Here is a 57188-nt window from a genome sequence, read left to right on the forward strand (position 1 = left end):
TCGCGTGCTGGCAGCCAAGCCGCTTCGGGCTGCGCCCTTCGCAGCTTGGCTGCCAGCACCATCACATCACGTCAAAGCGGACAATCTACTTGCTACAAAACCGGACAGTTCTATTTGCTGCTGACAGTGTTTCACAACAAACCCTTTGCCGCTGCCGGGTCTGACATTTTTCCAAGATTCAAGTGCCCGGCTGCGCTACAGTGCCGCCATATCAACACCTGCGGGAGCATGTCATGGGTCAAATCATCGGTACTTTGTTTGTGGGCCTCATCGTGGGCTGGATCGCGCGTTTTCTGCTGCCAGGCAAGCAGAACATCGGCCTGATCATGACCTCGCTGCTGGGTGTGGCGGGCTCCTTCGCCGCCTCCTACGCGGGTCAGTTCATGGGCTGGTACGCACCCGGCGCGGCAGCCGGCTGGATCGCTTCCATCGTCGGGGCCATCGTGTTGCTGTTCGTCTACACCCGCGTGGCGGGCAGCGGCAACTGACGCCCCACACCATGCCCAGCACCCTGCAAATGGCCGCCGGCGACCCCGCCATGCTGGCCGTGGTGAGGCAGTGCCGGCAACTGCTGCACCGGCGCGCCCTGGTGGCCGGTGTGGCCAGCGCGGTGCCCGTGCCGGGCCTGGACTGGGCGGTGGACGCCGCCCTGCTCTCGCGCCTGATCCCGGCCATCAATGGCCACTTTGGCCTCACGCCCGAACAGCTGGACCGGCTGGACCCCAGCAAACGCGAGAAGGTGCAAAAAGCCGTGGCCCAGGTGGGCACAGTGCTGGTGGGCAAGTTCATCACCCAAGACCTGGTGCTGCGCGCCGCCAAACTGGTGGGTGTGCGCCTGACGGCCAAGCAGGCTGCGCGTTTTGTGCCGCTGGCCGGGCAGGCGGTGTCGGCGCTGATTGGCTACAGCGCCATCCGCTACCTGGGCGAGCAGCACATCAAAGACTGCCTGAACGTCGTGCGGTCGGCCGGGCTGGCGCTGCCCGCGCCAGCCACTGAGCCCAAGCTCAAGCCGGCGTCGCGTCGGGCCGCTTGACGCGGAACCAGGCCGCGTACATCGCTGGCAAGGCCAGCAAGGTCAACACCGTGGCCACGATGAGGCCACCCATGATGGCCACCGCCATCGGGCCCCAGAACACGCTGCGCGACAGCGGGATCATGGCCAACACGGCGGCGGCCGCAGTCAGCACGATGGGCCGCAGGCGGCGCACAGCCGCTTCCACGATGGCGTTCCAGGTGGGCACACCGGCCGCGCGGTCCTGCTCGATCTGGTCGATCAGGATCACCGAGTTGCGCATGATCATGCCCATGAGGGCGATCACACCAAGCAGGGCCACAAACCCGAACGGACGCCCCAGCAACAGCAAAGCACCGGCCACACCCGCCAGGCCCAACGGGCCGGTCAGGAACACCAGCATGGCGCGACTGAAGCTGTGCAACTGCAACATCAACAGCGTGAAGATGATGAACAGCATCAGCGGCATGCCGGCGGCAATCGAGCTGGAGCCTTTGCTGCTCTCTGCCACCGCTCCCGCCACTTCGATGTGGTAACCCGCCGGCCACTTGGCTTCGAGCTGGCGCAGGGTGGGCAACAGGGCCTCGGTCACGGTCGCGCCCTGCACGCCCTCCACCGCGTCGCTTTGCACGGTGATGGCGTAGCTGCGGTTTTCGCGCCACATCACGCCGGGCTCCCACGCGAAGCTGGCTTTGGCAATCTGCGTCAGCGGAATGCTCTTGCCACTGGCCGTGGGCAGGTAGGCGTTGGCCAGGTCGGTGATGGCGTCGCGCTCGTCCAGCGGCTGGCGCAGCACGATGTCGATCAGCTTGTCGCCGTCGCGGTACTGGCCCACCGTGGTGCCGGTCAGGATGGTGCGCGACGCCTGCGCGATGGACTGGCTGCTCACGCCCAGGGCGCGGGCCTTGTCCTGGTCCACCTCGAGGCGCATCACCTTCACGGCTTCGTTCCAGTTGTCGTTGACGCCACGCGTGAGCGGGCTGGCCATCATGGCGGCCTTGACCTCGTCGGCCAGCCCCCGCAACACGGCAGGCTCCGCCCCCATCACACGAAACTGCACCGGATACGGCACCGGCGGCCCATTGGGCAACAGCTTGACGCGGCCCCGCACCTCGGGGAACTCCTGTGCCAACAGCGCCGGCATTTCTTTGCGCAGGCGCTCGCGGCTGGCCAGGCTGTCCGTCATCAAAATCATCTGGCTGACGTTGGTCTGCGGGAAGATCTGGTCCAGCGGCAGATAAAAGCGCGGCACGCCCGAACCCACCCAGGTGCTGACAGCGGTGACACCACTGAGCTGGGCAAACCGCGCCTCGGCCCGGCGCGCCACCTCGTCGGTGGCACGCACCGGGCTGCCTTCAGGCAACCACAGATCAACCAGGATTTCGGGCCGGCTGGAGTCGGGGAAAAACTGCTGCTGCACCTTGCCCATGCCCACAATGCCCAGGGCAAAGGTCAACACGGTGGCGCCGATGGTGATCCAACGGTGTTGCACACACCAGTCCACCGCCGCGCGAAAACGCACGTAGAACGGACCATCGAACACCTCGTCGTGCGCCACCTGGCCCACCTTGACCTTGAGCAGCACCACGCCCAGGTAAGGCACAAACACCACCGCCACGATCCACGACAACACCAACGCCACCACGGTGACGCCAAAGATGGCGAAGGTGTATTCGCCCACGCTGGACTTGGCGATGCCGATGGGCAAAAAGCCGGCCGCGGTGATGAGCGTGCCGGTCAACATAGGCATGGCCGTGGCATCCCAGGTGAAGGTCGCGGCGCGGAACATGCTGTAGCCCTCTTCGAGCTTGCGCACCATCATCTCGACGGCAATGATGGCGTCGTCCACCAGCAGGCCCAGCGCGATGATGAGTGATCCAAGCGAAATTTTGTGCAGGCCAATGCCCCAGTACTGCATGACCAGAAAGGTCATGGCCAGCACCAGCGGGATGGTGACAAACACCACCAGGCCGGGGCGCACGTCCAGGGTGAAGGCCTTGAGGCCGCGCCCGCCGGGCCGGCGGTGCAGGCCCAGACTGAGCAGGCTGACCGCCAACACGATGACCACCGCCTCGATCAGCACCTTGACGAACTCATTCACCGAAGTGGCCACCGCCTTGGGCTGGTCTTGGACTTGCACCAACTGCAAGCCCGCCGGCAGCGTCTTTTCAAAGTCGCTGGCCACCACACGCAAGGCCTTGCCCAGGGCGATGATGTCGCCACCGGCCGCCATGGAAATGCCGAGCGCGATGCTGTCCTTGCCGTTGTGCCGCACCAGCGTGGTGGGCGGATCGACCAGGCCCAGGCGCACCTCGGCGATGTCGCCCAGGCGCAGCTGCGCGCCGCTGGCCGCGCGTATGGGCATGGCACGCAGCTCGTCCACCGAATGGAAGGCACCCGCCACGCGCACCTGCACCACGTCCAGCGGGGTCTGCACCGTGCCGGCGGGGGCCACGGCGTTTTGCTGACCCAGTTGGGCCAGCACGGCGTTCATGTCCAGCCCCAGGGTGGCCAGCCGCTTGTTCGAGATTTCAACGAACAGCTTTTCGTCCTGCACGCCAAACAGCTCGACCTTGGCCACATCCTTGACATCGAGCAGCTTCTGGCGCGCCTGGTCGGCAAAACGCTTGAGCTCCACCGGGGTGAAGCCTTCGCCCTGCAAAGCGTAGATGACGCCATAGACATCGCCAAACTCGTCGTTGAAAAACGGACCGACCACGCCCTGCGGCAAGGTGCCGGCCATGTCGCCGATCTTCTTGCGCACGGTGTACCAGGTGCCTTGCACCGCTTGCGCGGGCGAGGAATCGGCGATCTGGAAAATGATCAGCGTCTCGCCCGGCTTGGAGTAGCTGCGGATGATGTCGGTGTAGGGCACCTCCTGCAGGGTTTTCTCGATCTTGTCGGTCACCTGATCGGCCACCTGCTGGGCTGTTGCGCCGGGCCAATAGGCCCGCACCACCATGGCACGGAAGGTGAAGGGCGGATCTTCGTCCTGCCCGAGCTGGAAGTAAGCGGCACAGCCCAGGAACATCAGCACCACCATGAGGTAGCGGATCAGCGGCTGGTGGTTGAGCGCCCATTCGGACAGGTTGAATCGCTGGCGCGCGCTCGTGGCGGGCACCGCCTGGTCATCGGTCTGGCTCATGCGGTCCTCACTTGGTGCTGGGCGACATCACCGGATGCGGCGAATAACGCAACACCTTCTGACCTTCGGTCAACACGTGCACGCCGGCCACCACCACCTGCTCACCACCTTTGAGGCCAGCGGCAATCACCGCCTCGTTGCCATCGGCACCCGCCACCTGCACCGCTTGCGACTTGACCGTGCCACTGGCCTCGTCCCACAACCACACCGCCGTGCCCGCGCCCGCCTGGCGCAGGGCGCTGGTGGGCAGTTTGATGGCCTGTGCCGGACGGTTGGCCGGCGTACCCGTCACCGCCGTGGCGGTGGCACCCAACGGCGCGGTCACCGTGGCGGGCAAGCCCACCTTGACCTGGAATGTGCGGGTGGCGGTGTCGGCACTGGCCGCCACCTCGCGCACTTGGCCGGCCACCGGCTGCCCGCCGGCCCACAGCCGCACCATCACCGTTTGGCCTTGTTTGAAGCCGGCCACCCGGTCCTCGGGCACGGCAAACACCATGTCGCGGGGGCCATCGTGGGCCAGGCGCAGCACCGGTGCCCCAGCGCTGAGCACCTGGCCGGGCTCGGCCTCCACCGCCACCACCACACCGGCCACTTCGGCCCGCAGCGTCGTGTAGGCCGACTGGTTGCCCTGCAAAGCCAACTGGGCTTTGGCCTGGGCCAGGCTGGCTTCAGCGGAGCGCAGGCTGGCCTCGCGCCGCTCGATCTCGGCACCACTGATGAAGCCCTGGTTTTTCAACTCCACGTACCGTTTCAGATCGGCCGCCGCCAGGTCGCGTTGGGTTTGCGCGGCCTGCTGTGCGGCGGTGGCGGCCTGCACGCCCAGCGCGTAATCCTGCGCGTCCAGACGTGCCAGCAATTGCCCTGGCTTGACGGCCTGGCCCACCTGGGCCGGGCGCTCGCTCAGCTTGCCGGCCACGCGAAAGCCCAGCCGGGTTTCGGTGCGCGCCCGCACCTCGCCGGCGTACTCGCTGCCACCGTCCAGGCTGCCCGCCTGAACGGTCATCAACTTGACCGAGCGGATGGGCTCCTCGGCGGCGGGCGGTGGGCTGCAGGCGGACAGGCCCAGCAACAACACAGGCCAGGGCAGACACCGCGCCACAGCGGTCAGAAAGTCGGACTTCATAATTAATGACTGACTGGTTAGTAATTAGCGGGAAATGTAGAACGTGTCCGAGACAATGTCAATCCGCGAAAAATGCTGGCGCAGCCAGCGTGACGGGCGCGACACAGACGACAATCTTCGGCCATGCCCCGACCGCACCACCCCACAACCACAAGTCCTGCGGTGGCTGGCCTGGGACACCAGGGCACACAGCACTACGAGAATTTTCCCGTGGCATCGTGGCTGTGCCCCAAAGCCTTGCGGCCCGCCATTCTGGCCATTTACCACTTTGCCCGTTGCGCCGACGACATGGCCGATGAAGGCGACGCCACCGCCGAACAACGCCTGCAAGCGCTGCAAGACTACCGACACGCCCTGGTCGCCTGTGCCGAAGCTCACGGGTATCACGGTGACCGCTGGCACGCGGTGTTTGCCCCACTTGCGGCCATGATCGCCCAACACCAGCTGCCGTTGCCCTTGCTGCACGACCTGATCAGCGCGTTTGAGCAGGATGTGCGCTACACGGCCGCTGGCCGCCGCTACCGCGATCAGGCCGAACTGCTGGACTACTGCCGGCTGTCCGCCAACCCGGTGGGCCGGCTGTTGCTGCACCTCTATGGCGTCACAGATTCTGTGTCATTGCAGCGCAGCGACCAGATTTGCAGCGCGCTGCAACTCATCAACTTCTGGCAAGACCTGAGCGTGGACCTGCCACGCCAGCGCCACTACCTGCCCACCGACCGGTTGCTGGCGCATGGGGTGAACGTGTCTGCGATTGGGCCAACCGTTGCCAGCGACCCGGCCGCCCAAGCCCTGATCGCCGAACTGTGCGAGCAGGCGCGCACGCTGATGATGGCCGGCGCACCCTTGGCCCTGCAACTGCCGGGCCGCATTGGCTGGGAGCTGCGTCTGGTGGTGCAAGGTGGCCTGCTCATCCTTGACCGGGCCGATGCGCTGCAACACCGCACCTGGCACACCCGCCCGCGCCTGCGCAGTTGGGACTTGCCACGCCTGCTGTGGCGCGCCGCGCGGATGAAACGCACGGAACTCTCGCCGCGCTGATGGGCTCATAACGGCGTGTGAAGCACAGTGCGGTGCACAAGCACCACACTTGCAGAAACACACCACACACCCGCAGCTTGCGGGCGTATGATGAATTCGCAGTGTTCTCCACTGTGTGCCGTGGGTCTGTTCAAAGGGAGATTCGCATGAACATCTTTGACCACTACAGCAACCGCTACGAGCGGACGCGCGAGGAAGAGTACTCCTTGCAGGAGTACCTCGAACTCTGCAAGCGCGACCGCCTGGCCTATGCCAGTGCTGCCGAACGCATGCTCGAAGCCATCGGCGAGCCCGAACTCATCGACACGCGGCACGAGCCCCGCCTCTCACGTATCTTCGCCAACAAGGTGGTGAAGATCTACCCCGCCTTCCGCGACTTCTACGGCGCCGAGGAAGCCATCGAACAGGTGGTCTCCTACTTCCGCCACGCGGCCCAGGGCTTGGAAGAGCGCAAACAAATCCTTTATTTGCTGGGCCCCGTGGGCGGCGGCAAATCGTCCATCGCTGAAAAGCTCAAGGCCTTGATGGAAAAGGTGCCCTTCTATTGTCTCAAGGGCTCGCCGGTGAACGAGTCGCCGCTGGGCCTGTTCAACGAGGCCGAAGACGGCACCATCCTTGAAGAAGACTACGGCATCGCGCGGCGTTACCTGCGTGGCATTCCCAGCCCCTGGGCCGTCAAGCGCCTGCAAGAATTCAACGGCGACATCAACCGCTTCCGTGTCGTCAAACGCTTCCCTTCGGTGCTCAAGCAGATCGCCATCGCCAAAACCGAACCGGGTGACGAGAACAACCAGGACATCTCTTCTCTTGTGGGCAAGGTCGACATCCGCAAGCTCGAAGACTTTGCGCAGGACGATACCGACGCCTACAGCTACTCGGGTGGCCTGTGTCTGGCCAACCAGGGTCTGCTGGAGTTTGTGGAGATGTTCAAGGCCCCCATCAAGGTGCTGCACCCCTTGCTGACGGCCACGCAGGAAAGCAACTACAAGGGCACGGAAGGTTTTGGCGCCATCCCTTTCGATGGCGTGGTGCTGGCGCACTCCAACGAATCGGAGTGGAAGGCCTTCCGCAACAACCGCAACAACGAAGCATTTCTTGACCGCATCTACATCGTCAAAGTGCCCTACTGTTTGCGGGTGACGGAAGAGGTGAAGATTTACGAGAAGCTGGTGCGCAACTCGTCGCTCTCGCAAGCGCCCTGCGCCCCCGGCACGCTCAAGATGATGGCGCAGTTCTCGGTGCTGTCGCGTCTGAAAGAACCCGAGAACTCCAGCATTTACAGCAAGATGCAGGTCTACGACGGCGAAAGCCTCAAGGACACCGACCCCAAAGCCAAGTCGCGCCAGGAGTACGTGGACTACGCTGGGGTGGACGAGGGCATGAACGGCCTGTCCACGCGTTTTGCGTTCAAGATCCTCTCTCGGGTGTTCAACTTCGACAACACCGAAGTGGCCGCCAACCCGGTGCACCTGCTCTATGTGCTGGAGCAGCAGATCGAGCGCGAGCAGTTTCCACCGGAGACCGAGCAAAAGTACCTCTCTTACCTCAAGGAGTACCTCGCGCAGCACTACGTCGAGTTCATCGGCAAAGAAATCCAGACCGCCTACCTGGAGAGCTACAGCGAATACGGCCAGAACATCTTCGACCGCTACGTGAGTTTTGCCGACTACTGGATCCAGGACCAGGAGTTTCGTGACCCCGACACCGGTGAAAGCTTTGACCGCAACGCGCTCAACGCCGAACTGGAGAAGATCGAAAAGCCTGCGGGCATCTCCAACCCCAAGGATTTCCGCAACGAAATCGTCAACTTCGTGCTGAGGGCCCGCGCCCAAAACGCCGGAAAGAACCCGGTGTGGACCAGCTACGAAAAGCTGCGCACCGTGATCGAAAAAAAGATGTTCAGCAACACCGAAGAGCTGTTGCCGGTCATCAGCTTCAACGCCAAAGCCAGCGCCGAAGACGCCAACAAACACCAGGAGTTTGTCTCGCGCATGGTGGACAAGGGCTACACGCCCAAACAGGTTCGATTGCTGTGCGAGTGGTATCTGCGCGTGCGCAAAGCGTCCTGAGCCCACCCACCTGACACGGGAGGCCACGTGGTCTACCTCATTGACCGCCGCATGCAGGGCAAAAACAAATCTGCGGTCAACCGCGACCGTTTCCTGCGCCGCTTCAAGGGCCAGGTCCAGCAGGCGGTGGCGCGCGCCATCAAGGAACGCTCCATCACCGACATGGAGAAAGGCGAGAAAATTTCCATCCCGGTCAAGGACGTGGGCGAGCCCAGTTTTGGCCACACCCGGGGCGGTGTGTGGGAAACGGTCAGCCCCGGCAACCGCAAATACGTCAAGGGCGACCGGGTACCCAGGCCTGCTGGTGGTGCCGGCGGGCAGGGGCAGGGCCAAGGCGGCAACAGCGACGAAACCGGCGAGGACGACTTCATCTTCGAACTCACGCGGGAGGAATTCCTCGACTGTTTTTTTGAGGACCTCGCCTTGCCAGACCTGGTGAAAACGCAGCTCGCCTCCATCAGTGAATGGCGGTCGCAGCGGGCCGGCTACACCATCTCAGGCACACCAACCAACATCCATGTGCTGCGCTCGCTGCGCGGCGCCTTGGGTCGGCGCATCGCCATCGGCGGGCGCCCGCAGCGCCGGCTGGCTGAAGCCGAACGCGAACTGATCGGCTTGCTGGGCACGCCGGTGGACGACAACGACGAACGTGTGCTGGCACTGCGTCGCGAAATCCACCACCTGCGCACGCGGCTGCTGGCCATTCCCTACCTCGATCCTTTCGACCTGCGCTACAGCAACCGCATCAAGGTGCCCAAGCCCAGCACCCAAGCGGTGATGTTCTGCCTGCTCGATGTCTCGGGCTCTATGGACCAGGCACGCAAGGACATGGCCAAGCGTTTTTTCATCCTGCTCTACCTGTTTCTGTCGCGCATGTACGAACACACGCAGGTGGTGTTCATACGCCACCACACCCAGGCCGCCGAGGTGGACGAACACGAGTTTTTCCACTCGCGCGAAACCGGCGGCACGGTGGTGTCATCTGCGCTCACGCTGCTGACCAAAATCGTGCGCGAGCGCTACGCCAGCAGCGAGTGGAATGTTTACGTGGCCCAGGCATCCGACGGCGACAACTGGGACAACGACTCCGAACAGTGCCTGAAAATGCTGCACGAGACCATCATGCCGGCTGTGCAGTACTACGCCTACGTCGAGATCACCGACGGCCCGCCCCAGAACCTGTGGCACGCCTACGAACAGGTGGCTCAGATGCACCACAACTTCGCGCAGCAGCGCATCGTGACACCGGCCGACATCTTTCCGGTGTTCCGCGAACTGTTTCGCAAACAACCGAAATGAACGCACCCACCGCGTTGCCACCACGTTTCCGACTGCCTGACCAGTCGGAGTGGACCTTCGAGCTGATCGAAAAGATCCACCTGGAGATCGCACGTGTTGCCCGAGGCTTCGGCCTCGACACCTACCCCAACCAGCTGGAAATCATCACCGCCGAACAGATGATGGACGCCTACGCCTCGGTGGGTCTGCCGGTGTCCTACCACCACTGGTCCTTTGGCAAACACTTTCTGGCCACCGAAAAAAGCTACAAGCGCGGGCAGATGGGGCTGGCCTACGAGATCGTCATCAACTCCAACCCCTGCATCGCCTACCTGATGGAGGAAAACAGCCTGACCATGCAGGCCTTGGTGATCGCGCACGCGGCCTACGGCCACAACTCGTTTTTCAAGGGCAACTACCTGTTCCGCACCTGGACCGATGCGGAAGCCATCGTGGACTACATGGTGTTCGCCCGCAAATACATCGCCGACTGCGAGGCCCGCCACGGCCTGGAGGCGGTGGAGTTGCTGCTCGACTCGTGCCATGCCCTGCAAAACCATGGCGTGGACCGCTACAAACGCCCGGCCAAGCTCTCGCTGGAGAAAGAACTGGCGCGCCAGCGCGAACGCGAGGCCTACCTGCAAAGCCAGGTCAACGACCTGTGGCGCACCGTGCCCCAGCGCGCCCACGCTGAGGCCGAGGCCACGCCAGTGCGCTTCCCTGACGAACCACAGGAAAACCTGCTGTACTTCATCGAAAAATACGCCCCGCTGCTGCAGCCCTGGCAACGCGAAATCATCCGCATCGTGCGCAAAATATCGCAGTATTTCTACCCCCAGCGCCAAACGCAGGTGATGAACGAAGGTTGGGCCACGTTCTGGCACTACACCATCCTCAACCAGTTGTTCGACGAAGGTGTGGTGGGCGCGGGCTTCATGATGGAGTTTTTGCAAAGCCACACCAATGTGGTGATGCAGCCTCCTGTGGGCCACCCCTACTACCGGGGCATCAACCCCTATGCGCTGGGTTTTGCCATGATGCGCGACATCCGCCGCATTTGTGAACAACCCGAGGGGGAGGACCGCGAGTGGTTCCCCGACATCGCGGGCAGCGACTGGCACAAAACGCTGGACTTCGCGATGCGCAACTTCAAGGACGAAAGTTTCATCGCCCAGTACCTCTCGCCCCGGCTGATACGCGACTTCCACCTGTTTGCCGTGCTCGACGACGACCAGGACAGCCAACTCACCATTTCGGCCATCCATGACGCCAATGGCTACCGCCACATCCGCCAGCGCCTGGCCGACCAGTACAACCTGGGCAACAACGAGCCCAACATCCAGGTGTGGGCGGTGGACCTGCAGGGAGACCGCGCACTGACCCTGCGCCACACACCCTACCAGCGCCGCCCGCTGAATGACCACACCGACGAGGTGCTCAAACACGTGGCACGCCTGTGGGGCTTTGACGTGCGGCTGGAAACCGTGGACGAACACGGCGCAGTGAGCAACGTGCGCGAACGCAAATGGGAGAAACGCAACCGCATCTGAGGCGTGGGTCACACCTGCGGCGCCAGCCCATCGGCCCCCAACAGCCCCGCCGCCTGTGCTAATCTGGACGGTTAAACACTTTTAAAACCTGTTGTGGACATGTTCCCACACACCTTCAAAAAAGTCGTCAAGTTGGGATTGCGGTGAACACCATCAACAAACGCAGGTCGTTTCTGGGCCTGGTGGGCGCATGGGCATGGGCCTGCCACCCGACCCTGAACGCCCAGACCTTGTGCCCCAAACCCGTGGGCCGGCCGGTGCTGGTGCTGCGCACCTCGCGCAGTGCCACCGCCCCCTGCGACCTCCAGGCGCTCGACCAGATGCCCCAAAAGACGTTGGAGACACAGCTGCCGCCCAGCCTGGGATTGCGTGGCCGCCACCGCTGGAGCGGCGTCCCCTTGAGCCACATCGCGGGCCTGCTGGGGGCCGGCCCCGATGCCGAGGTCCAGCTGATCGCGCTGAACAACTACGCGGTGTCCGTGCCCATGCGCGACCTGCGGCGCTACGACCCCGTGCTGGCGTCAAGGCGGGACGGCAAACCCTTGAGCGTGCGCGACAAGGGGCCGCTCATCCTCATCTACCCCTTTGATCAGCACCCCGAGCTCGACGCGCAGGACTACCTGAACCGATCGATCTGGCAGGTCCATGAAATCCGCGTCAACCCCTAGCGGTCAGGAACTGTTTGCCAGCCAAAAGCTGATGGGCACGCGGCACTTGCGCATGCTGCGCTGGGTGCTGGGCGTCGTGCTCCTGATGGCCGTGGTGGCGGCCTCGGCGCTGTGGCTGGCACAACACCAGGCCCGTTTGCTCTCACGGCCCAGCCAGCACAACGACCTGTGGTACATCGCCAGCGTGAACAACGAGTTGTCGCGGGTAAGCCTGCTGGCACAGGAAGCGGCCGCGGGCGACACCAGCATCGACGAGCTGGTGCTGCGCCTGGAGGTGTTGTACAGCGTGCTCGACCACTCGCCCACGGCACCCAAGGTCAATGTCCAGTTCCGGGACACCCTGCCCGAGACGGCCAACACACTCGATGAACTGGCGCGCGCCGTTGACGCCAGCGCGAAGCAGCTGGAACAGCCCAACAACGCCAACCTCCCCGCCACGCTGCGTCAGGTGGCCACCGGGTTGCAACGGTTTCGAGAGCCCATTGCCCAGGCGGTGGCCGATGTGCACCTGGCCAGCACACTGGAAGCGGACCGACAACGCCTGCGTCTGCTGCTGAGCTTCACACTGCTGAGCCTGGCCTTGATCGTGGTGCTGGTCGGCACGGGCATCATCATCTGGCGGGCGCTCAAAGACCGGGAGGTCGCGCTCCAAACCTCCCAGGCTCTCAATGAGGCCAACCAGCTCCTGGAAACCCGCGTGCGCGAGCGCACCCGACAAATCGATGAAGCGCACAACCTGCTGACCTTCATCCTGGACGCCAGCCCCAGCGACGTTGCGCTGATCGATGCGCAAGGGGGTCAGGTCCACTACATCAACCGCCGGCTGATGGAGCGTCTGGGCATGCACCAGCAGCCGCAGACCTTGCGTTTGCAAGACCTGCTGCACGATGCCGCGACCGGCCAGGCGCTGCGCCAGGCACTGGACGAGTCGGGCCAGATCGATGGTGTGGAGGCCCAAATCGCGTCCACGCCGCCCTACTGGAGCTCGCTGTCCGACCAGCTCATCGAAGTCGAAGGCCGCCTGTGCCACCTGCTCTGGGGTTTCGACATCAGCACCCACAAGCGGCTGGAGCACGAACTGCGCCTGCTGGCCACCACCGACGCGCTGACGGGCCTGAACAACCGGCGGGCTTTTCTCGACAAGGCCGAAGTGCTGCTCGAACACTGCCGCCGTTACCGCCACGCCTGCGGCGCGCTGATGATCGACATCGACCATTTCAAGACCGTCAACGACCGCCACGGCCACCAGGCCGGCGACGAGGCCTTGCGCGCCACGGCACGGGCCATCCAGTCGGTGCTGCGCGATGCGGATGTGGTGGGGCGCCTGGGTGGCGAAGAGTTCGCCGTGTTGCTGCCCAACGCCGACCTGCAGGGCACGCTGGACACCGGCGAGCGCGTCCGACAGGCGATCTCGGCCATCACCCTGCCCTTGCCGGATGGGCAAACCCTGCGCCTCACGGCTTCGCTGGGCGTTGCCAGCTTCCAGCCGCCGGCGCAAACCCTGGCGCAACTGCTGGCCCAGGCCGATCAGGCCCTCTACCGCGCCAAAGCCGAAGGCCGCAACCGCGCCGTGCGATACCTGCCGGAAATGCTGGATTTGTAACTTGGTTTAAATTAGGCTTGTTGCCCAGAGTCTGTTCTATGCCCATCCAACTTCTCATCGTCGACGACAGTCGCATGTCGCGCATGCTCCTCAAAGGTCTGGTTGACCAGCACCACCCCGACTGGAACGTGCTGCAAGCGGCCAGCGGCGACGAAGCCTTGCTCATTGCCCGCGAAACACCGCTGGACCTGGTGTCCATGGACTACAACATGCAGGGCATCAACGGCCTGGACGCCGCCATCGCGCTGCGCGCCTTGCAACCCAAGGCCCACATCGTGTTGCTCAGCGCCAACGTGCAAGCCGCCGTGCAGGAGCGCGCACGCGCCGCCGGCATCCCCTTTTTGCCCAAACCCATCACGGCCGAAACGCTCAAAGCCATCGCCGAAGGCGCAGGAGTCTGACCATGTTGAAGCTCGACGACGACCAACTGGACGCCCTGTCCGAGATCTTCAACATCGGCGTGGGCAAAGCCGCTGCGGCCATGAGTGGCCTGGTGGGTGACGAGGTGCTGTTGTCGGTGCCCCACGTCAGCCTGCTCACCGTGAGCGAAGCGGCCCAGGAACTCAATGCCGCCAACCCCCGGCTTTACGCCGTGCGCCAGCCGTTTGACGGCGTGTTCAAAGGCGACGCTCTGCTGATTTTCCCAAGCGAAAAAAGCCTGGAGATCGTGCGTGTCGTCGCCGGCCAGTCGGTGCCCGAGGAGCAACTCTCGGGACTGGAGCGCGATGCCATGACCGAGATCGGCAACGTGATGCTCAACGCCTGCATCGCCGCGCTGTCCGATCTGCTGCAAAACGAATTCGACCTCGGCACCCCCGACGTGAACATTGGCGACGGCCGCAGCATCTTGCGCACCCGCATCCAGAACCACCTGGTGGTGTTCCTGCACATCCGTTTTGAACTCAAAAGCAGCGATATCGAGGGTTTTGTGGTGTTTGTGCTCAACACCACCTCGCTCGAAACCCTGCGCCTGTGCCTGGACAAGATGCTGGGCCGCCCCACCACGGTGGCGTAGACGCACCGCAGCCGCAGGCGGGCAGCGGCACGGCGGCAACCCCTCACGTGGGCCCTGGGCACGTGCGGTGTTTAAACTCCCCCCAAACCGCCGCCGCCGATGAGTCCTGAAGAACAAACCGTCCAACAACAGGTTGCCGCCTCAGGCAGCAGCTTTTACTACGCCTTCCTGTTCCTGCCCGCGCCCCGGCGCTCGGCCATCACCGCTTTTTACGCCTTTTGCCGCCAGATCGATGACGTGGTGGACGAGACCACCGATCTGGGCGTGGCACAGACCAAGCTCGAATGGTGGCGTGCCGAGGTGGCGCGGACCTTTGCCGGTCAGGCCCAACACCCTGTCATGCGGGCGCTGGCGCCGCATCTGGGGATCTATGGCATCGAATCACGCCACCTTCTGGCGGTGATCGATGGCTGCCAGATGGACCTGGATCAAAGCCGTTACCTCGACTTCGCCAACCTCAGCACCTACTGCCACCTGGTGGCGGGCATCGTGGGTGAGGTGTCGGCACGCATCTTTGGCCAGACGCAGGAGGCAACCACCGCCTACGCCCACACCCTGGGTCGTGCGCTGCAGCTCACCAACATCGTGCGCGACGTGGGCGAAGACGCGATGCGCGGTCGCATCTACCTGCCCATCAACGAGTTGCAGCAATTCAACGTCAAGGCCCATGAGCTGATCAAGCGAGGCCAGGGGGCGGTCGAACCCGACTTTGAGGCCCGTTTTGTGGCACTGATGCGTTTCCAGATCGACCGCGCCCAGGCCACCTACGACCACGCCCTGTCTTTGTTGCCAGCCGCCGACAAACGTGCGCAGAAACCCGGCTTGATGATGGCCAGCATCTACCGCACGCTGCTCCATGAGATCGCCAACGACCCGGTGCTGGTGCTGACCCAACGGGTTTCACTCACGCCCTTGCGCAAGTTCTGGCTCGCCTGGAAAGTGCAAGCGCTGGGCCGGCTGTGACCAGAACAGCGGTGGTGGGTGCAGGTTGGGCGGGCCTGGCCGCGGCCGTGGCAGCCACCGAGGCCGGCCAACACGTCACTGTCTTTGAGGCCGCACGCACCCTCGGGGGGCGCGCGCGCACGCTCATGCTGGACACCCCCACGGGGCCGCTGGCGGTGGACAACGGCCAGCACATCCTGATCGGCGCCTACACCGCCACGCTGGGTTTGATGGCGCGTTTGGGTGCGCCACCCGAAACGGTGCTGCACGCCCTGCCGCTGGCCCTGCCCTTCGCCAACGGCACCGGCCTGCGCACGCCAACTTGGGCCGCGCGTTGGCCCGCGCCGCTCGATGCCCTGGCCGCCATCGCCACCACACCCGGCTGGGGCTGGCGCGAGAAGCTGTCGCTGACCAAGGCTTCGCTGGGCTGGCAGTTCGGCGGCTTTCACTGCGATCCGCAGCTCACGGTGGCGCAGTTGTGCGTCCGCCTGCCCACCCAGGTGTTCCAGGACCTGATTGAGCCGCTGTGTGTGTCGGCCCTCAACACCGCCGCCCACCAGGCCAGTGCGCAGGTGTTTCTGCGGGTACTGAAAGACGCCTTGTTTGGCGCCGGCCACGGCCCGTGGAACGGCGCCACCTTGCTGTTGCCACGTGTGCCCCTGGGTCAACTGCTGCCCGAACCGGCGCAACGCTGGCTGCAGGCACGCGGCGCACAGGTCCACACCGGCCGGCGCGTGGGCACGCTGCTGGCAAGTGCATCTGGCTGGCTGGTGGACGGCGAGCCGTTTGACCGCGTGCTCCTGGCCACACCGCCGGGGGCGTCGGCGCGCCTGCTCGAACCCTTGGCACAACACTTTCCCGCCGCCGCAGCCTGGACAGCGCAGGCCCAAGCGCTGCGGTTCGAGGCCATCGCCACCGTCTATGCCCTGGCGCAGCGGCCGCTGCCGCAAGGTGCGGCCATGCTGGCCCTGCGCCACGGGCCAGGCGCGCCGGCCCAGTTTGTGTTCGACAAAGCCGCGTTGGGCGGGCCCAAAGATTTGTTGGCTTTTGTGGTCAGCGCCAGCGGCAACGACCGCGAACGCCTGCAGGCAGACGTGCTCACACAAGCCCAGGCGCTGGGCCTGGGGCCGCTCAACGTGCTGCAGACCGTGGTGGAAAAACGCGCCACCTTCGCCTGCACACCCCAGCTCCAACGCCCACCCAGCCACATGGGAAACGGTCTGTGGGCCGTGGCCGATTTTGTGGCAGGCCCCTACCCGGCCACGCTGGAAGGTGCGGTGCGCTGCGGCCTGGCGGCCGGTGCCCGGAGCGACTGACGCGCTCAGTGCAGCTGCACCCAGCGCATCAGTTCCGCGCCACGGGCATCGAGCAACACCAATTGACCGGGCTCCAGGCGCCCACCCTGGGTCGCATCCAGCGCGCGCAACACGCGGCTCTCGACCACCATCAATTCGTCGGTACAGGCACGGCGGGTGCCCGCCAGCGGCCCCATTTGCAGGCCGCCGCCCAGGTGCAAGGCACCGGCAAACCGGTTGCATCCGCTGTGACCGATCACCTGCGTGGGGCTGACGAACTGCAGTTCAGGCCGCTGCCCCAGGGGCAACAAGGCCAGCGCGGGGTCGGCCGGCACCCATTGGGTGCCGGGCAAGGCCTGCAGTGAGGCCAGGGTGGGCAGGGATTGGGGCTGGTGGCCACAGCCGGCCAGCACCGCAGACAAGCCCAACACAACGCTCAGTGTTTTCATCACAGTCTCCCAATTGCCGTCCGTTCTGGTGGTTCAAGCCTTGGCACGCAGCTGCGCCAGGGCGGGCCGGCTCACACAGGCGTGCAGCCAGGCGTGGGTCAGCGGGTAGCTGGTCAGCACATGGTCGGCGGCGCGCGCCCAGTTGAGCACGCTGGCCACACACAGATCGGCCACGGTGAAACGGTCGGCCGCCAAGTGGGTTTGGCCACGCGCCTGCTGGTGTTGCAGGTGCTGCTCCAGCACCCGCAGCGGCACATGCAGGCGTTTTTCGGCCGATTCGGCCAGCTCCGGCTTGCGTTGATCGGCCGGCATGGCCACGCGGTGCATCAGCACCGTCAGCGCGTCCTTCTCCAGTTCGGTCACCGTCCAGAAGCTCCAACGCAGGGCGTCGGCGTCTTCGGCGGCGCTGGCGGGCGCGATGTCGCTGCCATCGCCCCGGCCGTGGTGGCGCGCCACGTACAGGGTGCAGGCCATGGACTCCCACACCACCACATCGCCATCGGGCCGGTGGTCTACCAGCACGGGGATGTGGCCGTTGGGGTTGAGGGCCAGAAATTCGGGCGTGCGGGTGGCGCCGTCTTTGTAGGGCGTGGGCAGGTGCTCAAAGGGCAGGCCCAATTCGGCGGCGGCCCACAGCGGGCGCACCGCGCGCGAGGCGACGATGCCGTGGATGGTGAGGCTCATGGTGTGTGTGATGTGGAAGCTCAGGTCAGACGAGGCGATCGACCAGGGTTTGCAGGTCGGCCACCGTGAGGTGGGGTTGGCAGGAAGCGTGGGCCCAGTCATGCCCCGCGCGGTTGACCCACACGAACTGCATGCCAGCGCCCAGGCCACCCACGCCGTCCAGGTGGGCATCGTCGCCCACGTGCAGTGTGTCCTCGGCCGCCGTGCCCACCAACGCAGCGGCCGCATGGAAGATGCGCGGATCGGGCTTGCCCACGCCAAAATCGCGTGCGCTCAGCGCGCCCTTGAAATAGCGGGCCAAGCCCACGCGTCCAATGTCGGCGTTGCCATTGGTCAGGGCCACCAGCGGGTAACGGGCGCTCAGGGCCTCCAACGCGGGCAAGGCGTCGGCAAACAAATCGACCTGGTGCCGGGCGTCGAAAAACACCTCAAACGCCGGCTCGGCCAGAGCCGGGTCGTCACCTGCGCGTTGCAAGGCCAGGCGGATGGCCTCGCGGCGGATGACACCCAGGTCGTGCGCCAAGTGGGCGAACTGGGCTTCGGTGTCGGCGCGTATCTGGCGTTTGACTTCGGGCTGGGCCAGCAGCCCAACAGTGGCGGGCGCCCGGTCGGCCAGCCAGTTGGTCAGCGCGGTTTCGGCGCGGGCGATGGTGGGCCAGATGGGCCACAAGGTGTCGTCCAGGTCCAGCGTGATGGCCTTGATGCGCGATGGGTTCAGCATGGTCGGGGAGAATACCGCATGCCCTTCCGCCCCGAACCCCCGTACACCCATGGCCAGCCGGCCAAAACCGCCATCCTGTTGTGCAACCTGGGCACGCCCGATGAAGCCACCGCGCCGGCCGTGCGCCGCTACCTCGCCGAGTTCCTGGGCGATGCGCGTGTGGTGGAGATCCCCAAGCCCCTCTGGTGGCTGATCCTTCACGGCGTCATCCTGCGAGTGCGGCCGGCCAAGTCGGCCGCCAAATACGCCAGCATCTGGACTGCGGAGGGCTCACCGCTGAAGGTCTGGACCGAAAAACAGACCACCCTGCTGCGCGGCTTCCTGGGCGAAAAAGGCCACAAGGTGGAGGTGCGCTATGCCATGCGCTACGGCAACCCGTCCATCGCCTCGCAGCTGGACGCGCTCAAGGCCGAAGGCGCCACCCGCATCCTCATCGTGCCCATGTACCCGCAGTACAGCGGCACCACCACCGCCAGTGTGATGGACGCCGTGTACGACTGGGGCAAACGGGTGCGTCACCTGCCCGAGCTGCGCTTCGTCAACCGCTACCACGACGACCCCGGCTACATCGCCGCGCTGGCCGCCTCGGTGCGTGCCCACTGGATGGCCCACGGCCAGCCCGAGAAGCTGGTGATGAGCTTCCACGGTGTGCCCGAACGCACCCTGCGCCTGGGCGACCCCTACCACTGCGAATGCCACAAAACCGGCCGCCTGCTGGCGGAGGCGCTCGGCCTGACCAAAGACCGCTACGTGGTCACCTTCCAGTCGCGTTTTGGCAAAGCCAAATGGTTGGAGCCCTACACCGAACCGACGCTGATCGCGCTGGGCCAGCAGGGTGTGAAACGCGTGGACGTGATGTGCCCCGGCTTCACCAGCGACTGCCTGGAAACGCTGGAAGAAATCAACATGGAAGCGCGCGAAGCCTTCCTGCACGCGGGCGGCGAGCAGTTCAACTACATCCCTTGCCTGAACGACCGCAACGAATGGATTCGCGCCCTGGCCGACCTGAGCGAACAGCATCTGGCGGGTTGGCCCACGCGGGTCACGCCCGATGAAGCCGCTGCCCGCGATTCGCTGGCGCGCGCCAAGGCCATGGGGGCGGTGCGCTGAGGCGCTTCGGGCCGCGTCGGCGGCAATGGGTCTGAACCGATCCAGCGCGGGCTGCTGCCCAAACGAACACGTGGCTGCCGCAGTCGGGCGCTACTCCGCCGCTTGCCCATGCTGGGCCAACAAGCGCTCAAAGTTGTTCTTGAGGATCACCCCTGCGTAGTAGACGTGCTCACGCATCAGGGACTCGGCCCGCGCCGCATCGCGCTCGATGATGGCGTCCACGATGCGGTGATGGTCGCCGTGCGAACGCAGGATCAACGCATGGTCCTCCCACAACACAATGCGGTCCGATGCGTAGGGAATATTGTGAGCCTGCTCGGCAAAGCGCCCCAGCCAGGGGTTTCGCGCGGCCGCTATGACCGTGTTGTGGAGGTCCACATTGACCTTCTGATAAGGGGCGTGATCGTCGGGATCAAGATGCCCCTTGCCCAGGAGGCGGTCGCCTTCGGCCAGACAGCTGCGCAGGGTGGCGATCTGTGTTTCGTCCAGTCCGTGCTGTGCGGCTGCACGACAGGCCAGACCCTCAAGTACCGAGCGCACCTCGTAGGCAGCCAGGATGTCACCTAGCGCGAACACCTTGACCAGATAGCCGCGCTTGGGCTGGTGGTCGATCAAACCTTCGCTGGCCAACGTCGCCAGAGCCGCACGGACCGGCGTTCGCGACACGCCCATGGCCAGCGAAATCGGTATTTCCTCAATCCGCTCACCGGGTTTGAAACGCCCGTGAAGAATCCAGCCGCGCAAGGTATCGGTGACGTTCTGAGACAGGGTCTGCATGTCGGCAAGCAAGGAAGTTGGACACCCCAATATAAGCCAACATGTATACACGAAGGCCAAAATTTCAGCCGAATCAGGGTAAATACCGATCGAAAATTGAGCATCATGTATACATGATTGCGACCTCTGCCACATGATGTGGCCCTTGACCTGGAAGCAGCACATGAACACAGCAGTGAACGCGGGGCGAGTAGCCCTGGTCACCGGAGGGGGACGCGGCATCGGCGCGGCCTTATGTATCCATCTGGCCCAAAACGGCTTCCGTGTGGTGGTCGCCGACATCGACAGCGAGAACGCCGCGAAAGTGGCAACCGAACTTGGCAAAGGCCATGTGGCGCGGGCCGTGGATGTGGCCAACGAAGCCGCCGTGGTGGACCTGTTCAACGATGTGGAGACCACGGTTGGTCCGGTCAGCGTGCTGGTGTGCGCCGCCGGCCTTCTGATCATGCCCGGCGGCGAACGCCCGCTGATCAAGGACATGGCGATGGACATCTGGGAGCGCAGCTATGCGGTGAACACACGCGGCGCCTTTTTATGCAGCCGCGAATTCCTGCGCCACCGCGAGGCCACGCCCGTGCCTCATGGCCGGGTGGTGTTTTTTGGTTCGGTGGCCGCGCAACTCGGGGGTTACCGCTCTAGCGCTGCCTACATCGGAGCCAAGGCGGCCGTCATGGGGTACGCCAAGGCTTTCGCACGCGAGGCCGCCCACCTGGATATCACGTCCAACGTTATCGCCCCGGGCCTGATTGACACTGAAATGCTGCGCAGCACCGTGACCAGCAGCGGTGCGCTGGCCGCAGCGGCACAGAACATTCCGCTGGGCCGCATCGGTACGGTGGACGACGTGACCGCAGCGGTGGACTACCTGGTGTCGCCCGGTGCTGCCTACATCACCGGTAACGTCATCGACGTCAACGGCGGCTACCGGATGCAATGACATGAAGCGAATTTCTGATCATTTCGCCAGCGTGCTGGCCTACGTTGCCGGCCTGTCGCTGGTGCTGATGATGGTGCATGTGACGCTGGACGTGGTGCTGAAGTACTTTTTCAAGCAACCGATTCCCGGCACCGCCGAAGTGGTGGCGGCCTACTACATGATCGGCACGGTGTTTCTGCCGCTGGCCTACATAGAGGTGCACAACCGGCCGATCGTGGTCGAGTTGCTGTACGACCGCCTGCCTCAGGGCTTGCAACGTCCACTTGACGTGCTGGCAACGATTCTTTCCATTGCCTTCTATGCCTTTCTGGCCTGGCAGAGCATCAAGATCGCACTGACCGCGCTCGAGAACCGCGAGTACATCGACGGTGTCTGGAAGGTGGTGGTCTGGCCCAGCCGCTTCCTCATTCCTTTGGGCTTGCTGGCCGCGTGTGCCGCGTTGGCCCTGCGTCTGATGACCCTGTTGACCGGTGGCAAAGCCGAACACGGTCACGCCGAAACCGTCTGAACCCGCACTTACCATGGACCGTACCCTTATTGGCCTGATCGGCGTTGGCATCGCGCTGGTCCTCATCTTTCTGCGCGTGCCCATCGGCATCGCGATGGGCCTCGTCGGCATGGCCGGCATCGCTGCCATCACGTCCTCTAATGCGGCCTTCGGGATCGCCAAGACCATCCCCTACGAACTCATTGGCGACTGGAACCTGTCCGCCGTACCCATGTTCCTGCTGATGGGCTACGTGGCCTCGGCCACCGGCCTGACCAACGGCTTATTCGCCTCGGCCCGCATCTTCCTAGGTCGGGTGCCTGGCTCGCTGGCGTCAGCCAACGTGCTGGCAAGCGCATTTTTTGCCTCGGCGTCAGGCTCCAGCGTGGCCACTGCAGCGGCGTTCTCGCGCATCTCGGTGCCCGAGATGCTCAAGGCCAAGTACGACCCGGCGCTGGCCACGGGCTGCGTGGCCTCGGCCGGCACGCTGGGATCTCTGATTCCCCCCTCCATCTTGATGATCATCTTCGGCATCATGGCCGACGTGTCCATCTCGCGCCTGTTCATGGCCGGGGTGGTGCCCGGCATCCTGTCGGCACTGATGTTCATCGGCTACATCACCCTGCGGGTGGTGATCAACCCGAAGCTGGCGCCGCGTGATCACACGGTCTACAGCCGCGAGGAAAAACTCGCTGCGCTCAAGGATGTGTGGCCACTGCCGGTGCTGATCGTAGGTGTGCTCGGTGGCATTTTTTCGGGCGCCTTTACTGCCACCGAAGCGGGTGCCATTGGCGCGGCGATCGCCTGTGTCATCGCGGCTGGGCGGCGTTCGCTCAACCGCGATACCTTCCGCCAGGCAGTGGTGGACACCGCCGAGGGCACATCGGCCATCTTCATCATCGTGGTGGGTGCAGCCATCTTCGCGCGCTTCATGTCCTACAGCCAGTTGCCGGCCAGCATGTCGCAATGGCTGATGGGTGTCACCGACAGCCAGATCGTGATGATGCTGGCCATCGCCGCCATCTACCTCTTGCTGGGCACGGTGCTGGAGAGCGTCTCCATCATGCTGCTGACCATGCCGCTGCTGCTGCCCATCCTGAATCAGATGAACGTCGATCTGGTCTGGTTCGGCATCATCGTCATCAAACTGCTGGAGATCGGGCTGTGCACACCGCCGGTGGGCATGAACGTCTATGTGATCAAGAGCTCACTAGGTGACCGCATCCAGCTCGGCACCATCTTCCGTGGTGTCGGCGGTTTCATTCTGGCCGACCTCGTCACCCTCGGCCTGCTGATCGCGTTTCCTGTTATCAGCCTGTGGCTGCCCGACCTGCTGGCCAAGTAGCACCGGCATGTCATCAACGCTTTCGTTTTCACCCCAACCCAATGGAGACACCATGAAATCTGTCAAACACGTCATTGCCTTGGCCGCGCTGTGCGCTGTCTCGGGCGCCGCGCTGGCGCAAAAGGCCCACATGGCCACCAACTGGATGGCACCGGTGCACATCCTCAACGACGTCACCTACCAGCAGTGGGCGGCCGACGTGGCCAAGGCCAGCAACGGCACACTAAAGTTCGAGGTGCACTCCAACGGTTCACTGGTGCCGGCCCGCTCCACCATGCAGGGCATCCGCGACAGCGTGGCAGTGGTCGGCATCGTCTATCCCGCCTACACGCCAGCTGAATTCCCACTGAACAACGTCGTCAATGACCTGGTTTTCGTGTCCGACGACGACATCGCAGCGGCTTTCGCTTACACCGAACTCGCCATGACACACCCCAAGCTGCAAGCAGAGTGGAAGAAGAATGGCGGCGTGTTCGGTGGTGGTTATTCGACCCCGGTGTACAACTTCATCTGTGGCAAAGCGATCCGCAAACTCGACGACACCAAGGGACTGAAGATCCGCACCGCCGGTGGCGCACAGTCAGAATGGGTCAAAGCCATCGGCGCGGTGCCGGTGTCGGTCCCTTCGCCCGACATCTATTCGGGCATCGAACGCGGCTCCATTGACTGCTCGATGAGCGACCCGTCCATGCTGGACAAAGGCGCCAAGCTCTGGGAAGTAGCCAAGTCCGTCACCCTGCTGCCAATGGGCGTGGTGGTGGGGGCCAACTACATCTACAACCCGGACTTCTGGAAAGGCCTCAAGCCTTCCGAACGCAAGATGTTGCTCGACACCATGGCCCGAGCCACCGCACGTGCCCAGGTGGCCTATCACAAGAGCGTGCAGGAGGCGCTGGACGGCGCACGCAAGCGCGGTCTCGAACTGGTGGAGCCGTCAGCCGATCTGAAGGCGCGCCTGGCCACCTACAACAAACAGACCATCGACAACCTGCCCAAGGCATCGATGGAATCGCGCAAGATCGCCGACCCGACCGACCTGATCAAGGCCTACCTCGAGTTGGAAACCAAGTGGAAAGGCCTGCTCAAGGGCGTGGACCGCAACAGCGACGATGCGGTCTACAAGGTGCTCCACGACAACCTTTACAGCAAGCTCGATCCGGCCAAGTTCGGGCTCTGATCTTCACCTGAAACTGCCCCAAGCCGGCACGCCAATGACGTGCCGGCTTGGCTTGAAATCCCCATGGCCACACCCCCCCTCGCTTCACACGCCCTGGTCACCGGCGCTGCCGCAGGCATAGGGCTGGAAATCGCCCGCCAGCTGGCTCAAGCCGGCCATGTGGTGCACCTGCTCGACCGCAACGCGGCCGGCGTGCGCACTGCCGAACTTGCCCTGCGCGATGCTGGTTTTTCCGCCCACGGGCACACGCTGGACATCACAGATGAAGATGCGGTGGCTGCGCTGGTAGGTGGCTTACCGGCGCTGTCGGTGCTGGTGAACAACGCCGGCATCTTTGAGGTCAAGCCGTTTTTCGAAGTTGATGCGGCGGACTTCCGCCGCATGTACGAAGTCAACACGGTGGCCATGTTCACGCTCTCGCGCACCGTGGCGCGACGCATGCCGCAGGGCGGGCGCATCGTCAACCTGGCCTCGCGTGCCATGCTGGGTGCGCGTCATTACCCGCACTACGTCGCATCCAAGGCGGCAGTGGTGGGCCTGACCCGCGCCATGGCGCTGGAACTGGCGCCGCAGGGCATCACGGTCAATGCCGTGGCGCCCGGCGTGATCGAGACGGACATGCTCAAGGCGCGTTCGGACACCAACCTCGATGGGCTGCGCGCCCTACAGCCTCTGGGGCGCCTGGGCACACCGGCCGACATCGCCCGCACTGTGGTTTTCCTGGCGGCACCCGAAGCCGACTTCATCACCGGCCAAACGCTGCTGGTGGACGGTGGGCGTTCACTCGGCGGCGCCACAAGCATCTGATTTATTCATTCTCTTCTTAACACCATGAATCTGTTGCACAACAAGCTGGCCCTGATCACAGGTGCCGGCGGTGGCCTGGGCTCGGCGATTGCCGAGGGCTTTGCACGCGAAGGTGCACGTGTCATCGTGGCCGACATCTCACTGGAACGGGCCACCGAGGTAGCTGGTCGCATCGTTGCCGCCGGCGGTCAGGCATGGGCCGAGGCGGTGGATGTGACCGACCGCACAGCCACGGCGTCGTGGGCACTTGACATCGAAGCGCGCATCGGCGCGATCGACGTGCTGGTCAACAACGCCGGTATCTCCGGCCGTGGCAAGCTGGACGATCCGCAGGCACCCGAGTTGTGGGATCGCATCATGCGGGTCAACCTCGACGGGGTGTTCAACGTCACCCACGCCTTCATTCCGGCACTCAAGCGCACACGCGGCAACATCGTCAACCTGGCGTCCATCGTATCGTTCGCCAGCGGAATTTCAACGCCGGCCTATGTGGCGTCCAAAGGCGCGGTGCGCTCCTTCACCCAGGTGAGTGCACGCGAACTGGCGCCGCACGGGGTGCGCGTCAATGCGGTGGCACCTGGTCTGATGTTGACCGAGATGGTTCGCCCGCAGCTAGACACACCGGGCGGTACCGACTGGTTCATGAACCGTGCGCCGATGGCACGCGGGGGCGAGCCGGCCGAGGTCGTCGGCCCGATTCTTTTCCTGGCGTCCGCCATGGCCAGCTACGTCAATGGCGTGGTGTTGCCGGTGGACGGTGGTTTCCTTTCCGCTTGAGACAAACATGACACAACTTCCTTTGGCCCTGGTCACGGGCGGCGCCAGCGGCATGGGCCTGGCCACGGTCGAACGCCTGGCGCGCGACGGTTTCGAGGTGGCGCTCGTGGACCGCAACGCCGAGTTGACACAAAAAGAGTCCGCGCGCCTGCGTGACCAGGGACTGACCGTTTCCGCCCACGTGGTCGACCTCACCGACGAGGCCGCCGTGCGTGCCCTGGTGCGTGGACTGCGTCCGATCAGCGCGCTGGTCAACAACGCCGGCATCTTCGACGAGCGCAAGTTTTTGGACGTCAGCAACGCCGACTTCCGCCGCGCCTACGAGGTCAACCTGATCGCGGTAGCGACGCTGACGCAGGAGAGCGTGCGCACCATGCCGGACGGTGGTCGCATCGTCAACATCGCCTCGCGCGCCTACCTCGGTGCGAAGAACCACCCACACTATGTGGCGTCCAAAGCGGCGCTGGTGGGCTACACCCGCGCCAGTGCCATGGAACTGGCGCCCCGTGGCATCCTGGTCAACGCCATCGCGCCCGGCCTGATCGACACGCCCATCCTGCGCGCGCTCACGCCTGAGCGCCTCGCCGCACAGCTGGCCCTGCAGCCGACCGGGCAGGCCGGTCGGCCAGAGGACATCGCTCAGGCGGTGTCCTTTCTGGTGTCACCGCAAACCGGCTTCATCACCGGACAGGTACTTTTTGTCGATGGTGGTAAATCGCTTGGAGGCACCACCTCATGACGCCGCGAACATGGGACGCTGAATACGACGTCGTGGTGGTGGGGTCGGGTGCGGGCGGTCTTTCAGCAGCCGTCACCGCCGCCGCAGAAGGCTTGAAAGTGCTGGTCGTCGAGAAGACCGATCGCGTCGGTGGCTCCACGGCGGTCTCTGGTGGCGCGGTGTGGGCGCCGCTGAACGCCCAGACCGCGCAGGTAGGCCATCCGGACACCGCCGAGCGGGTGCGCACCTACATGCGCAACGTGGTGGGTGAGGCGGCGCCACTGGCGATGCAGAACGCGTTTCTCGACGCCGCGCCGGCGATGGTCGCGTGGTTTGAGACACACACTGAGGTCAAGCTGGCGGCCCGCACCTATTCACCCGACTACTACCCGGACCGGGAAGGCGCAGCGTTGGGCGGCCGTTCGTTAGACCCGCTGATGTTCGACGGCCGGCTACTGGACCAACACTTCCGCAACCTGCGGGACCCGCTGCCCGAGTTCATGGTGCTCGGCGGCATGATGATCACCATGACCGATGCCAAACATCTGCTGGCGGTCACGCGCTCTTTCAAATCCTGGCGCGAAGGCATGAAGCTGGTGTTGCGCTACTTTGCTGATCGGCTTCGAGGTCACCACCGCGGCACGCGGTTGGTGCTGGGCAACGCATTGGCCGCGCGCCTGTTCAAAAGCGCGCTCGACCGAGGCGTCCCCTATTGGCTCAATGCCCCGTTGCGTCAATTGCACCTGGAGGCTGGCCGTGTGGTCGGAGTGACCGTGGTCCGCGATGGCCAGCCTGTGTCGATCCATGCCCGGCGAGGCGTGGTGGTGGCCACGGGCGGTTTTCCCTGGAACGACAGCTTGCGGCAGGCCCACTACCCGAAACCCACCGGCCCGTGGTCGATGGTGCCGCAGGGCAACAGCGGAGACGGCATCCAGCTTGCTCGCGAGGTGGGCGCCACCCTGGGCAGCGGCCATGTGTCGCCAGCGTTTTGGACCCCCGTGTCGATTCTCAAACGCCCTGATGGCAGTGAACTGCGCTACCCGCACCTGGTATGGGATCGCGCCAAACCGGGGCTGATGGCGGTCAATGGTGCGGGCGAACGCTTCGTCAACGAATCGACCTCGTACCACGAGTTTGTCAACGGCATGTACCGCTCGAACAAGACCGTGCCAACCTTTCCAGCCTTCCTACTCTGCGACAGCCCTTTCATGGAACGCTGGGGCCTGGGGCTGGCGTTGCCGGGCGGGCGCCCACGGGAGCACCTGGTCCGCGCCGGCTATCTCTTCAAAGCCGACAGTCTGGCCGCACTGGCCAGTCAGTTGGGTATCGAGGCTGCGGCGCTGGCGCGATCGGCCGAGCGCTTCAACCACTGGGCCGAAACCGGTCACGACGAGGATTTTGGCAAGGGCAGCACGGCCTACAACCAGTACCTCGGTGACGCCGAACACCGACCGAACCCGTGCCTGGGGCCGCTGCACCAGGGACCGTTCTATGCGGTCAAGGTGTATGCCGGCGACATAGGCACCGCGCTGGGTATCCGCTGCAATGAAAATGCTCAAGCACTGGACACCCAAGGCCAGCCGATCACCGGGCTGTACGCCGCCGGCAACGACATGCATTCGGTGATGGGCGGGCAATACCCGGCACCCGGCATCACCCTGGGACCAGCCATGACCTTTGGCTGGATCGCCGCGCGCCACCTGGCCCGTCAACCTGCTTAAAACACAACACCATGAAGATTCTTTTTTCACCCTTTTCGCCCTACGTTCGCAAATGCCTGGTTGCTGGCATGGAACTGGGCTTGAACGATCGAATCCAGCTGCTTCCGTCGAACGCCCACCCGGTCAACCGCGACCGCGAGATCATTGCTGTCAATCCGCTCGGCAAGGTACCAACCCTCTTCACAGACAGCGGGCAGTCGTTGTACGACAGCCGCGTGATTTGCGAGTACCTCAACGACCTGGCCAAAGGCACGTTGTTTCCGAGCGGTCCGCAACGCTGGGCAACTCTCACGCTGCAATCCTTAGGGGACGGCATGCTCGACGCCGCCCTGCTGGCACGCTACGAAGACGTGGCCCGCCCCGAGCCATACCAGTGGGCCGACTGGAAGACCGCACAACTCGACAAAGTCCACACGTCGCTGGCGGCGCTCGACGTTGCCCCGCAAAATCTTGTCGACAGGGTCGACATCGGCACGATCGCGGTGGGTTGTGCGCTGTGGTACCTGGATCTGCGTTTCCCCGACATCGGCTGGCGCGACCGCTCCCCACAAGTGGCCGCCTGGTATGCGGCGTACAGCCAGCGGCCAGCAATGCGCATGACCTGGAGCCTGCAAGGCTGAAACCACGGCTGGCCGCGCAAGACAGCAAATACCGGCGCGTCCACCCACCGGCATCGGACGGCATACAACACCCGCCGCAGACCGGCCGAGAAAAACGCTCAGGCTCTCAGTGTGTGCCGGCCAAAAACCGCGTCACCAGGTCCAGCTGGTCCGGCACGTTGAGGGCCGGCGCATGCCCACAACCGGGCACGGTCACCACCAGCGCGCGCGGGCCACGTTCGCGCATGGCGTCGGCCGTGTCGGCCAGCAGCAGATCGGACGTTTCGCCGCGCAGGCACAGCACCGGCACGTCGATGCGCTCGTAGTCGTCCCACCGGTCGTAGTCGGTGGGGTGGTGCACAAACTGCTGCACCATGGCCGGGTCGTAGTGGGGGGTGACGCGGCCATCGGGCAGGCGGCGGGTGGAGGTTTCGGTGAGGCGGCGCCACTGCGCGTCGCTCAGCCAGCCATAGGGCTTGTACACGGTGCGGAAATAGGCCTCCAACTCGCCCACCGTGTCGAAGGCGGGCGGGCTGCCGGCGTAGCTGCGGATGCGCTGGATGGCGGCATCCGCCAGCTTGGGTCCGATGTCGTTGAGCACCAGGCGCGTGATGCGCTCCTTGAGCGGCCCGGCCGCGCACACCAGGCCAATGGCACCGCCCATGGACGTGCCCACCCAGTGGAAGCGCTGCAGCCCAAGCTGGTCCACCAAAGCCACCGCCAGGCGGCTGTAGAAGGCCAGGTTGTATTCCTGCTCGGGCTGCGGGCTCCACTGGCTCAGGCCACGGCCGATGGTGTCGGGGCAGATCACCCGGTAACGGGTGCTGAGGTGCTCGGCCAGCTCATCCATGTCGCGGCTGGTGCGGGCCAAGCCGTGCCAGGCGATCACGGTGTCGGTGTGCTGCGCCCCCCACTCCATGAAGTGGATTTCGCGGCCTTCGCAATTCAGGTAACGAGACTCGGGCGACATGGGGCTGCCTTGTTCAGAAGTGGGAAACGATGGAACTCAGTCGGGCACGGCCACGCTGCCACTGCCCACCACGATGCGGTCGGCCGCTGCCGGCTGCGTGGCGATGGCGGGCAGGTTGGCCGGTGTGAGCGCGGGCGCGGCACCGGGCGTGCCGCCGCGTGGCACGGTGCGCACCACCTGGCTGGGCGGTAGGGCTGCACCGGTGTCCAGGTGGGCGTACATGGCGTCCAGCGCACGGTTGAGGTAGACGTGCAACGGCACAAAGCGGCTGTCGTAACCCGGCAGAACGGTGGGCAGGCCAATGAAGCCGTCGAAGTGCTGGGCGTTGGTCACCTCCACGTAGCTGAGCTTGCTGCCGCTGCCTTCCACCTTGCGGTTGAGCGCCACATAGGGGCGCGAGGTGTGGTTGACGGGCAGCAGCGCGTCGTTGCGGCCGTGCACGATGATGGCCGGCTTGCCCCGCAGATTGCCGTTGCGGCGCGCTTCGTCCACGCCGGCTTGCAGGCGCTTGGCCCAGTCGTCGGAGCCGGTGACGAGGTTGCGCAGGCACAGCGCGCCGTCGAGGTTCCAGTCGGCCACGCCCTGGGCGTTGAAGGACAGGAAGTCGCGCGCCGGGCCGAACTTGCCGTTGTTGTTGACCAGGTTCACGCCGGTGGAAGGCGGCACACCGTTGCCCACGGCGAACATGCCAGCCAGCGCGGCCGGCGCCAGCGTGGCGACAGCGCCGTTCGCCGCCGTGGCCGCGTAGCTGAAGCCACACAGGTTGTCGCTGACGCGTGCGCGGGCGTGGGCGTTGGCAAACGTGGTGGCCACCGCGGGCGCGACTTCAAAGGCCGCGTGCGAGGGGTGCAGCTCCGAGGCATCGGCCTCCCAGCCGTAAGCCAGCAGCTTGCCCAAGGCCTCTTCGGCCTGGGCGGCGGCGGTGTCGGCACTCAGCAAGCCCTGGGCCTTGAGCGCCGCACAGCGGTTGGGCGCCACCGGGAAAGCCGCCCCCGCAAAACCGGCAGCAAACGCGCCCGCGAACGGACCACCCGCCACCGACGGCGCGAGCGATGCGCAGGCCTGGTAGAGGTTGGCGTAGGTGGTGAAGTCCACCAGCGGTTTGCCCACCACGGCCACCGTGGTGTTGCCGCGCTGCACGGTCACGCCGTGGTTGGCGGGCAGCTCCACGGCGGGCTCCGACACCGCCACGCCGTCGATCAGGCCGCGCGTGTCTTGCTCGGCCGCAGCCAACGCCGCGCCGCCGCCGTTGGACAGGCTGGACGCGATCACGAGGGTGTTGGATGGGCGGAAGGTCTGCAAGCGCTGGCCCAGCAGGTCGCGCTCACCCAGCTGTTCGTTGAGCACATAAAACGCCATCTCCACCGCCTTGAGCGTGCTCTGGCCCCAATCCTTTTCAACGTTCTGGCCGGAGTGGGCGTGCTTGAACGCGAAGCGGTTGGGCGTGGCGGTGTTGAAAGCGGCCAGCTCGGTGGCCGACAGGCCCGCGTTGAACGCGGCGTTTTTGCCCGCTGCGGTGGCGCTGCTGCGCGTGCCGTCGATCAGCGGCACGGTGTCGTTCTGCAGGTCGTGTGGCGCCGCGCCCGTGCCCTTGTCGGTGTAGGCCACGGCACAGCCGCGCTTGAGGCCCCATTCGCCGGTGGAGATGCCGCCGTACACACCGCGCGACCCCGAGGCGGTGGCGGTGATGATGCAGGGCTTGGCCGGGTTGAAGCTGGCGGGCACCTGCACCATCAGGCCCACGTTGAGGCGACCGGTGCCATCGTCGGCAAAGGCGTGGTATTCGCGGCCGGCGATCTTGCCTTCGTCGGTGGTGACGGTGCCATCCGCCCGCACGTTGGGGCCGTAGAACACACCGTAACCACCGGCTTCGGTCATGTCCACCAGCGCGCGGTAGTTGGTGTGGATGGCGGTGCGGCGCAGCTCGGCAGCCGTGGGCACCAGCGGGTCGGCGTAGGCGGGTGCCAGCGGCGCGGCCAGGCCACTTTTGCCCAGGCCTGCGGTCAACAGGTCATCGCTGTTGCCGTCCAGGCTGGCGGCAGCCACCTGGCCCAGCCAGACAGGTTTCACATTGAGGGCGGTGTCGCCTCCGCCGCAGGCGCTCAGGCCCAGCCAAGCCAGCGCGGCCGGGGCCATGCGCACCCATGTTTTTTTCTGGTTCATCCGGTGTCTCCTCTTGTGTGAATGGGGAAGGTTCAGCGCTTGGCGCGGTCACGCAGCCGCCCCACGATGCCGGTGGGGAAGTAATAGACCGACAACACGAACAGCAGGCCCAGCCAGAGCAGCCAGCGGTCGGGCGTGAGCAAGGCAGGCAGCAGCGGCAGGCCTTCGGTGGCGCTGCCGGCCAGGCGCAGCAAATCCTGCAAGTAGCTTTGCGCCAGCAGGAACAGGGTGCTGCCCAGGATGGCGCCGTAGAGCGTGCCCATGCCGCCAATGACAACGATGAGCAGGATGTCCAGCATGATCTCGAAGGACAGCGAGGTGTCGGGCCCGTTGTAGCGCAGCCAGAGCGCGAGCAGGCAGCCCGCCAGGGTGGCGAACAGCGCAGCCAGCACGTTGGAGAGCGTGCGGTAGACCACGGTGCGGTAGCCCAGGGCCTCGGCGCGGAAATCGTTCTCGCGGATCGCCTGCAGCACGCGGCCAAAGGGCGAGTTGACGATGCGCAGCATCACCAGGAACATGCCCGTGACCACCGCGAACAGCAGGTAGTAGGTGATGAAGCGGCCGTTGAGGGCCACCGCACCAAAGGGCCCCTCCCAATCGTCCTCCATCAGCGCAAAGCCGGGTGTCAGCAGTTCGGGCACCTTGAAACTCAGGCCGTCCTCGCCACCAGTGATGTCCGACAGCTGCGATGCCAGCGTGAGAAAGGCCGACGCCACGGCCAGGGTGATCATGGCGAAAAAGATGGCCCGCACCCGCAGCGAGAACAGCCCGATCACCAGCGACAACACCAGCGAGATGGCCAGCGCCGACACCGTGCCCAGCGCGATGGCGCCCCAAGTGGGGCCCATGGCATTGAGCGCAATGGCCAGGCCGTAGGCGCCAATACCGAAGAACATGGTGTGGGCAAAACTCACGATGCCGGTGTAGCCCAGCAGCAGGTCAAAGCTCACCACCAGCGCAATGAAAATCAGCACCTTGGCCGCCACGTTGATGGACTTGACGCCGGTGAACAGGAAAGGCGCGAAGGCCAGGCCCAGCACGATAACCACCAACATCAATGCAAGCCAGCGGCTGCGCGGCAGGTCGTGGGAGAGGAGTCTTGAAAACATCTGAGGCCTCTCTTCAACGGTTCGCAACGGGGTACACACCCTGGGGGCGCCACAACAGGATGGCGACCATCAAAGCGATGTTGGAAAACAGCGCCACCTTGGGCGCGAGAAAACCGGTGTAGTTGGCCATCAGGCCCACCAGCAGCGCGCCGATCAGTGCGCCCGTGGTCGAGCCCAGGCCGCCGATGATGATGACGATGAAGATGAGCACGTTGACCTGCGCGCCCATCTGCGGGATGACGGTCTGCTGGTACAGGCCCCACATCACACCGCCCAGACCGGCCAAGGCGCTGCCCGCCACAAACACACCGATGAACAAACGAACGATGCGGTAGCCCAGGGACTCGACCATCTCGCGGTCCTGCACACCAGCGCGGATCAGCAGGCCGACCTTGGTGCGGTTGAGCGTCCAGACCATGGCGAGGAAGACCAGCAGGCCCACCAGCACGGCCAGCACGCGGTACTTCTCCACCGCCGCCTCGCCGAAGATGAACGCGCCACGCAGCGACACCGGCAGCGGCATGGCAATCTGTTGTGGGCCCCAGATGACCTTGATCAGCTCCTCGCCAATGATCATGCCGCCCATGGTGATCAGGATCTGCTTGAGGTGCTGGCCGTACACCGGCTTGACGATGACACGCTCGAACACGTAGCCCAGCGCACCCGCCACCGCCATGGCCACCAACATGGCTGGCAACAGCGCCACCATGTTGAGCCAGAAGCTGTCGGCTTCCACATAGCTGCCCATGGCGGCAAACACCGAGGTGGCCACAAAAGCCCCCAGCGCGATGAACACGCCATGGCCGAAGTTGAGCACGTCCATCAGGCCGAACACCAGGGTGAGGCCCGACGCGATGACAAACACGATCATGCCCATGGCCAGACCCGCCACTGTGAGCGTGAGCCAGGTGGAGGCGCTGCCGGTGAGCGGCAAGGCGATGAGCGCCAGCAGCGGCACCAGCAACAGCGGCTTGTAGTCGAAGTCTTTGTTCATTGGTGCGCCTTGAGAGAAAGACCCAAGAGACGGGCCTGCAAGGTCTCGTCTTCCGCCAGTTCGGCCATGCGGCCGCTGTGCACCACGCGGCCATCGTCCATCACGGCCACGCTGTCGCCCAGCTGGCGCGCGAAGTTGAAGTTCTGCTCCACCAGCAGGATGGTGGTTTGTGCTTCCTTGAGCGCCTTGAAGGCGGCGATCATGTTCTGGATGATGGCCGGCGCCAGGCCTTTGCTGGGCTCGTCGATGAGCAGCAACTGGCGCGGCTCGACGATGGCACGCGACACCGCCAGCATCTGCTTTTGCCCGCCCGAGAGCTTGCCCGCCGGGTGGTTCCAGAACTTCTTCATCGCGGGGAACAGATCGAAGATCCACTCCAGCCGCTTGGTGTCGATGTCGTCGATGGAGCGCGCGCCGCGCGCGGCCAGCAGCATGTTTTCTTTCACGCTGAGGTCGGCAAAGATGCCCATGTTCTCGGGCACGTAGGCCACGCCGCTGCGCGAGATGTCGGGCGTGTGGGCAGCGGTGATGTCGCGCCCGGCCAAGGTGACGCGGCCTTGGCTGGCATGCCACAGGCCCATGATGGTGCGCAGCGTGGTGGTCTTGCCGGCGCCGTTGCGGCCCAGCAGCATGGTGAGCTGGTTGGCGGGCACGTTCAGATCGACACCATGAAGGATGTGGTACGCGCCGATGTGGGTGTGCACGCCTTCGAGCGTGAGCAGGTTTTGGGCGCTCATGCGGCCTCCGCTTCTTGGGGGCTGATGCCCAGATAGGCTTGCTGCACCACCGGCGACGCGATCACGGTTTCGGGCTCACCATCGGCCACCAACTCACCGTTGTGCAGCACGATGATGCGGTCCGAGAGTTCGCGCACCACGTCCATCTTGTGCTCCACCAGCAGAATGGTTTTGGTCTTGTCGTTCTTGAGCTGGCGAATGAGGTTGAGGATGACCGGCACCTCGTCCACGCTCATGCCGGCGGTGGGTTCGTCGAACATGAACACCTGCGGCTCCAGCGCCATCAGGATGCCCACCTCCAGCTTGCGCTGGTCGCCGTGCGGCAGGCTGGCGGCCAGCGCATCGCGCTTGTCGGCCAGGGCCACGGCTTCGAGCACACGGTCGGCCTTTTCCAGCAGGTCGCGCCGGTCGCTCCAGATGCGCCAGAGGTTGAGCCCCGCACCCGCGCGGGCCTGCACCGCCAGGCGCACGTTCTCGCGCACGCTCAATTGCGGGAACAGGTTGGTGAGCTGGAACGCACGCCCCAGGCCCGCCTGGGCCCGGGCCGCCGCGCCCAGCGGCGTGAGGTCCTGGCCGTTCAGCGCCACCGTACCGGCAGACGCCTTGATCTGCCCCGAGATCAGGTTGAAGTAGGTCGTCTTGCCCGCGCCGTTGGGGCCAACGATGGCGGTGAGCGTGCCCGGCGCAAACGCGCAGGACACAGCATTCACCGCCACGTGCCCGCCAAAGCGGACCGTGAGATCGCGTGTTTCAAGCATGGGTTTCCTCTGAACGCGCACCCGCAGCAGGCGAGCGTGTCTTAGCCGGGAACACGGCGGATCTGGCTTTGCCAGTCCGCTCGTGTTGTCCCCCTCTGGGGGATGACGCGCCCTTGGGCGCGGCGCAGGGGGTTACCGTTTATTCCGGATGGGAACGTTCATTTCTTCAGGCTTGATCTCGCGCACCAGCTCAGGCACGCCCCAGGCAAACGCAGGGTCGGCCTTGATCTTGAAGTGGTACATGCTCTGCATGGCCTGGTGGTCTTCCTTGCGGAAGGTCATCTTGCCCTTGGGCGTGTCAAAGCTCATGCCTTCCATGGCCGGGATCAGGGCCGAGGCCTTGGCGTCGCCATTGGTTTTCTTGAGCGCGGTCACCAGGGCCATGGCGGCGCTGAAGCCACCGGCGGTGAAGAAGTCGGGCGGGCTCTTGAACTCCTTGTAGTGGCGGGCCACCATGGCCTCGTTCACCGGGTTCTTGGGGATGCCGAAGTAGTAGTAGGCCGCGCCTTCCATGCCGGGGAACTGCTTGTAAGTCACCATTGCGGGAAGAATGTTGCCGCCCGAGGCCATCTCGATCCCGTGGCGTTTTTGCAGTTCAAGTTCGGCAAACTTCGAGAAAGGCGAGTTGGGACGCGACCACACAATCCACACAAATTTTCGGCCAGGTACGCCTTTGAATTTGTCGATGATGCGCTGAATGGCCGGGGTGAAGTCGGTCGTCGACGGAGGCTGGAACTCCTCATGGATCACCTTGGCTTTCTTGATGGCTTCTCGAAAGGCTTTGACACCGTCGCGACCAAACGCATCGTCTTGACCCAGCGTGATGATGGTGTTTTCAGCCTTGTCCAACGCCACGGCGTTGGAAATCGCGTCCTGCGAGCTGTTGCGGCCGGTGCGGAAGATGTACTTGTTCCACTTGTCGCCGGTGATGGAGTCGGCCACGGCGGGCTCGACCAGCAGGATCTTGCGGTATTCCTCGGCCACCGGCAGCATGGCCAGGGCCACGGGCGAGGCGGTGGGGCCCACGGCGATGTCGGCCTTGTCGTCGCCGTAGGCGGCGGCCAGCAGGCTCTTGCCCAGGTCGGGCTTGCCCTGGTCGTCCTTCTCGATGATCACCAGCTTCTTGCCGGCCACTTCCATGGTGCCGCCGGTGGCGTAGTCCAGGCCCATCATCAGGCCCACGTGGGTCTGCTTGGCGTAGGCTTCCAGCGGGCCGGTCTTGCTGTAGACGTGGGCGATGCGGATTTCCTTGGACTGGGCGAATGCCAGGGTGGAAGCGCAGGCCAGGGCAACGACGGCCAGGCGACGGGTGGTCTGAATCATGTGTGTCTCCGTTGTGTGGGAATGGGCGACGGCAGCCGCCACCTGCGCTCTCTGATGCACAAGCCATGCCAGGTGAACAAGCCATTGATTCACAACGGCATTTTCTCCGGTGGCACGAGACATGCCTGATTTTCAGACATCACATCCAGCACTTAATGTCTGAATAACAGACATGTGTCTGTTATTCAGACACGGCCAGTTTGTCGTAAAAGCTGGCCCGCGACATGCCCAACAAACGGGCCGCCGCCGCACGGTTGCCGCCGGTTTGCGCCAGGGCGGCACGCATGGCCCTGCGCTCCAGTTCGGCCACCTGCTCAGACAGGGGACGCAACAAGCCATCTTCCGCGACCACACCGAGAACTGGCACGGGCTCGGGCACCGCCAGCGGCGCCAGCCCATCCGTTCGCAACACCCCGGCCAACATGGCGGCATCGATGTGGTGGTCGTCGGTGCGCAAAGCCACCTGCTCCAACACGTTGCGCAATTCGCGGATGTTGCCGCGCCAGGCCTGCGCCTGCAGCAGCGCCAGGGCATCGGGCGCCAACTCCATCAGCACGCCACCGCTGCGCGCGGCAATGTCTTCGCACAACACCTCCACCAGTTGCGGGATGTCGCTGCGGCGTTCGCGCAAGGGCGGCAGGCGGATGGGCAAGACGTTGAGTCGGTAGAACAAGTCTTCGCGGAAACGGCCCTCGCGCACCAGTTGCGGCAGGTCGCGCGAGGTGGCGGCCACCACCCGCACGTCCACCCGCACCAGCTTGTTGGAGCCCAGCGGTTCCACCTCACCCTCCTGCAACACACGCAGCAATTTGGCTTGCACAGCGGGGGGCATGTCGCCCACCTCGTCGAGGAACAGGGTGCCCCCATCGGCCAGCTTGAACTTGCCGTCGCGCCCCTTGCGGTCGGCACCGGTGTAGGCACCGGGCGCCACGCCAAAAAACTCAGCCTCCAGCAAGGTGTCGGGCACGGCCGCGATGTTGATGCCCACAAAGGCGCGCCCCGCCCGCTCCGATGTGGCGTGGATGGCGTGTGCCAGCAATTCTTTGCCGGTGCCGGTTTCACCCAGCAACAGCACCGGGCTGTGGGATGAGGCCGCGCGGCGCGCCTGGCGTTTCACGTCGAGCGCCGCCGGGCTGCTGCCAACAAAACTGGCAAAGGTGTATTTGCTGCGGCGCTGGCTGGCCAGCTCGCGGCGGGCATCGCTCAGGTCCTGCTCCAGCCGGGCGAACTTGGTGATCAGCGGCTGCAGCGTGGTTTCGGGGTGGTCGAACAGCACGATGCCGAGGACGCCAATCACCTCACCGCCATCGTCCCGCAAAGGTATGCGGCTCACGACAAACGTGCCAGCCTTGTTGGTCAGCAAATCGATGAGGATGGGTTTGCCGGTGGACAACACCTGGTGCATTTGCGTGTTCTGCACCACGCTGGAGACCGGGTGGCCGACAAAATCTTCCTCACGTTCGTACCCGAGGGCGGGCAGAAAACGGCGGTACTGGTCGTTGATCCACACCACCCGTGCGTTGCGGTCCACCAGCATCATGCCCTCGCTGGCATTGGCGAACAGATCGAACATGGAGCGCGCGGCCAGCTCCAGGATGCTCTGGGCGTCGCGTGGCAGGCGGGTGTCGGGGGCGGGTCCGGTGGGCATGGCGTGCATGGTAGCGGGCCTGTCGCACAATCCGGTCAGGCCCCAACATCCATCGCCCAAACCACCGACCATGAGCCCGACCACCACCGCACTCGCCCCCACCGGCCGCCTGCGCGCCGCCATCAACCTGGGCAACCCCATCCTGGCCAAACGTGACGCCACCTCCGGCGAGCCCGTTGGCGTGTCCATCGACCTCGCACGCGAACTCGCGCACCGAATGGGCCTGGAACTCGACCTGCTGGCGTTCGACACCGCCGCCCAGTCGGTGGACTGCGTCACCGCCGAGGCAGCCGACTTTGGCTTCTTTGCGGTGGACCCCGCACGCGGCAAAGGCATTGCCTTCACCTCGCCGTACGTGTTGATCGAAGGCAGCTACCTGGTGCGCCAGGACTCACCCTTGCAGCACAACGACGAGGTGGACCGCGTGGGTACACGCGTGGTTGTGGGCCAGGGCAGCGCCTACGATCTGTTCCTCAGCCGAGAACTCCAACACGCGACCATCGAGCGCGCTCCTTCATCGCCTGCGGTGGTGGAGGTGTTTGTGCAGACGCAGGCCGATGTGGCCGCAGGCGTCAAACAACAGATCGAAGCGGAGCTGTCGCGTTTTCCTGGCCACCGCCTGCTGCCCGGGCGCTTCATGGTCATCCAGCAGGCCATGGGGTGCCCCAAAGGCCGCAGCCCCGACGCTTCAGCCTACCTGGCCGCCTTTGTGGAGGAGATGAAGACCTCGGGTTTTGTGGCCGAGGCACTCAAGCGCCACGGCATCCAGGGCGCCTCGGTGGCACCGGCCGCAACGCAGGGCTGACTCGACCAGATCAAGCCCGGCGGTGCCAGGCCAGCAGGCGCGGCGTCAGCAGCACCAGGACCACCACCACCAGCAGGGTCAGCGACATCGGGCGTTCGAAGAACACCGTCCAGTCGCCCGAACCGATGGACAAGGCGTTGCGCAGCTGCGCTTCCGCCAGCGGGCCCAGGATGAGGCCAACGATGACCGGCGCGATGGGAAAGTCGTAGCGGCGCATCAACACGCCCACCAGAGCCAGTCCGTACATCAGGTAGAGGTCAAACGCGCTCTGGCGCATGCCGTACACACCAACCGTGGCAAAAATCAGGATGCCGGCGTACAGCGGCGCCTTGGGGATTTTGAGCAGCTTGACCCACAGGCCCACCATGGGCAGGTTGAGCACCAGCAGCATGACGTTGCCGATGTAGAGCGAGGCGATCAGCGCCCACACCAGGGTGGACGAGGTCTGGAACAGCTGCGGCCCGGCGTTGATGCCGTAGTTCTGAAAGGCGTTGAGCAAAATGGCCGCCGTCACCGAGGTGGGGATGCCCAGCGTCAGCAGCGGCACCAGGGTGGCGGTCACGGCCGAGTTGTTGGCAGCCTCGGGGCCGGCCACACCTTCGATGGCGCCCGTGGTGCCGAACTCTTCCTTGTGTTTGGACAGCTTGCGTTCGGTGGCGTAGCTCAAAAAGGTGGGGATCTCGGTGCCACCGGCCGGAATGGTGCCGAAGGGAAAGCCAATGACCGTGCCACGCATCCACGCTGGCCACGAGCGTTTCCACTCGGCGCGTGTCATGTGGGCCTTGTTCATCTTGTTCATCTGGCTCACGCTGCGGCCTTCGTACAAGGCGTTGTAAAGCGCCTCGGCCACCGCAAACAGGCCCACGGCCACCAGCACCACTTCCACACCGTCCATGAGTTCGGGCACACCACCGGCGTAGCGCAGCTGGCCGGTGATCTGGTCGATGCCGACCACGCCCATGGCCAGGCCCAGGAACAGGGATGTGAGGCCACGCAGCGTGCTCTGGCCCAGCACCGCACTCACGGTGGTGAAGGCCAGCAGCATGAGGCAGAAGTACTCGGGCGGCCCGAGCTTGACGGCGAACGACGCCATCAGCGGCGCGGCCAGCGTAACCAGTATGGTGGCGATGGTGCCGGCCACAAAGGAGCCGATGGCCGACGTGGCCAGCGCCGCACCGGCGCGCCCGCTTTTGGCCATCTTGAAGCCTTCCAGCGCGGTCACCATCGTGCCGGTCTCACCGGGGGTGTTGAGCAGGATGGAGGTGGTGGAGCCGCCGTACATGGCGCCGTAGTAGATGCCGCAGAAAAAGATCATCGACGCGGTGGGCTCCACCTGCGAGGTGATGGGCAACAACATGGCCACGGTGACGGCCGGGCCCAGGCCGGGCAACACGCCAATGGCGGTGCCCAATGCGCAGCCCACAAAGGCCCACAGCAGGTTGATCGGCGTGGCGGCGGTGGCAAAGCCACCCATCAGCAGGTTCCAGGTATCCATGGGGTGCTTTCAGAGCCAGCCGGTGGAGGTGAGGCCGGGCAGGTTGACCGCCAGCACTTTGGTGAACAGCCAGTACACAGGCGCGGCAATCAGCAGCCCCACCATGGCGTCCTTGACGGACTGGCGCCAGCCACCGCCACCCTTGCCTTCGGCCAGGCGCAGACCACGCACGGCCAGCACAAAACACAAGGCACAACTGAGGATGAAGCCCAAGGTGGTGATCAGCGCAGCGTTGGCCAGAATGCCGGCCGACACCCACACAAAGGCCGGCCAGTCGCCCTTGTCGGCGCCCGAGGGGGGCTCGCGGTCGCGGTAGCCGCCAGTGCGGGCCTCCCACAACAGCCAGACGCCGCAGGCGGCCAGCGCCGCCGACACCACCCAAGGCAAAAAATTGGGGCCCACACCGGCGTAGCCCGCTTCCGCCGAGATGCCGGTGGCACCCCAGGCCAGGAAGGCGGCCAGCGCCAGGACGCCCACGCCGATGAGGACTTCAGGCAGAGCCGCCTGCTCCACGCGGTTCGGTGCTTCACCCATGCTGGCCTCCTCGGGTGTCAGATCATGCCGGACTTGACCATGACGGCACGCAGGCTCGCAAAGTCGCGGTCCACGAACTCGTCAAACGCCTTGCCGGTCAGCAGGGCGGGCGTCCAGCCGTTTTTCTCGATGGCTTCGGCCCAGGCCTTGCTCTTGGTGGCCTTGACGATCATCTCGGTCAACGCATCGCGCTGGGCCGGGGTGATGCCGGCAGCGCCGTACACGCCGCGCCAGTTGCCGATCTCGACGTTGATGCCCTGCTCTTTCAGCGTGGGCACGTTGATGCCCTTGAGGCGGGCGCCCGAGGTCACGCCGATGGCCTTCATCTTGCCGGCCTCGATGTACTGCTGGAACTCGCTGTAGCCGCTGCCGCCCACGGTGACGTTGCCACCCAGGATGGCCGCCGTGGCCTCACCGCCCCCACGGAAGGGCACGTAGTTGATCTTGGCCGCATCCACACCCACTTCGCGGGCGATCATCGCTGCGGCCACGTGTTCGGTGGAGCCACGCGAACCGCCGCCCCACTTCACGCTGCCAGGGTCCTTCTTCATCTGTGCGATCACGTCGGCCATGGTCTTGAAGGGCGAGTTCTCGGGCAACACGAACACGTTGTATTCGGTGGTCAGGCGCGCAATGGGCGTGACCTGGGTGATGGACACCGGCGGTTTGCCGGTGATGATGCCGCCCAGCATGACCGCGCCCATCACCATCATGGCGTTCGGGTCGCCCTTGCTGGCGTTGAAGAACTGCGCCAGGCCGATGGCGCCTGCCGCACCACCCTTGTTTTCATAGGTGACCGACGAGGCCACGGCGGCATCCTGCAGGGCCTTGCCCAGCGCACGGCCGGTGCTGTCCCAGCCACCACCGGGGTTGGCGGGAATCATCATCTTCACGTTGGCAGCGGCCCACGCTTGCATGGGCAGGGCACCGCTGGCGGCCAGGGCGGCCAGGGACTTGAGGAAGGTGTCGCGACGCATGGAAGTCTCCTGTTGTGGTTTGGGACAGGCGTGATGGTGGCGGCGCTGCCTGTCAGTCCACTGTCCAGACCGTCAGTGAAAACCCTAGGATGACCAACGGTCCGGGCGGCGCTGGTATGGTTGCCACATGAAGCTGTTGCTGGTCGAAGACAACCCCCAGATGCGCGCCACCTTGCAGCGGGCGCTGGAGCGCCAGGGCATGGCGGTGGTCACCTGCGATGACGGCTTGCAGGCGCTGGCCCTGTGGCGCAGCACCCGCCCCGACGCCGTGCTGCTCGACCTCAGCCTGCCTGGTCAAGATGGGCTGGAGGTGCTGGCGCAGGCGCGCGCCGCCGGGCTGCGCACGCCGGTCATCATCCTCACCGCGCGCGGCACCGTGGGCGACCGCATCCTGGGCCTGAACACAGGCGCCGACGACTACCTGGCCAAACCCTTTGACCTGGACGAGCTGGAGGCCCGCGTGCGTGCCTTGGTGCGCCGCGCGGGCAGCAGCAGCGTGGCCGAGCCGGTGGCCCCGCCGGCACCGGTGGGCGGTTTGTATGTGGACACCGGCAGCGGGGCCGTCTACCACCACAACCAGCCCATGGAGCTGGCGCCGCGCGAACTGGCCCTGCTGCGCGCCCTGCTGGCCCGGCCGGGCCAGGCCATCACCAAAGAGAAGCTGTTTGAGCTGGTGTTTCCGGGCGAAAGCGACGTGCAGTACGAAGCCATTGAGGTGGTGGTCTACCGCCTGCGCAAAAAACTCGCCGACACCGGGGTACAACTGGTCACGCTGCGTGGGCTGGGCTATTTGCTCAAGGCGCCGGCATGAACGCGCTGAACCCGGTGCAGCGCTGGTGGCAGGCGCGGTCGCTGCGCAGCCAACTCATGCTGGGCATTCTGGTGCCTGTGCTGCTGCTGGTGCTCTTCAACAGCACGGTGCTCTACCGCCAGGCCCTGCGTGCGGCCGACACGGCTTACGACCGCACCCTGCTGGCCACCGCCAAGTCCATTGGTGAGACGCTGGAACTGGTGGGCGAGGGCGACCGCGCCCGGGTGCGCGCCACGCTGCCCTACTCGGCGCTCGAACCGTTCGAAGCCGACAACCGCAGCCGCCTCTACTACCGCGTCAGCGGCTTCAAGGGCGAAATGGTGTCGGGTTTTGAAGACCTGCCCCTGTGGAGCGGCACCCTGCCAACCAAAAGCCTGTACGCCGCGTTGGTGGACTTCTACGACGGCGAGTACCGGGGCGAAAACGTGCGCGTGGCGGTGTTGCTGCAGCCTGTGGCCGGCCCGGGTGGCCAGGGCATGGTCACCATCCAGGTGGCCGAAACCCTGGAGCTGCGCCACACGCTGGCGCGCCAGATGCTGGTGGACACGCTCTGGCGGCAGGCGCTGCTGCTGGCGGTGATTGCCGGTGTGGTGGTGCTGGTGGTGCAACGCGCCACGCGCCCGGTGCGCCGCCTGAGCGCCGCGCTGGCCGCGCGCAGCGACAGCGACCTCACGCCGCTGCAGGCCGAACAGGCGCCGCGCGAGGTGCGCCCGCTGATCGAGGCCACCAACCAGCACATGACCCGCCTGGCCCACCTGCTGAACCACCAGAAGCGTTTTGTGCGCGACACCGCCCACCAGCTGCGCACGCCGCTGGCCGTCCTCAAGACCCAGGTGCAGTCCGCCCGGCGCGGCGACGTGGCGCCCCAAACCGCGCTGGGCGAGATCGAACACACCGTCAACCGCGCCACCGAACTGGCCAACCAGATGCTCTCGCTGGCCAAGGTGGAGCAGTTGCGCCAGCAGGACGACGCGCCCGTGCTGGACTGGGCCGAGGTGGTGCGCGCCGTGGCGCTCGACTTGGCACCGCTGATCGCCGAGCGCCAGCTCGACTTCGCGCTCGACATCCAGCCCGCCCCGGTGCGCGCCCACGAATGGGCCTTGCGCGAGCTGGTGCGCAACCTGCTGCACAACGCCATCAAACACATCCCGCCTGGCGCCATCCTCGAAGTGCGCCTGCTGCGCGACGAGCGCACAGCGGCACTGACCATCGCCGACAGCGGGCCGGGCATACCACCGGCCTTGCGCGCCCACCTGTTTGAGCCGTTTGCCCGCCACCAGCACGCCCACGCCCTGCCCGGTGGCAGCGGTCTGGGCCTGGCCATCTGCCAGGAAATCACCCGCTCGCTGGGCGGCGAAATGGCGCTCGACAACCGCCAACACCATGGCCAGGTGGTGGGCCTGGACGCCACCGTGCGCCTGCCCCTGGCGCCACACCCATGAACCCACCTGCCCACCCCCCATCGACCGAACGCCTTCGCCTGGACAAATGGCTCTGGGCGGCCCGATTTTTCAAAACCCGCGCGCTCGCCGTCGAGGCGATCGAAAAACACCGTGTCCGCCTCAACGGCGCCCACACCAAGCCGTCGCGGGAGGTGCACGCCGATGACGAACTGGAGATTGCACAAGGCCCGGTGCTGCGCACGGTCAAGGTGCTGGGCTTGAGCGCCACCCGGGGGCCGGCCCCCCAGGCGGCCTTGCTGTACAGCGAAACCGAGGCGTCGGTGGCCCAACGCCTGGCCCAGGCCGAGCAGCGGCGCCTGGCCCCGGAACCCGCCTTGGCGCTGACACAAGGCCGCCCCACCAAACGCCAGCGCCGCGACATCGACGCGCTGCGCGGCCACCCGGGCGAACACGCGCCCCACTGGAACGAGCGCTGGAGCGCCAGTCTGCCACCGGACGACACCCGGTCGTGAGCAGGGGCATTGCCCGGCGGGTGGGGAGACACGCCTCGATTGTTAAAATTTAAGCCCCAGAACCTTGACATTGCGGCCCACATCCGCCCCACCCTCCCACACGAATGGTTCTGCCCATCCCGCCCGACCACCCCGGCCCATTGCCGTCGGCCGACGACCTCGAAGTTGTCCGGCTCGATGAGCTGCGCGCCTACGGGGTGCTCGACACCGCCCCCGAACAGGCACTCGACGAACTGACCCGGCTGGCGGCTCAGCTCTTTCGCGTGCCCGTGGCGCTGGTGTCGCTGGTGGACGAACACCGCCAATGGTTCATGTCGCGGGTGGGGGTGGACTTCACGGAAACCCCGCGCGAACAGGCCTTTTGTGCCCACGCCATCCGCAGCCCCGATGTGATGGTGGTGGAAGACGCCCGCAGCGACCCGCGTTTCGAGGCCAACCCGCTGGTCACCCACGCGCCCGGCATCCGCTTCTATGCCGGTGCACCGCTGCTCACCCCGGGCGGCCAGGCGTTGGGCACCCTGTGTGTGATCGACACCCAACCGCGTCAGTTTGGCGCTGGCGAGCGCGATGCGCTGCAGGTGTTGTCGCACCAGGTGATGGCCCAGCTGGAACTGCGGCGCCACAACCGGCTGTTGCAGGAGGCGCTGCAAGCCAAGACCGAACAACACCGCCAACTGGTCCTGCTGCAGCAACAGATGCAGGCACGCGAAACCCGGCTGGAGCTGGTGCTCAAGGGCGCCAACGACGGCTGGTGGGACTGGGACCTGCGCACGGGGGAGCGCTTCAACTCGGAGCGCGGCTGGACCATGCTGGGCTATGGCGAACACGACCGCCCGGCCCACCAAAACGACTGGGAGGCGATGATCCACCCGGACGACCGCGCCCACGCAGCGGCCCAGTTCCGCGCCGCCGCCCTGGGCCGGGGCAGCCAGTACCAGGTGGAGTTCCGCATCCGCCACAAAGACGGGCACTACCTGCCCATCCTGTCACGCGGCCACATCCTGCGCGACGACAAAGGCCACGCGGTGCGCCTGTCGGGCACCAACACCGACCTGAGCGAAACCCGGCGCGTCGAACGCGAACGCCGCGCCACCCAAGCCAACTACGAACTGCTGTTCAACAGCAGCCTGGACGGCATGTTGCAGACGCGCCCCGGTGGTGCCGTGTTGTCGGCCAACCCCGCCGCCTGCCAGATGCTGGGACGCAGCGCTGCCGACATCTGTGTGCTGCCGCGCGGCATCCTGCTGGACCTGAACGACCCGCGCCTGGTGCCCTTGCTTCAGGAGCGCGAACGCAACGGCGGCGCGCGCGGTGTGGTGGCCATGTACCGCGCCAACGGCGAACGCTTCGATGTCGAAGCCAGCTCGGTGCTGTACACCGACGACGACGGCCAGCCCATGGCCAGCTTCGTGTTCCGTGACATCAGCGAGCGCGAGCAATGGGCGCTCAAGCTCAAACAAAGCCTGGACCTGCTCAACAACCTGGCGCGCCGGGTGCCCGGTGTGCTCTACCAGTTCCAGCGCCACCCCGACGGGCACGTCAGCATGCCGTTTGCCAGCGATGGCATCTGGTCCATCTGGGAACACCACGCTGCCGATGTGACCGACAACGCCGATCTGTTGATGGCGCGTGTGCACCCCGAAGACCGCGAGGCGTTCCAGGCCTCCGTCGACCTGTCCACCCAGCAGCTTTCGCCGTGGCACCACGAATTCCGTGTGGTGCTGCCGCTGCAGGGCCAACGCTGGCGGCTGGGCGACGCCATACCCGAACGCCTGCCCGACGGCAGTGTGTTGTGGCACGGCTTCATCTCCGACATCAGCGAGCGCAAGGCCAGCGAGGAACACACCCACCGGCTGGCCTACTTCGACGCCCTGACCGGCCTGCCGAACCGGCGCATGCTGGTGGACCGCATCACCCACGCGCTGGCCTCGGCGCAGCGCACCGGCCAGTTCGGCGCGCTGATGTTCCTGGACCTGGACCACTTCAAACACATCAACGACGCGCGCGGCCATTCGGTGGGCGACGCGCTCTTGCAACAGGTGGCCCAACGCCTGGCGGTGATGCTGCGTGGCGAGGACACCGTGGCCCGCCTGGGTGGCGACGAATTTGTGGTGCTCATCAGCGACCTCGGCACCCACGCCGACCAGGCCGCGCGTGGCGCCATGGCGGTGGCCGAAAAAGTGCGCGCCGAGCTGGACCGCCCGCACGACATCGAAGGCGTGCACTACTCCACCACCGGCAGCATCGGGCTGACGCTGTTCCCACGCCACGGCACCGCCGTGGACGACCTGTTGCGCGAGGCCGACACCGCCATGTACCGCGCCAAAGGCAGCGGTCGCAACCGCACCGCGTTTTTCCAGGTCGAGATGCAGGCCGAGGTGGAGGAGCGCCTGGCCATCGAACAAGACCTCAAGGTGGCGCTGCCGCTGGGTCAGTTCGAAGTCCATGCGCAGCCGCAGGTGGACGCCGGCGGCCAGCCGTGTGGCGCGGAGTTGCTGCTGCGCTGGCGCCACCCCAAGCGCGGTCTCGTGTCGCCGCTGAGTTTCATCCCGGTGGCTGAAGCCAATGGTCTGATCGTGCCCATCGGTCACTGGATGCTCCAGCAAGCCTGCCAGAGCTTGCAGCGTCTGCACGCCGCTGGCATCCGGCAGACCCTGTCGGTCAACGTCAGCCCGCGCCAATTCCGCGCCGATGATTTTGTGCAGCAGGTGCGTCAGGCCCTGGCTGAGACCGGCGCACCCGCCGATGCGCTGGTGTTTGAGGTGACCGAGGGCTTGCTGATCGACCACCTGGACGACACCGTGGCCCGCATGGCCGAACTGGTGGCCATGGGCATACGCTTCTCCATCGATGACTTTGGCACCGGCTACTCCAGCATGACCTACCTGCAGCGGCTGCCCTTGTACGAACTCAAGATCGACAAAGGTTTTGTGCACGATGTGCCCACAGGGGCCGGCAACGCCGCCATCGTGCGCGCCATCCTGTCCATGGCCAGCCACCTCAAACTGCGGGTGGTGGCCGAAGGCGTGGAAACACAAGCCCAGGCCGACTTCCTGTGTGCCAGTGGCTGCCAGGCCATGCAGGGCTACCACTTTGCCCGGCCGGCGCCACTTGCGCTGTGGCTGCAAGCCACCGTGTCGCCAACGGAACCCGCCCCCGAACCCGATCCAGGCGATCAGATGTAACTCACGCCGGCCATCATCTCCGTTTTTTGGTAACATAGTTACATCAACAACGAGAGACAACCGCCCGTGAGCACCGCACCCACTCCCCCACTGGACATGGTCATCTTCGGCGGTGCCGGCGACCTGGCCTGGCGCAAGCTGCTGCCTGCGCTCTGCATGGCCCACCTGCACCAGCGCCTGCCCAACGACTGCCGCATCATTGGTGTGGGCCGGCACAACTGGACACGCGACGACTACGTGGCCTTCGTGGACAAGGCCTCGCGCCCCCATGTGGGCGGCGACGCCCTGGACCGCGACGCCTGGGCCAGCTTCCTGGCACGGCTGGACTTCGTGAGCCTGGATGCCACGGTCGCAGAGGGTTACCAGCGCTTGCACGCCAGCTGCCGCAGCGGCGCCACCAAGGTGTTCTACCTGGCCACCGCACCCAGCCTGTTCACCGACATCTGCCGCCACCTCGACCAGGCCCAGTTGATCGACGCCGACGCCCGCGTGGTGCTGGAAAAACCCCTGGGCCACGACCTCCCCTCGGCCCAGGCCATCAACGAAGCGGTGGCGCGGCACTTCAGCGAAAAGCAGATCTACCGCATCGACCACTACCTCGGCAAAGAGACGGTGCAAAACCTCATGGTGCTGCGTTTTGGCAACGCCATCTTCGAACCCCTCTGGCGCGCGCCCACCATCAAAAGCGTGCAGATCACCGTGTCAGAAACCGTGGGCGTGGGCACGCGGGCGGGCTTTTACGACCACACCGGCGCCATGCGCGACATGGTGCAAAACCACCTGTTGCAGCTCTTGTGCATCGTGGCCATGGAGGCCCCCATCTCGCTCGACCCCGACGACGTGCGCGACGAAAAACTCAAGGTCTTGCGCTCGCTGCGCAAGTTCGAGCTGGCCGACGTCTTGCGCGACACGGTGCGCGGCCAGTACACGGCGGGTGTGGTTGATGGCGCCCAGGTCAAGGGCTATCTGGACGAGGCCGACGTGCCCGCCGGCAGCCAGACCGAAACCTTTGTGGCCATCAAGGCCCAGGTGCACAACAGCCGCTGGGCCGGCGTGCCCTTCTTTTTGCGCACCGGCAAACGCATGTTGAAACGGCAGTCGGAAATCATCATCGAATTCTCCGAGCCGCCTTTCTCCATCTTCGCCGGCGAACCCTCGCAGTCCCACCCCAACCGCCTCATCATCACGCTGCAGCCAGAAGAATCCATCCAGTTGCAGATGATGGCCAAGGAGCCGGGCTCGGGCATGAAGATGCGCCCGGTCTTCCTCAACCTCGACCTGCAATCGGCCTTCACCGAACGCCGCGCGGAAGCCTACGAGCGCCTGCTCATCGACGTCATCAAAGGCCGCCTGACCCACTTCATGCGGCGCGACGAACTGGAAGCCGCCTGGCGCTGGGCCGACCCCATCCTTGAAGGCTGGCAGCAACTGGGCGAACGGCCCAAGACCTACCCTGCCGGCAGTTGGGGGCCGGCCGCCGCGTCGGCCCTGGTGGCGCGCGAAGGTGCGGTGTGGTTCGAGGCGCAGTGAGACCGTGAACATCGCCCTCCACCCTTGCCCAAACGCGACCACACTCGCGCAAACGCTGGCCGCCGACATCGCCCAGCGCCTGCGCGACGCCGTGGCCGAGCGCGGCCAGGCCTTGCTCGCGGTGTCGGGCGGCAAATCGCCTGTGCCACTGTTCCAACAACTGAGCCAACAGGCCCTGCCCTGGGCGCAGGTGACGGTGCTGCTGGTGGACGAACGCTGTGTGCCACCCGACCACCCCGACAGCAACAGCGCCCTGGTCCGCCAGCACCTGCTGCAAGGCGAAGCTGCCGCTGCACGCTGGCTGCCGTTTTTTGACACCCTGCCCCACTTCGACGCCGACACCGACCTGCCCGCCCTCACCACCGCCACCAACCAGCGAATGCGAGGGCTGCCCTGGCCGCTGGACGTGGCGGTGCTGGGCATGGGCGAGGACGGCCACACCGCGTCGCTGTTCCCCCACGCGCCCGGCGTTGAGGTGGCGCTGACGAGCACCGCTCCGGTGGCCTGGACGCGGCCCTCCACGGCCCCCCACGCCCGCCTCACGCTCACCCTGCCCACGCTGCTGGCCGCGCGCTGCCTGGTGCTGCCGCTGCCAGGCCCGGCCAAACAAGCCGTGTTTCAACGCGCTGGTGTGGCGCCCACGGCCGACCTGCCCATCTCGCTGGTGATCCACCCTTCCCCCTCGCCCGTCCATGTGTGGACGGCCCCCTGAATGCCGAAAGTTCGCCATGGCTGACACCACCCCTTCTCTGAACCCCGCGCTGCAGCGTGTGACCGAACGCATCGTCGAGCGCAGCCGCAGCAGCCGCGCGGCCTACCTGACCACCCTGGCCGGGCTGCGCAAACCCGGCCCATACCGCGCAGGTTTGGGCTGCGCCAACATGGCCCACGCCTTCGCGGCGATGCCTGGCAACGACAAGCTGGTGCTCCACCAGGAGCGCCAGCCCAACATCGGTATCGTCACCGCCTACAACGACATGCTCTCGGCCCACCAACCGTATGAGCACTACCCCGAACACATCCGCGCCACCGCGCGCACGCTGGGCGCCACCGCCCAGGTGGCCGGCGGCGTGCCGGCCATGTGCGACGGCGTGACACAAGGCTACGAGGGCATGGAGTTGTCGCTGTTCTCGCGCGACGTGATCGCACTCGCCACAGCCGTGGCGCTCTCGCACAACGTGTTCGATGGCGTGTTGTGCCTGGGCATCTGCGACAAGATCGTGCCGGGCCTGGTGATCGGTGCGCTGCAGTTCGGCCACCTGCCAGTGGTGATGGTGCCGGCCGGACCCATGACCTCGGGGCTGTCCAACGACGAGAAAGCGAAGGTGCGCCAGCAGTACGCCCAAGGCTTGGTGGACCGCGCCGCCTTGCTGGCGGCCGAAGAAGCCGCCTACCATGGCGCGGGCACCTGCACCTTCTACGGCACGGCCAACTCCAACCAGATGCTGATGGAGATCATGGGCTTGCAGCTGCCCGGTTCGTCCTTCGTCAACCCTGGCACACCGCTGCGCACGGCACTCACCGAACACGCGGTGGCTTGCGCGCTGCGCGCGCCGACCATGGGCCAGATCGTCACCGAAAAAACCATCGTCAACGCCATCGTCGGCCTGCTCGCCACCGGCGGCTCCACCAACCACACGCTGCACCTGGTGGCCATGGCGCGTGCCGCCGGCATACGCATCGACTGGGACGACTTCGCCGAGCTCTCCAGCGTGGTGCCGCTGCTGGCCAAGGTCTACCCCAACGGCAAGGCCGACGTGAACCACTTCCACGCCGCCGGTGGCATGGGCTTCCTGATCGGGCAACTGCTCTCGGTGGGCCTGCTGCATGCGGATGTGAGCACCCTCCTCGGCGAAGGCCTGCAGCGCTACGCCACCGAACCGTGGCTGGACCAGGGCCAGCTGGCCTGGCGCGCCGCGCCCGCCGCCTCTGGCGACACATCGGTGCTGCGCCCGGTGAGCGAGCCCTTCACGCCCGACGGTGGCCTCAAGCGCCTGCAAGGCAAGCTGGGCCGTGCGGTGGTCAAGACCGCGGCCGTCAAGCCCGAACACCAGCGCGTGTTGGCACCCGCCGTGGTGGTGGACAGCCAGCAGGCCTTGAGCGATCTGTTCAAGCAGGGCCAGCTGGAACGCGACTTTGTGGCCATCGTGCGCCACCAGGGTCCGCAGGCCAATGGCATGCCCGAGCTGCACAAGCTGACGCCGATTTTGGGCATCCAGCAGGACAAGGGCTTCAAGGTGGCGCTGGTCACCGACGGTCGCATGTCGGGCGCCTCGGGCAAGGTGCCCGCCGCCATCCACGTCACACCCGAAGCCGTGTGTGGCGGCCACATCGCCCGCGTGCGCGACGGCGACATGGTGCTGCTGGACTGTGAAACCGGCACCCTGGACGTGCTGGTGGACGAGGCCGAGCTGGCCCAGCGCCCGCTGCCCGAGGTGAACCTGAGCGCCAACGGCCACGGCCATGGGCGCGAGCTGTTTGGCCTGTTCCGCCGCCAGGCGGGCCTGGCCGAAAACGGCGCCTCCGCCCTCTTCGGAAATGATTGAACTGCCCCACAACTGGCACACTCCGGCAACCCCATGAACACACCTGCTTCTCTGCCCCCCTTCCAATCCCGCGTGGTGCCCGTGGTCGTCGTCACCGACCCGGCCCAGGCCGTGCCCATGGCCGAGGCCCTGCTGGCCGGCGGCGTGGACGTGATCGAGATCACCCTGCGCAGCGCCGCCGGTCTGGCCGCCATCGAGGCCGTGGCGAAAGCCGTGCCCGCCATGCAGGTGGGCGCCGGCACCGTGACACGCGCCAGCGAGGTTGCACAGGTGTTGAACGCGGGCGCGCGTTTTGCGCTCTCGCCCGGCAGCACACCCGCGCTGATCGACGCGGTGTTGCAAGCCCGCCTGCCCTTCATCCCCGGCGTCGGTTCACCCAGCGAGGCCATGGCCATGCGCGACGCCGGCTTCACGCTGATGAAATGTTTCCCGGCTGCGCAGCTCGGCGGCGTGGAGGTGCTCAAGGCCTGGGGCGGCCCGCTGCCCGACCTGCGCTTCTGCCCCACGGGTGGCGTGTCGCTGGCCAACATGGCGCAGTTCCTGGCCCTGCCCAACGTGGCCATGGTCGGTGGCTCGTGGCTCACGCCGGCAGCGGCCGTGGCCGCAGGTGATTGGGCACACATCACCCGCCTGGCGCGCGAAGCCACCGAAGCCGTACGGGCCATTGCCTGAACACACCAGGCCACGCACACTTTTTTGTTTGCCTCACGCATGACACCCACCTTCGTCCCCCCCCAGCAGCGCGCCGCTTGGGTGCATCTGCAACAGCTGGCGTCCCAGCCCTTGCCCCACCTGCGCGAGCTGCTCGCGGGCGGGCACAACGTGCGCCACGCCAGCCTGCAGTTCGAGGTGGCGGGCCTGCGGCTGGACGCGAGCCGACAACAGGTCACGCCCGAGGTGCTGGCTGCGCTGCTGGACCTGGCGCAGGAGTCGGGCGTGCTGGCCCAGGCCCAGGCCCAGGCGCGGGGCGAACACATCAACCGCACCGAAGACCGCGCGGCCCTGCACGTGGCCCTGAGGGGTTCACACATGGCGCAACCGCCCTGGGGTGAGCACATTTCAGACCTGGTGCAGGCCGAGCTGGAGCGTTTCCTGGGCGCGGCCGAACGCATACGCAATGGTCAGTGGCGCGGCTTCCGGGGCCGGCGCATCACCAACGTGGTCAACATCGGCATCGGCGGCTCCGATCTGGGGCCACGCATGGCCGTGCAGGCGCTGGACGCCTACTGCGACCCCGACGTGCGGGTGCACTTCATCTCCAACCCCGACGCCTGGTCGCTGCACAGCATCTTGCGCTGGCTCAACCCCGACCAAACCATCTTTGTGGTGCAGAGCAAAACCTTCACCACGCAGGAAACCATGACGCTGGCCGCCTCGGTCAAGCGCTGGTTGGCCGACCACGGTCTGGTGTCCGAAGCACAACAGGTGCCCCACCTCATCGCCGTGACCGCCTCGCCCCAGATCTCGGCAGGCCAGGGCTACGCCGCAGAAAACACCTTCGGTTTCTGGGACTGGGTGGGCGGGCGCTACTCGGTGTGGTCGGCCATCGGCTTGCCGCTGGCCATCGCCATCGGTCCCGACCGCTTCCGCGAGTTCCTGGCCGGTGGCCACGCCATGGACAAACACTTCTGGCGCGCCGCCCCCGCCCGCAACATGCCGCTGATGATGGCGCTGCTGGGCGTGTGGAACCGCAACTTTCTGAGTTGCCCCACCCACCTGATCGCGGCCTACGCCAGCCGCATGTTCCACTTCGCCCGATTTCTGCAACAGCTGGACATGGAGTCCAACGGCAAAAGCACCCACGTGGACGGCTCACCGGTCGAGATCGACACCGGCCCCATCGTCTGGGGCGGCCTGGGCATCGAAGGCCAGCACGCCTACTTCCAATTGCTGCACCAGGGCCAGCACCGGGTGCCGGTCGACTTCATCGGCGTCGAGTCCGAGGACACGCCCCTGCCCCTGGCGGCCGAACACCACCGGGTGGCCCTGCTCAACCTCCAGGCCCAGGCGCAAGCCCTGGCCCTGGGGCGCGACGCCGCCGCCACCGAAACCGAGCTGCGCGCCGCCGGCCTGGGCGATGCACATATCGCCGAGATGCTCAACCACCGCACCTTCCGTGGCAACGTGCCCAATTCCAGCCTGTGGCTGGAAGCGCTCACGCCCCACACGCTGGGCGCGATGGTGGCTTTGTACGAACACAAGGTGTTTTGCCAGGCCGCGCTGTGGGGCGTGCATGCCTACGACCAATGGGGCGTTGAACTGGGCAAAACCATGGCCAAACAGATGGAAAACCCCTGAGCTCGCCACCCCCACGCAACAGCGTGGGTGGTGATGTCACCAGGCATGGAGAGGGGGCGCGTCAGGGGTGACGCGCGGCGTCCACCACACAGCGTGCGGCGGCCAGATCCCAACCCGCCCAGCCACAACTCTTGAAGAACACCGGGCCGCTGCGCGCGCCGGCGGCGCCGCGCACCACGTCGCCCAAACTGGGCAATGGGCCCACGTCCAAACCCGCCTGCAACAGATCGCCGGCTTCGTGGTCAGCGTCCCGTGTGTCCACCACCAAGGTGCCGGTGTGGGCGAGCTGCCGGCAAACCTCGGGCGCCCATTCCACCATGCGCGGCGTGAACGCCCCCACCGCCGCCACAAAGGCGTCGCTGCGAGGCAGGCCGCGCAGCGCCACCGCTTGCGCCGAGGTGGCGCTGACGACCAGGGGGCAGTCGGCCAGCGCGGCATCGGCATCGTCCACACGCCGCGCTTGAAGGCCCAGCGCCTTCGCGTGGCGCACCAGGGTGTCGGCGCTGGCGGGGCTGCGCGATGCCACCAGAACCTCACGCACGCCCAGCCCCTCGTGAAAGGCCTCCAGGTGGGCCAGCCCCTGCACACCAGCGCCCACGATGAGCAAGGGGCCATCGGTGCGCGGCGCCAAGTGGCGTGCGGCCAACAAAGACACCGCCGCCGTGCGCCGTGCGGTCACGGTGGGGCCGTCGAGCACGGTGAGCCGGCGCCCATCCTGGGCATCAAACACCACGATGTCGCCCTGGATGGCGGGCAGGCCACGCGCACCGTTGTCGGGCACAAAGGTGATGAGTTTGGTGATGGCCACACGCGCGTCGGTGGCAGGCATCACGAACAGGCTGCCGCCGCCCGCCAGCGGCTGCACCAAGCGCGGTGGCACCACCACCGTGGGGTCGCGCAGCAGCGCTTCGATCTGATCGGCCAAGGCGCCATACGGCAGGGCAGCGGCGGTGTAGGCGGGGCTCATGGGTGCTTCATGTTCGGCTCAACAGCCGCACCGGGTTGAGTACCACACGGACTTCGTCGAAAGGCACGGCGGCTTTGACTTCAAACGGCCGCTCCATGGTGTCGCGGGGGGCTGGCTCACCCAGGGGCATGCCCTGGCGCCCCACGATGCTGGACACCAGCGGGGTGTTGGCGCGCCGCCCACGTTTGACCACCACGGCCACTTCGTCGTTGGCCAACCGCACGAAACTGCCGGGCGGGTAGATGCCCAGCGTGCGTATGAACGCCGCCCCCAGTGGCGTGGGCTCGCCCTTGTCGTTGAGGTAGACGCCGCGCGCGGCCTGAGGCGATGGCAAAGCGGGCCGGGCGCCACGTGGCGTCATGCGGGCCACGTAGACATCGGCCAGCCGCAGCAGCGCCAAAGCGGCCTCGGCGTCGCCCGTTTCGGCGGCCGTCGCGTGGTGCTCGGCCACCAGGTGCAGCCACAGCGTGTCGCCCACGCCCATGCTGCGCAACAGGGCCACACTGCGCTGCGGGTGTTCGGCCACCTCACGCTGCTGTTCGACGGTCAGCGGTGCGGACTGGCGGGCCAGGTCGTCCTGCAGGCGGGCCATGCCCAGGTTCATGGTGATGGCGGCACGGAACAGGGAGGGCTGCTGCGCCTCGTCCACGCCGGCCGCAGGTGCCACCAGGTGGCAGACCGACGCCACCAGCAGGGCATGGGCAGCGCAGTAGCTGAGGTTGCGTTCCTGCAACAGTGTGACCAGCATGAACAGCGCGTGGTCGGGGCGGTAGGCCACGAGGCGCTGGGCCTTGGCTTCCAGCTGGGTCAGGCGCGTCACAAAGTCCTGCGCCTGCGCGCCCTGGTGCAGCAGGGTGGCCAGCGAAGCATGCAGATCGGGCCAGTCGGTCACCGGGTCCAACGTCTCGCGTTCGGTGTTGGTGGGCACCTCGGAAGGCAGGCCTGCCTGGGCAATTTCATCCAGCGTGTTGTTGCGCCGGACCATCTGATCCAGTTGGGTGGTGTAGCTGTAGCTCCAGGCCCGGTAGTCGGTCTCGGTGATGACGGGCGAATGGGCCATCAGGTTCTGCAGGTGCCGCTCGCCCTCGATGATTTCGCCTTTTCGCAACAACAGCGTGCCATTGGGCTCCCAGATGTTGACCGGGATGGGCTTGTTGAGCTGAAGGCCTTCCAGGGGCAGGGGAACGTAGAACGCCATTGGCTTGAAGAGTGGGAACGGGGCGGCAGAACTGTGAAGAAGTTTAGACAGGCGGATTCAAGTACGAAGTGCAACACAAGTAAACCGAGTTGGGCCAAGAGTGCATAGGATGCATTTTTGTGACCAGCCAGTCCCAAACGTTGCACCATGACCTATACCCACTTGACCCGAGAAG

At 65.7% G+C, this 57188-nt stretch carries 51 protein-coding genes; 32 read left to right on the forward strand and 19 right to left on the reverse strand.

The window, feature by feature from the left end:
* The first annotated feature begins 233 nt into the window (after nucleotides 1-233).
* Entirely contained in the window at nucleotides 234-488 is a 255-nt protein-coding gene (locus ACFQPB_RS19435) for a GlsB/YeaQ/YmgE family stress response membrane protein (RefSeq protein WP_382198223.1), read from the forward strand.
* Nucleotides 489-499: 11 nt separating this feature from the next.
* The gene (locus ACFQPB_RS19440) at nucleotides 500-1033 is read left to right on the forward strand and encodes a hypothetical protein (protein WP_382226855.1); all 534 of its coding nucleotides are present in this window, start codon (nucleotides 500-502) and stop codon (nucleotides 1031-1033) included.
* Here ACFQPB_RS19440 and ACFQPB_RS19445 read toward each other — a convergent pair.
* Together ACFQPB_RS19445 and ACFQPB_RS19450 are read right to left on the reverse strand one after the other, a co-directional pair.
* On the reverse strand, nucleotides 1005-4157 hold the full coding sequence (locus ACFQPB_RS19445) for an efflux RND transporter permease subunit (protein ID WP_382226858.1): 3153 nt from the start codon (nucleotides 4155-4157) through the stop codon (nucleotides 1005-1007). The two genes, ACFQPB_RS19440 and ACFQPB_RS19445, sit on opposite strands and share 29 nt — an antisense overlap.
* Nucleotides 4158-4164: 7 nt before the next feature.
* Nucleotides 4165-5280, reverse strand: coding sequence for an efflux RND transporter periplasmic adaptor subunit (locus tag ACFQPB_RS19450; RefSeq protein WP_382226861.1), 1116 nt, complete (start codon nucleotides 5278-5280; stop codon nucleotides 4165-4167).
* A gap of 123 nt (nucleotides 5281-5403) precedes the next feature.
* On the opposite strand from ACFQPB_RS19450, the gene hpnC reads away from it, so the two are divergent.
* From hpnC to hpnE, 10 genes are all read left to right on the forward strand, one after another.
* Nucleotides 5404-6321 (forward strand): squalene synthase HpnC, encoded by a 918-nt coding sequence (gene hpnC / locus ACFQPB_RS19455; protein WP_382226864.1) that lies wholly within the window; start codon nucleotides 5404-5406, stop codon nucleotides 6319-6321.
* Nucleotides 6322-6467: 146 nt separating this feature from the next.
* The gene (locus ACFQPB_RS19460; protein ID WP_382198213.1) at nucleotides 6468-8390 is read left to right on the forward strand and encodes a PrkA family serine protein kinase; all 1923 of its coding nucleotides are present in this window, start codon (nucleotides 6468-6470) and stop codon (nucleotides 8388-8390) included.
* Nucleotides 8391-8417: 27 nt separating this feature from the next.
* On the forward strand, nucleotides 8418-9689 hold the full coding sequence (locus tag ACFQPB_RS19465; RefSeq protein WP_382226867.1) for a YeaH/YhbH family protein: 1272 nt from the start codon (nucleotides 8418-8420) through the stop codon (nucleotides 9687-9689).
* Complete coding sequence (locus ACFQPB_RS19470; RefSeq protein WP_382226870.1) at nucleotides 9686-11218, forward strand: SpoVR family protein; 1533 nt, start codon at nucleotides 9686-9688, stop codon at nucleotides 11216-11218. Before ACFQPB_RS19465 ends, ACFQPB_RS19470 begins: the two co-directional genes overlap by 4 nt.
* 143 nt (nucleotides 11219-11361) lie before the next feature.
* Nucleotides 11362-11886 carry a putative pterin-binding protein gene (locus ACFQPB_RS19475; RefSeq protein WP_382226873.1) on the forward strand — a complete coding sequence of 175 codons (525 nt, stop codon included), beginning with the start codon at nucleotides 11362-11364 and terminating at the stop codon, nucleotides 11884-11886.
* Complete coding sequence (locus ACFQPB_RS19480) at nucleotides 11864-13489, forward strand: sensor domain-containing diguanylate cyclase (protein WP_382226874.1); 1626 nt, start codon at nucleotides 11864-11866, stop codon at nucleotides 13487-13489. The genes ACFQPB_RS19475 and ACFQPB_RS19480 overlap by 23 nt, the downstream gene beginning before the upstream one ends.
* 38 nt (nucleotides 13490-13527) lie before the next feature.
* Nucleotides 13528-13890 (forward strand): response regulator, encoded by a 363-nt coding sequence (locus ACFQPB_RS19485; RefSeq protein ID WP_382226877.1) that lies wholly within the window; start codon nucleotides 13528-13530, stop codon nucleotides 13888-13890.
* Between the two features lie 2 nt (nucleotides 13891-13892).
* Entirely contained in the window at nucleotides 13893-14504 is a 612-nt protein-coding gene (locus tag ACFQPB_RS19490; protein ID WP_382226879.1) for a chemotaxis protein CheC, read from the forward strand.
* 99 nt (nucleotides 14505-14603) lie between these two features.
* On the forward strand, nucleotides 14604-15467 hold the full coding sequence (hpnD, locus tag ACFQPB_RS19495) for a presqualene diphosphate synthase HpnD (RefSeq protein WP_382226883.1): 864 nt from the start codon (nucleotides 14604-14606) through the stop codon (nucleotides 15465-15467).
* A complete protein-coding gene (gene hpnE, locus ACFQPB_RS19500) occupies nucleotides 15464-16762 on the forward strand; it encodes a hydroxysqualene dehydroxylase HpnE (RefSeq protein ID WP_382226885.1) in 1299 nt (432 codons plus the stop codon). The genes hpnD and hpnE overlap by 4 nt, the downstream gene beginning before the upstream one ends.
* 5 nt (nucleotides 16763-16767) lie before the next feature.
* Here the strand turns inward: hpnE and ACFQPB_RS19505 are convergent, their stop codons facing one another.
* From ACFQPB_RS19505 to ACFQPB_RS19515, 3 genes are read right to left on the reverse strand one after another with little or no spacing between them, the layout of a single operon-like run.
* The gene (locus ACFQPB_RS19505; protein ID WP_382226888.1) at nucleotides 16768-17190 is read right to left on the reverse strand and encodes an META domain-containing protein; all 423 of its coding nucleotides are present in this window, start codon (nucleotides 17188-17190) and stop codon (nucleotides 16768-16770) included.
* Between the two features lie 33 nt (nucleotides 17191-17223).
* Nucleotides 17224-17874 (reverse strand): glutathione S-transferase family protein, encoded by a 651-nt coding sequence (locus tag ACFQPB_RS19510; RefSeq protein WP_382226891.1) that lies wholly within the window; start codon nucleotides 17872-17874, stop codon nucleotides 17224-17226.
* A 25-nt stretch (nucleotides 17875-17899) separates the two neighbouring features.
* Nucleotides 17900-18595, reverse strand: a complete 696-nt coding sequence (locus ACFQPB_RS19515) for an HAD family hydrolase (RefSeq protein WP_382226894.1) — start codon at nucleotides 18593-18595, stop codon at nucleotides 17900-17902.
* Between the two features lie 18 nt (nucleotides 18596-18613).
* Between ACFQPB_RS19515 and hemH the strand changes: the two genes are divergently transcribed.
* The gene (gene hemH, locus ACFQPB_RS19520) at nucleotides 18614-19705 is read left to right on the forward strand and encodes a ferrochelatase (RefSeq protein ID WP_382226897.1); all 1092 of its coding nucleotides are present in this window, start codon (nucleotides 18614-18616) and stop codon (nucleotides 19703-19705) included.
* 90 nt (nucleotides 19706-19795) lie between these two features.
* Here the strand turns inward: hemH and ACFQPB_RS19525 are convergent, their stop codons facing one another.
* A complete protein-coding gene (locus ACFQPB_RS19525; RefSeq protein WP_382226902.1) occupies nucleotides 19796-20494 on the reverse strand; it encodes a GntR family transcriptional regulator in 699 nt (232 codons plus the stop codon).
* 151 nt (nucleotides 20495-20645) lie between these two features.
* Here ACFQPB_RS19525 and ACFQPB_RS19530 point away from each other — a divergent pair, with 151 nt between their 5' ends.
* The 9 genes from ACFQPB_RS19530 (at nucleotide 20646) to ACFQPB_RS19570 (ending at nucleotide 29071) form a co-directional block, all read left to right on the forward strand.
* Nucleotides 20646-21419: an SDR family NAD(P)-dependent oxidoreductase gene (locus ACFQPB_RS19530; protein ID WP_382226905.1), complete on the forward strand. Its 774-nt coding sequence runs from the start codon at nucleotides 20646-20648 to the stop codon at nucleotides 21417-21419.
* A gap of 1 nt (nucleotide 21420) precedes the next feature.
* A complete protein-coding gene (locus ACFQPB_RS19535; RefSeq protein WP_382226907.1) occupies nucleotides 21421-21927 on the forward strand; it encodes a TRAP transporter small permease subunit in 507 nt (168 codons plus the stop codon).
* 13 nt (nucleotides 21928-21940) lie between these two features.
* On the forward strand, nucleotides 21941-23251 hold the full coding sequence (locus ACFQPB_RS19540) for a TRAP transporter large permease (protein WP_382226910.1): 1311 nt from the start codon (nucleotides 21941-21943) through the stop codon (nucleotides 23249-23251).
* Nucleotides 23252-23303: 52 nt separating this feature from the next.
* Nucleotides 23304-24428: a C4-dicarboxylate TRAP transporter substrate-binding protein gene (locus tag ACFQPB_RS19545; protein WP_382198184.1), complete on the forward strand. Its 1125-nt coding sequence runs from the start codon at nucleotides 23304-23306 to the stop codon at nucleotides 24426-24428.
* A 63-nt stretch (nucleotides 24429-24491) separates the two neighbouring features.
* Complete coding sequence (locus ACFQPB_RS19550) at nucleotides 24492-25235, forward strand: SDR family NAD(P)-dependent oxidoreductase (RefSeq protein ID WP_382198183.1); 744 nt, start codon at nucleotides 24492-24494, stop codon at nucleotides 25233-25235.
* Between the two features lie 24 nt (nucleotides 25236-25259).
* Nucleotides 25260-26012: an SDR family NAD(P)-dependent oxidoreductase gene (locus ACFQPB_RS19555; protein ID WP_382198181.1), complete on the forward strand. Its 753-nt coding sequence runs from the start codon at nucleotides 25260-25262 to the stop codon at nucleotides 26010-26012.
* A gap of 7 nt (nucleotides 26013-26019) precedes the next feature.
* On the forward strand, nucleotides 26020-26751 hold the full coding sequence (locus tag ACFQPB_RS19560; protein ID WP_382198179.1) for an SDR family NAD(P)-dependent oxidoreductase: 732 nt from the start codon (nucleotides 26020-26022) through the stop codon (nucleotides 26749-26751).
* Complete coding sequence (locus tag ACFQPB_RS19565; protein WP_382198177.1) at nucleotides 26748-28451, forward strand: FAD-dependent oxidoreductase; 1704 nt, start codon at nucleotides 26748-26750, stop codon at nucleotides 28449-28451. Before ACFQPB_RS19560 ends, ACFQPB_RS19565 begins: the two co-directional genes overlap by 4 nt.
* Nucleotides 28452-28462: 11 nt before the next feature.
* Complete coding sequence (locus tag ACFQPB_RS19570; RefSeq protein WP_382198175.1) at nucleotides 28463-29071, forward strand: glutathione S-transferase; 609 nt, start codon at nucleotides 28463-28465, stop codon at nucleotides 29069-29071.
* 106 nt (nucleotides 29072-29177) lie between these two features.
* On the opposite strand, the gene ACFQPB_RS19575 is transcribed toward ACFQPB_RS19570, so the two are convergent.
* The 8 genes from ACFQPB_RS19575 to ACFQPB_RS19610 all read right to left on the reverse strand — a co-directional run bounded on the left by ACFQPB_RS19575 (nucleotide 29178) and on the right by ACFQPB_RS19610 (nucleotide 38761).
* A complete protein-coding gene (locus ACFQPB_RS19575) occupies nucleotides 29178-30020 on the reverse strand; it encodes an alpha/beta fold hydrolase (RefSeq protein ID WP_382226913.1) in 843 nt (280 codons plus the stop codon).
* Between the two features lie 36 nt (nucleotides 30021-30056).
* On the reverse strand, nucleotides 30057-32183 hold the full coding sequence (locus ACFQPB_RS19580; protein ID WP_382226916.1) for a D-(-)-3-hydroxybutyrate oligomer hydrolase: 2127 nt from the start codon (nucleotides 32181-32183) through the stop codon (nucleotides 30057-30059).
* Between the two features lie 32 nt (nucleotides 32184-32215).
* A complete protein-coding gene (locus ACFQPB_RS19585) occupies nucleotides 32216-33292 on the reverse strand; it encodes a branched-chain amino acid ABC transporter permease (RefSeq protein WP_382226919.1) in 1077 nt (358 codons plus the stop codon).
* Nucleotides 33293-33305: 13 nt separating this feature from the next.
* Nucleotides 33306-34286 (reverse strand): branched-chain amino acid ABC transporter permease, encoded by a 981-nt coding sequence (locus ACFQPB_RS19590; RefSeq protein ID WP_382226922.1) that lies wholly within the window; start codon nucleotides 34284-34286, stop codon nucleotides 33306-33308.
* A complete protein-coding gene (locus ACFQPB_RS19595) occupies nucleotides 34283-35023 on the reverse strand; it encodes an ABC transporter ATP-binding protein (RefSeq protein WP_382226925.1) in 741 nt (246 codons plus the stop codon). The genes ACFQPB_RS19590 and ACFQPB_RS19595 overlap by 4 nt, the downstream gene beginning before the upstream one ends.
* Nucleotides 35020-35781 carry an ABC transporter ATP-binding protein gene (locus ACFQPB_RS19600; RefSeq protein ID WP_382226928.1) on the reverse strand — a complete coding sequence of 254 codons (762 nt, stop codon included), beginning with the start codon at nucleotides 35779-35781 and terminating at the stop codon, nucleotides 35020-35022. The genes ACFQPB_RS19595 and ACFQPB_RS19600 overlap by 4 nt, the downstream gene beginning before the upstream one ends.
* 132 nt (nucleotides 35782-35913) lie before the next feature.
* Complete coding sequence (locus ACFQPB_RS19605) at nucleotides 35914-37104, reverse strand: substrate-binding domain-containing protein (RefSeq protein ID WP_382226931.1); 1191 nt, start codon at nucleotides 37102-37104, stop codon at nucleotides 35914-35916.
* A 181-nt stretch (nucleotides 37105-37285) separates the two neighbouring features.
* A complete protein-coding gene (locus ACFQPB_RS19610) occupies nucleotides 37286-38761 on the reverse strand; it encodes a sigma-54 interaction domain-containing protein (protein ID WP_382226934.1) in 1476 nt (491 codons plus the stop codon).
* Nucleotides 38762-38822: 61 nt separating this feature from the next.
* On the opposite strand from ACFQPB_RS19610, the gene ACFQPB_RS19615 reads away from it, so the two are divergent.
* Nucleotides 38823-39557: an ABC transporter substrate-binding protein gene (locus tag ACFQPB_RS19615; protein ID WP_382226937.1), complete on the forward strand. Its 735-nt coding sequence runs from the start codon at nucleotides 38823-38825 to the stop codon at nucleotides 39555-39557.
* 10 nt (nucleotides 39558-39567) lie between these two features.
* On the opposite strand, the gene ACFQPB_RS19620 is transcribed toward ACFQPB_RS19615, so the two are convergent.
* The 3 genes from ACFQPB_RS19620 to ACFQPB_RS19630 are packed head-to-tail and all read right to left on the reverse strand — an operon-like array spanning nucleotide 39568 to nucleotide 42563.
* Nucleotides 39568-41052, reverse strand: coding sequence for a tripartite tricarboxylate transporter permease (locus ACFQPB_RS19620; protein ID WP_382226940.1), 1485 nt, complete (start codon nucleotides 41050-41052; stop codon nucleotides 39568-39570).
* A gap of 9 nt (nucleotides 41053-41061) precedes the next feature.
* The gene (locus ACFQPB_RS19625) at nucleotides 41062-41586 is read right to left on the reverse strand and encodes a tripartite tricarboxylate transporter TctB family protein (RefSeq protein WP_382226942.1); all 525 of its coding nucleotides are present in this window, start codon (nucleotides 41584-41586) and stop codon (nucleotides 41062-41064) included.
* Nucleotides 41587-41603: 17 nt separating this feature from the next.
* Nucleotides 41604-42563, reverse strand: a complete 960-nt coding sequence (locus tag ACFQPB_RS19630) for a Bug family tripartite tricarboxylate transporter substrate binding protein (RefSeq protein WP_382198151.1) — start codon at nucleotides 42561-42563, stop codon at nucleotides 41604-41606.
* Nucleotides 42564-42690: 127 nt separating this feature from the next.
* Here ACFQPB_RS19630 and ACFQPB_RS19635 point away from each other — a divergent pair, with 127 nt between their 5' ends.
* From ACFQPB_RS19635 to pgi, 9 genes are all read left to right on the forward strand, one after another.
* Nucleotides 42691-43374, forward strand: a complete 684-nt coding sequence (locus ACFQPB_RS19635) for a response regulator transcription factor (protein WP_382226945.1) — start codon at nucleotides 42691-42693, stop codon at nucleotides 43372-43374.
* Nucleotides 43371-44816, forward strand: coding sequence for a sensor histidine kinase (locus ACFQPB_RS19640; RefSeq protein ID WP_382226948.1), 1446 nt, complete (start codon nucleotides 43371-43373; stop codon nucleotides 44814-44816). The genes ACFQPB_RS19635 and ACFQPB_RS19640 overlap by 4 nt, the downstream gene beginning before the upstream one ends.
* Nucleotides 44813-45289, forward strand: a complete 477-nt coding sequence (locus ACFQPB_RS19645) for an RNA-binding S4 domain-containing protein (protein ID WP_382198145.1) — start codon at nucleotides 44813-44815, stop codon at nucleotides 45287-45289. The genes ACFQPB_RS19640 and ACFQPB_RS19645 overlap by 4 nt, the downstream gene beginning before the upstream one ends.
* 104 nt (nucleotides 45290-45393) lie before the next feature.
* Complete coding sequence (locus ACFQPB_RS19650; RefSeq protein ID WP_382226951.1) at nucleotides 45394-48474, forward strand: bifunctional diguanylate cyclase/phosphodiesterase; 3081 nt, start codon at nucleotides 45394-45396, stop codon at nucleotides 48472-48474.
* A 96-nt stretch (nucleotides 48475-48570) separates the two neighbouring features.
* Nucleotides 48571-50004 (forward strand): glucose-6-phosphate dehydrogenase, encoded by a 1434-nt coding sequence (zwf, locus tag ACFQPB_RS19655; protein WP_382226967.1) that lies wholly within the window; start codon nucleotides 48571-48573, stop codon nucleotides 50002-50004.
* A 4-nt stretch (nucleotides 50005-50008) separates the two neighbouring features.
* Nucleotides 50009-50716 carry a 6-phosphogluconolactonase gene (gene pgl / locus ACFQPB_RS19660; protein ID WP_382226954.1) on the forward strand — a complete coding sequence of 236 codons (708 nt, stop codon included), beginning with the start codon at nucleotides 50009-50011 and terminating at the stop codon, nucleotides 50714-50716.
* Nucleotides 50717-50732: 16 nt separating this feature from the next.
* The gene (gene edd / locus ACFQPB_RS19665; protein WP_382226957.1) at nucleotides 50733-52550 is read left to right on the forward strand and encodes a phosphogluconate dehydratase; all 1818 of its coding nucleotides are present in this window, start codon (nucleotides 50733-50735) and stop codon (nucleotides 52548-52550) included.
* Between the two features lie 33 nt (nucleotides 52551-52583).
* A complete protein-coding gene (locus tag ACFQPB_RS19670) occupies nucleotides 52584-53222 on the forward strand; it encodes a bifunctional 4-hydroxy-2-oxoglutarate aldolase/2-dehydro-3-deoxy-phosphogluconate aldolase (protein WP_382198137.1) in 639 nt (212 codons plus the stop codon).
* A 39-nt stretch (nucleotides 53223-53261) separates the two neighbouring features.
* Nucleotides 53262-54848: a glucose-6-phosphate isomerase gene (pgi, locus tag ACFQPB_RS19675; RefSeq protein ID WP_382226959.1), complete on the forward strand. Its 1587-nt coding sequence runs from the start codon at nucleotides 53262-53264 to the stop codon at nucleotides 54846-54848.
* Nucleotides 54849-54909: 61 nt separating this feature from the next.
* On the opposite strand, the gene ACFQPB_RS19680 is transcribed toward pgi, so the two are convergent.
* Complete coding sequence (locus ACFQPB_RS19680) at nucleotides 54910-55815, reverse strand: delta(1)-pyrroline-2-carboxylate reductase family protein (RefSeq protein ID WP_382226962.1); 906 nt, start codon at nucleotides 55813-55815, stop codon at nucleotides 54910-54912.
* A gap of 7 nt (nucleotides 55816-55822) precedes the next feature.
* Nucleotides 55823-57013, reverse strand: coding sequence for an HD-GYP domain-containing protein (locus ACFQPB_RS19685; RefSeq protein ID WP_382226965.1), 1191 nt, complete (start codon nucleotides 57011-57013; stop codon nucleotides 55823-55825).
* Between the last annotated feature and the right edge of the window lie 175 nt (nucleotides 57014-57188).

The organism is Hydrogenophaga atypica, assembly GCF_042665215.1.
Lineage (GTDB): Bacteria > Pseudomonadota > Gammaproteobacteria > Burkholderiales > Burkholderiaceae_C > Hydrogenophaga > Hydrogenophaga defluvii_A.

Bases quoted from the DNA above. Each gene is read 5' to 3' on its own strand.
- ACFQPB_RS19470 (WP_382226870.1), top strand. From the start codon at position 9,686: ATGAACGCACCCACCGCGTTGCCACCACGTTTCCGACTGCCTGACCAG.
- ACFQPB_RS19540 (WP_382226910.1), top strand. From the start codon at position 21,941: ATGGACCGTACCCTTATTGGCCTGATCGGCGTTGGCATCGCGCTGGTC.
- ACFQPB_RS19595 (WP_382226925.1), bottom strand. From the start codon at position 35,023: ATGAGCGCCCAAAACCTGCTCACGCTCGAAGGCGTGCACACCCACATC.
- ACFQPB_RS19460 (WP_382198213.1), top strand. From the start codon at position 6,468: ATGAACATCTTTGACCACTACAGCAACCGCTACGAGCGGACGCGCGAG.
- ACFQPB_RS19575 (WP_382226913.1), bottom strand. From the start codon at position 30,020: ATGTCGCCCGAGTCTCGTTACCTGAATTGCGAAGGCCGCGAAATCCAC.
- ACFQPB_RS19610 (WP_382226934.1), bottom strand. From the start codon at position 38,761: ATGCACGCCATGCCCACCGGACCCGCCCCCGACACCCGCCTGCCACGC.
- ACFQPB_RS19590 (WP_382226922.1), bottom strand. From the start codon at position 34,286: ATGAACAAAGACTTCGACTACAAGCCGCTGTTGCTGGTGCCGCTGCTG.
- ACFQPB_RS19510 (WP_382226891.1), bottom strand. From the start codon at position 17,874: ATGAGCCTCACCATCCACGGCATCGTCGCCTCGCGCGCGGTGCGCCCG.
- ACFQPB_RS19545 (WP_382198184.1), top strand. From the start codon at position 23,304: ATGAAATCTGTCAAACACGTCATTGCCTTGGCCGCGCTGTGCGCTGTC.
- ACFQPB_RS19670 (WP_382198137.1), top strand. From the start codon at position 52,584: ATGAACACACCTGCTTCTCTGCCCCCCTTCCAATCCCGCGTGGTGCCC.
- zwf (WP_382226967.1), top strand. From the start codon at position 48,571: ATGGTCATCTTCGGCGGTGCCGGCGACCTGGCCTGGCGCAAGCTGCTG.
- ACFQPB_RS19580 (WP_382226916.1), bottom strand. From the start codon at position 32,183: ATGAACCAGAAAAAAACATGGGTGCGCATGGCCCCGGCCGCGCTGGCT.
- ACFQPB_RS19630 (WP_382198151.1), bottom strand. From the start codon at position 42,563: ATGCGTCGCGACACCTTCCTCAAGTCCCTGGCCGCCCTGGCCGCCAGC.
- ACFQPB_RS19515 (WP_382226894.1), bottom strand. From the start codon at position 18,595: ATGCTGAACCCATCGCGCATCAAGGCCATCACGCTGGACCTGGACGAC.
- ACFQPB_RS19605 (WP_382226931.1), bottom strand. From the start codon at position 37,104: ATGATTCAGACCACCCGTCGCCTGGCCGTCGTTGCCCTGGCCTGCGCT.
- ACFQPB_RS19560 (WP_382198179.1), top strand. From the start codon at position 26,020: ATGACACAACTTCCTTTGGCCCTGGTCACGGGCGGCGCCAGCGGCATG.
- ACFQPB_RS19450 (WP_382226861.1), bottom strand. From the start codon at position 5,280: ATGAAGTCCGACTTTCTGACCGCTGTGGCGCGGTGTCTGCCCTGGCCT.
- ACFQPB_RS19435 (WP_382198223.1), top strand. From the start codon at position 234: ATGGGTCAAATCATCGGTACTTTGTTTGTGGGCCTCATCGTGGGCTGG.
- ACFQPB_RS19535 (WP_382226907.1), top strand. From the start codon at position 21,421: ATGAAGCGAATTTCTGATCATTTCGCCAGCGTGCTGGCCTACGTTGCC.
- pgi (WP_382226959.1), top strand. From the start codon at position 53,262: ATGACACCCACCTTCGTCCCCCCCCAGCAGCGCGCCGCTTGGGTGCAT.
- ACFQPB_RS19635 (WP_382226945.1), top strand. From the start codon at position 42,691: ATGAAGCTGTTGCTGGTCGAAGACAACCCCCAGATGCGCGCCACCTTG.
- ACFQPB_RS19620 (WP_382226940.1), bottom strand. From the start codon at position 41,052: ATGGATACCTGGAACCTGCTGATGGGTGGCTTTGCCACCGCCGCCACG.
- ACFQPB_RS19645 (WP_382198145.1), top strand. From the start codon at position 44,813: ATGAACCCACCTGCCCACCCCCCATCGACCGAACGCCTTCGCCTGGAC.
- hpnC (WP_382226864.1), top strand. From the start codon at position 5,404: ATGCCCCGACCGCACCACCCCACAACCACAAGTCCTGCGGTGGCTGGC.
- ACFQPB_RS19650 (WP_382226951.1), top strand. From the start codon at position 45,394: ATGGTTCTGCCCATCCCGCCCGACCACCCCGGCCCATTGCCGTCGGCC.
- ACFQPB_RS19600 (WP_382226928.1), bottom strand. From the start codon at position 35,781: ATGCTTGAAACACGCGATCTCACGGTCCGCTTTGGCGGGCACGTGGCG.
- ACFQPB_RS19555 (WP_382198181.1), top strand. From the start codon at position 25,260: ATGAATCTGTTGCACAACAAGCTGGCCCTGATCACAGGTGCCGGCGGT.
- ACFQPB_RS19505 (WP_382226888.1), bottom strand. From the start codon at position 17,190: ATGAAAACACTGAGCGTTGTGTTGGGCTTGTCTGCGGTGCTGGCCGGC.
- ACFQPB_RS19625 (WP_382226942.1), bottom strand. From the start codon at position 41,586: ATGGGTGAAGCACCGAACCGCGTGGAGCAGGCGGCTCTGCCTGAAGTC.
- ACFQPB_RS19550 (WP_382198183.1), top strand. From the start codon at position 24,492: ATGGCCACACCCCCCCTCGCTTCACACGCCCTGGTCACCGGCGCTGCC.
- ACFQPB_RS19680 (WP_382226962.1), bottom strand. From the start codon at position 55,815: ATGAGCCCCGCCTACACCGCCGCTGCCCTGCCGTATGGCGCCTTGGCC.
- ACFQPB_RS19615 (WP_382226937.1), top strand. From the start codon at position 38,823: ATGAGCCCGACCACCACCGCACTCGCCCCCACCGGCCGCCTGCGCGCC.
- ACFQPB_RS19445 (WP_382226858.1), bottom strand. From the start codon at position 4,157: ATGAGCCAGACCGATGACCAGGCGGTGCCCGCCACGAGCGCGCGCCAG.
- edd (WP_382226957.1), top strand. From the start codon at position 50,733: ATGGCTGACACCACCCCTTCTCTGAACCCCGCGCTGCAGCGTGTGACC.
- ACFQPB_RS19485 (WP_382226877.1), top strand. From the start codon at position 13,528: ATGCCCATCCAACTTCTCATCGTCGACGACAGTCGCATGTCGCGCATG.
- ACFQPB_RS19480 (WP_382226874.1), top strand. From the start codon at position 11,864: ATGAAATCCGCGTCAACCCCTAGCGGTCAGGAACTGTTTGCCAGCCAA.
- ACFQPB_RS19685 (WP_382226965.1), bottom strand. From the start codon at position 57,013: ATGGCGTTCTACGTTCCCCTGCCCCTGGAAGGCCTTCAGCTCAACAAG.
- ACFQPB_RS19565 (WP_382198177.1), top strand. From the start codon at position 26,748: ATGACGCCGCGAACATGGGACGCTGAATACGACGTCGTGGTGGTGGGG.
- ACFQPB_RS19440 (WP_382226855.1), top strand. From the start codon at position 500: ATGCCCAGCACCCTGCAAATGGCCGCCGGCGACCCCGCCATGCTGGCC.
- hemH (WP_382226897.1), top strand. From the start codon at position 18,614: ATGCCCTTCCGCCCCGAACCCCCGTACACCCATGGCCAGCCGGCCAAA.
- ACFQPB_RS19585 (WP_382226919.1), bottom strand. From the start codon at position 33,292: ATGTTTTCAAGACTCCTCTCCCACGACCTGCCGCGCAGCCGCTGGCTT.
- ACFQPB_RS19490 (WP_382226879.1), top strand. From the start codon at position 13,893: ATGTTGAAGCTCGACGACGACCAACTGGACGCCCTGTCCGAGATCTTC.
- ACFQPB_RS19570 (WP_382198175.1), top strand. From the start codon at position 28,463: ATGAAGATTCTTTTTTCACCCTTTTCGCCCTACGTTCGCAAATGCCTG.
- ACFQPB_RS19530 (WP_382226905.1), top strand. From the start codon at position 20,646: ATGAACACAGCAGTGAACGCGGGGCGAGTAGCCCTGGTCACCGGAGGG.
- ACFQPB_RS19640 (WP_382226948.1), top strand. From the start codon at position 43,371: ATGAACGCGCTGAACCCGGTGCAGCGCTGGTGGCAGGCGCGGTCGCTG.
- hpnD (WP_382226883.1), top strand. From the start codon at position 14,604: ATGAGTCCTGAAGAACAAACCGTCCAACAACAGGTTGCCGCCTCAGGC.